The 56,406-nt window shown below is 61.1% G+C and carries 50 protein-coding genes, 2 tRNA genes and 1 pseudogene (1 of these 53 only partly in view); 20 read left to right on the forward strand and 33 right to left on the reverse strand.

Annotated elements, in window-relative coordinates; genetic code table 11:
- Positions 1–82: 82 nt before the first annotated feature.
- The 19 genes from ACW9I6_RS03155 to ACW9I6_RS03245 form a co-directional block, all read right to left on the reverse strand.
- The gene (locus tag ACW9I6_RS03155; RefSeq protein ID WP_134326427.1) at positions 83–2,668 is read right to left on the reverse strand and encodes an autotransporter family protein; all 2,586 of its coding nucleotides are present in this window, start codon (positions 2,666–2,668) and stop codon (positions 83–85) included.
- Positions 2,669–2,763: 95 nt separating this feature from the next.
- Positions 2,764–3,525, reverse strand: a complete 762-nt coding sequence (locus ACW9I6_RS03160) for a PIG-L deacetylase family protein (RefSeq protein WP_457338881.1) — start codon at positions 3,523–3,525, stop codon at positions 2,764–2,766.
- A 187-nt stretch (positions 3,526–3,712) separates the two neighbouring features.
- Complete coding sequence (locus ACW9I6_RS03165) at positions 3,713–4,372, reverse strand: glycosyltransferase (RefSeq protein ID WP_003207526.1); 660 nt, start codon at positions 4,370–4,372, stop codon at positions 3,713–3,715.
- Positions 4,369–4,968 carry an SAM-dependent methyltransferase gene (locus ACW9I6_RS03170; protein WP_457338882.1) on the reverse strand — a complete coding sequence of 200 codons (600 nt, stop codon included), beginning with the start codon at positions 4,966–4,968 and terminating at the stop codon, positions 4,369–4,371. The genes ACW9I6_RS03165 and ACW9I6_RS03170 overlap by 4 nt, the downstream gene beginning before the upstream one ends.
- On the reverse strand, positions 4,965–5,723 hold the full coding sequence (locus tag ACW9I6_RS03175) for a PIG-L deacetylase family protein (protein ID WP_177028191.1): 759 nt from the start codon (positions 5,721–5,723) through the stop codon (positions 4,965–4,967). Before ACW9I6_RS03175 ends, ACW9I6_RS03170 begins: the two co-directional genes overlap by 4 nt.
- Complete coding sequence (locus tag ACW9I6_RS03180) at positions 5,720–6,718, reverse strand: acyl-CoA dehydrogenase family protein (RefSeq protein WP_134326429.1); 999 nt, start codon at positions 6,716–6,718, stop codon at positions 5,720–5,722. Before ACW9I6_RS03180 ends, ACW9I6_RS03175 begins: the two co-directional genes overlap by 4 nt.
- 1 nt (position 6,719) lies before the next feature.
- Entirely contained in the window at positions 6,720–8,879 is a 2,160-nt protein-coding gene (gene glgX, locus ACW9I6_RS03185; protein WP_003207536.1) for a glycogen debranching protein GlgX, read from the reverse strand.
- A 123-nt stretch (positions 8,880–9,002) separates the two neighbouring features.
- The gene (locus ACW9I6_RS03190; RefSeq protein ID WP_003207537.1) at positions 9,003–9,269 is read right to left on the reverse strand and encodes a DUF2934 domain-containing protein; all 267 of its coding nucleotides are present in this window, start codon (positions 9,267–9,269) and stop codon (positions 9,003–9,005) included.
- A 23-nt stretch (positions 9,270–9,292) separates the two neighbouring features.
- Positions 9,293–12,049 (reverse strand): malto-oligosyltrehalose synthase, encoded by a 2,757-nt coding sequence (locus ACW9I6_RS03195; RefSeq protein ID WP_457338883.1) that lies wholly within the window; start codon positions 12,047–12,049, stop codon positions 9,293–9,295.
- The gene (gene malQ / locus ACW9I6_RS03200) at positions 12,046–14,130 is read right to left on the reverse strand and encodes a 4-alpha-glucanotransferase (RefSeq protein ID WP_457338884.1); all 2,085 of its coding nucleotides are present in this window, start codon (positions 14,128–14,130) and stop codon (positions 12,046–12,048) included. Before malQ ends, ACW9I6_RS03195 begins: the two co-directional genes overlap by 4 nt.
- Positions 14,127–15,878, reverse strand: a complete 1,752-nt coding sequence (gene treZ, locus ACW9I6_RS03205; protein WP_457338885.1) for a malto-oligosyltrehalose trehalohydrolase — start codon at positions 15,876–15,878, stop codon at positions 14,127–14,129. Before treZ ends, malQ begins: the two co-directional genes overlap by 4 nt.
- Before the next feature lie 16 nt (positions 15,879–15,894).
- Positions 15,895–17,454, reverse strand: coding sequence for a glycogen synthase GlgA (gene glgA / locus ACW9I6_RS03210; RefSeq protein ID WP_457338886.1), 1,560 nt, complete (start codon positions 17,452–17,454; stop codon positions 15,895–15,897).
- A gap of 438 nt (positions 17,455–17,892) precedes the next feature.
- On the reverse strand, positions 17,893–18,846 hold the full coding sequence (locus tag ACW9I6_RS03215) for a D-2-hydroxyacid dehydrogenase family protein (protein ID WP_177044740.1): 954 nt from the start codon (positions 18,844–18,846) through the stop codon (positions 17,893–17,895).
- Between the two features lie 26 nt (positions 18,847–18,872).
- Positions 18,873–19,886 carry an alpha/beta fold hydrolase gene (locus ACW9I6_RS03220; RefSeq protein ID WP_457338887.1) on the reverse strand — a complete coding sequence of 338 codons (1,014 nt, stop codon included), beginning with the start codon at positions 19,884–19,886 and terminating at the stop codon, positions 18,873–18,875.
- A gap of 55 nt (positions 19,887–19,941) precedes the next feature.
- Positions 19,942–20,373 carry a YqaA family protein gene (locus tag ACW9I6_RS03225; protein WP_003207548.1) on the reverse strand — a complete coding sequence of 144 codons (432 nt, stop codon included), beginning with the start codon at positions 20,371–20,373 and terminating at the stop codon, positions 19,942–19,944.
- 3 nt (positions 20,374–20,376) lie between these two features.
- Positions 20,377–20,823: a DUF411 domain-containing protein gene (locus ACW9I6_RS03230; RefSeq protein ID WP_003207550.1), complete on the reverse strand. Its 447-nt coding sequence runs from the start codon at positions 20,821–20,823 to the stop codon at positions 20,377–20,379.
- Positions 20,824–20,977: 154 nt separating this feature from the next.
- On the reverse strand, positions 20,978–21,433 hold the full coding sequence (locus tag ACW9I6_RS03235) for an SRPBCC family protein (protein WP_003207553.1): 456 nt from the start codon (positions 21,431–21,433) through the stop codon (positions 20,978–20,980).
- Between the two features lie 81 nt (positions 21,434–21,514).
- On the reverse strand, positions 21,515–23,509 hold the full coding sequence (locus ACW9I6_RS03240) for a methyl-accepting chemotaxis protein (protein ID WP_087692367.1): 1,995 nt from the start codon (positions 23,507–23,509) through the stop codon (positions 21,515–21,517).
- 165 nt (positions 23,510–23,674) lie between these two features.
- Positions 23,675–24,670 (reverse strand): aldo/keto reductase, encoded by a 996-nt coding sequence (locus tag ACW9I6_RS03245; protein WP_457338888.1) that lies wholly within the window; start codon positions 24,668–24,670, stop codon positions 23,675–23,677.
- Between the two features lie 118 nt (positions 24,671–24,788).
- Here ACW9I6_RS03245 and ACW9I6_RS03250 point away from each other — a divergent pair, with 118 nt between their 5' ends.
- Positions 24,789–25,706: a LysR family transcriptional regulator gene (locus ACW9I6_RS03250; protein WP_102368898.1), complete on the forward strand. Its 918-nt coding sequence runs from the start codon at positions 24,789–24,791 to the stop codon at positions 25,704–25,706.
- Here the strand turns inward: ACW9I6_RS03250 and ACW9I6_RS03255 are convergent.
- Positions 25,697–26,602 carry an AraC family transcriptional regulator gene (locus ACW9I6_RS03255; RefSeq protein WP_457338889.1) on the reverse strand — a complete coding sequence of 302 codons (906 nt, stop codon included), beginning with the start codon at positions 26,600–26,602 and terminating at the stop codon, positions 25,697–25,699. The two genes, ACW9I6_RS03250 and ACW9I6_RS03255, sit on opposite strands and share 10 nt — an antisense overlap.
- A 102-nt stretch (positions 26,603–26,704) precedes the next feature.
- On the opposite strand from ACW9I6_RS03255, the gene ACW9I6_RS03260 reads away from it, so the two are divergent.
- Genes ACW9I6_RS03260 through ACW9I6_RS03280 form a run of 5 tightly spaced genes read left to right on the forward strand, consistent with a single transcriptional unit; the run spans position 26,705 to position 31,132 of the window.
- Positions 26,705–27,265 carry a carboxymuconolactone decarboxylase family protein gene (locus ACW9I6_RS03260; protein WP_003207562.1) on the forward strand — a complete coding sequence of 187 codons (561 nt, stop codon included), beginning with the start codon at positions 26,705–26,707 and terminating at the stop codon, positions 27,263–27,265.
- Positions 27,266–27,317: 52 nt separating this feature from the next.
- Positions 27,318–28,379: an acyl-CoA dehydrogenase family protein gene (locus ACW9I6_RS03265; protein WP_003207563.1), complete on the forward strand. Its 1,062-nt coding sequence runs from the start codon at positions 27,318–27,320 to the stop codon at positions 28,377–28,379.
- Positions 28,376–29,179, forward strand: a complete 804-nt coding sequence (locus ACW9I6_RS03270; RefSeq protein WP_457338890.1) for an ABC transporter ATP-binding protein — start codon at positions 28,376–28,378, stop codon at positions 29,177–29,179. Before ACW9I6_RS03265 ends, ACW9I6_RS03270 begins: the two co-directional genes overlap by 4 nt.
- A complete protein-coding gene (locus ACW9I6_RS03275) occupies positions 29,166–30,365 on the forward strand; it encodes an ABC transporter substrate-binding protein (RefSeq protein ID WP_010171568.1) in 1,200 nt (399 codons plus the stop codon). Before ACW9I6_RS03270 ends, ACW9I6_RS03275 begins: the two co-directional genes overlap by 14 nt.
- Before the next feature lie 14 nt (positions 30,366–30,379).
- Positions 30,380–31,132 (forward strand): ABC transporter permease, encoded by a 753-nt coding sequence (locus ACW9I6_RS03280; RefSeq protein ID WP_172834573.1) that lies wholly within the window; start codon positions 30,380–30,382, stop codon positions 31,130–31,132.
- Between the two features lie 47 nt (positions 31,133–31,179).
- Here ACW9I6_RS03280 and ACW9I6_RS03285 read toward each other — a convergent pair whose 3' ends face one another.
- Together ACW9I6_RS03285 and ACW9I6_RS03290 are read right to left on the reverse strand one after the other, a co-directional pair.
- The gene (locus tag ACW9I6_RS03285) at positions 31,180–34,542 is read right to left on the reverse strand and encodes a membrane-targeted effector domain-containing toxin (RefSeq protein WP_457338891.1); all 3,363 of its coding nucleotides are present in this window, start codon (positions 34,540–34,542) and stop codon (positions 31,180–31,182) included.
- 313 nt (positions 34,543–34,855) lie between these two features.
- Entirely contained in the window at positions 34,856–34,993 is a 138-nt protein-coding gene (locus tag ACW9I6_RS03290; protein WP_003207572.1) for a hypothetical protein, read from the reverse strand.
- A 173-nt stretch (positions 34,994–35,166) separates the two neighbouring features.
- Between ACW9I6_RS03290 and ACW9I6_RS03295 the strand changes: the two genes are divergently transcribed.
- Positions 35,167–35,361, forward strand: a complete 195-nt coding sequence (locus ACW9I6_RS03295; protein ID WP_003207574.1) for a hypothetical protein — start codon at positions 35,167–35,169, stop codon at positions 35,359–35,361.
- Between the two features lies 1 nt (position 35,362).
- On the opposite strand, the gene ACW9I6_RS03300 is transcribed toward ACW9I6_RS03295, so the two are convergent.
- Positions 35,363–35,740 (reverse strand): hypothetical protein, encoded by a 378-nt coding sequence (locus tag ACW9I6_RS03300; RefSeq protein ID WP_032899365.1) that lies wholly within the window; start codon positions 35,738–35,740, stop codon positions 35,363–35,365.
- Between the two features lie 243 nt (positions 35,741–35,983).
- Between ACW9I6_RS03300 and pvdQ the strand changes: the two genes are divergently transcribed.
- The 5 genes from pvdQ (at position 35,984) to ACW9I6_RS03325 (ending at position 42,713) form a co-directional block, all read left to right on the forward strand.
- Positions 35,984–38,281: a bifunctional acylase PvdQ gene (pvdQ, locus tag ACW9I6_RS03305; RefSeq protein WP_003207577.1), complete on the forward strand. Its 2,298-nt coding sequence runs from the start codon at positions 35,984–35,986 to the stop codon at positions 38,279–38,281.
- 214 nt (positions 38,282–38,495) lie between these two features.
- Positions 38,496–38,569: transfer RNA gene (locus tag ACW9I6_RS03310), tRNA-Cys, on the forward strand.
- Positions 38,570–39,210: 641 nt separating this feature from the next.
- Positions 39,211–41,313: a TonB-dependent siderophore receptor gene (locus tag ACW9I6_RS03315; RefSeq protein ID WP_003207678.1), complete on the forward strand. Its 2,103-nt coding sequence runs from the start codon at positions 39,211–39,213 to the stop codon at positions 41,311–41,313.
- Positions 41,314–41,382: 69 nt separating this feature from the next.
- A complete protein-coding gene (locus ACW9I6_RS03320) occupies positions 41,383–42,534 on the forward strand; it encodes a PepSY-associated TM helix domain-containing protein (RefSeq protein WP_177008549.1) in 1,152 nt (383 codons plus the stop codon).
- On the forward strand, positions 42,531–42,713 hold the full coding sequence (locus tag ACW9I6_RS03325) for a hypothetical protein (RefSeq protein ID WP_457338892.1): 183 nt from the start codon (positions 42,531–42,533) through the stop codon (positions 42,711–42,713). The genes ACW9I6_RS03320 and ACW9I6_RS03325 overlap by 4 nt, the downstream gene beginning before the upstream one ends.
- Positions 42,714–42,738: 25 nt before the next feature.
- Here ACW9I6_RS03325 and ACW9I6_RS03330 read toward each other — a convergent pair.
- From ACW9I6_RS03330 to ACW9I6_RS03340, 3 genes and pseudogenes are all read right to left on the reverse strand, one after another.
- Positions 42,739–42,879: pseudogene (locus ACW9I6_RS03330) on the reverse strand (DUF159 family protein); the annotation flags it as partial.
- Positions 42,880–42,907: 28 nt separating this feature from the next.
- Positions 42,908–43,246 (reverse strand): hypothetical protein, encoded by a 339-nt coding sequence (locus ACW9I6_RS03335; RefSeq protein WP_008435088.1) that lies wholly within the window; start codon positions 43,244–43,246, stop codon positions 42,908–42,910.
- A 121-nt stretch (positions 43,247–43,367) separates the two neighbouring features.
- Entirely contained in the window at positions 43,368–44,336 is a 969-nt protein-coding gene (locus tag ACW9I6_RS03340; RefSeq protein WP_457338893.1) for an alpha/beta fold hydrolase, read from the reverse strand.
- A 137-nt stretch (positions 44,337–44,473) separates the two neighbouring features.
- Here ACW9I6_RS03340 and ACW9I6_RS03345 point away from each other — a divergent pair, with 137 nt between their 5' ends.
- Positions 44,474–45,430: a GlxA family transcriptional regulator gene (locus ACW9I6_RS03345; RefSeq protein ID WP_457338894.1), complete on the forward strand. Its 957-nt coding sequence runs from the start codon at positions 44,474–44,476 to the stop codon at positions 45,428–45,430.
- A gap of 262 nt (positions 45,431–45,692) precedes the next feature.
- Positions 45,693–46,229, forward strand: coding sequence for a Csu type fimbrial protein (locus ACW9I6_RS03350; RefSeq protein WP_457338895.1), 537 nt, complete (start codon positions 45,693–45,695; stop codon positions 46,227–46,229).
- Positions 46,230–46,328: 99 nt separating this feature from the next.
- Here the strand turns inward: ACW9I6_RS03350 and ACW9I6_RS03355 are convergent, their stop codons facing one another.
- The 3 genes from ACW9I6_RS03355 to ACW9I6_RS03365 all read right to left on the reverse strand — a co-directional run bounded on the left by ACW9I6_RS03355 (position 46,329) and on the right by ACW9I6_RS03365 (position 48,231).
- Entirely contained in the window at positions 46,329–46,709 is a 381-nt protein-coding gene (locus ACW9I6_RS03355) for a DUF1090 family protein (protein WP_003207691.1), read from the reverse strand.
- A gap of 238 nt (positions 46,710–46,947) precedes the next feature.
- Entirely contained in the window at positions 46,948–47,268 is a 321-nt protein-coding gene (locus tag ACW9I6_RS03360; protein ID WP_087693939.1) for a hypothetical protein, read from the reverse strand.
- Between the two features lie 6 nt (positions 47,269–47,274).
- Positions 47,275–48,231 carry a glycoside hydrolase family 6 protein gene (locus ACW9I6_RS03365; protein WP_087693938.1) on the reverse strand — a complete coding sequence of 319 codons (957 nt, stop codon included), beginning with the start codon at positions 48,229–48,231 and terminating at the stop codon, positions 47,275–47,277.
- 145 nt (positions 48,232–48,376) lie between these two features.
- Between ACW9I6_RS03365 and ACW9I6_RS03370 the strand changes: the two genes are divergently transcribed.
- Both ACW9I6_RS03370 and ACW9I6_RS03375 read left to right on the forward strand, forming a co-directional pair.
- On the forward strand, positions 48,377–48,895 hold the full coding sequence (locus ACW9I6_RS03370) for a DUF1993 domain-containing protein (RefSeq protein ID WP_214498851.1): 519 nt from the start codon (positions 48,377–48,379) through the stop codon (positions 48,893–48,895).
- Positions 48,896–48,975: 80 nt separating this feature from the next.
- Positions 48,976–49,299, forward strand: a complete 324-nt coding sequence (locus ACW9I6_RS03375) for a helix-turn-helix domain-containing protein (protein WP_087693937.1) — start codon at positions 48,976–48,978, stop codon at positions 49,297–49,299.
- A gap of 34 nt (positions 49,300–49,333) precedes the next feature.
- On the opposite strand, the gene ACW9I6_RS03380 is transcribed toward ACW9I6_RS03375, so the two are convergent.
- From ACW9I6_RS03380 to ACW9I6_RS03390, 3 genes are read right to left on the reverse strand one after another with little or no spacing between them, the layout of a single operon-like run.
- Positions 49,334–50,707 (reverse strand): coiled-coil domain-containing protein, encoded by a 1,374-nt coding sequence (locus ACW9I6_RS03380; protein ID WP_177008545.1) that lies wholly within the window; start codon positions 50,705–50,707, stop codon positions 49,334–49,336.
- 4 nt (positions 50,708–50,711) lie between these two features.
- Entirely contained in the window at positions 50,712–51,899 is a 1,188-nt protein-coding gene (locus ACW9I6_RS03385) for a DUF6384 family protein (RefSeq protein ID WP_457338896.1), read from the reverse strand.
- Positions 51,899–53,038: a merozoite surface protein 3b gene (locus tag ACW9I6_RS03390; RefSeq protein WP_102368910.1), complete on the reverse strand. Its 1,140-nt coding sequence runs from the start codon at positions 53,036–53,038 to the stop codon at positions 51,899–51,901. Before ACW9I6_RS03390 ends, ACW9I6_RS03385 begins: the two co-directional genes overlap by 1 nt.
- 211 nt (positions 53,039–53,249) lie before the next feature.
- Here ACW9I6_RS03390 and ACW9I6_RS03395 point away from each other — a divergent pair, with 211 nt between their 5' ends.
- Together ACW9I6_RS03395 and ACW9I6_RS03400 are read left to right on the forward strand one after the other, a co-directional pair.
- Positions 53,250–53,858, forward strand: a complete 609-nt coding sequence (locus tag ACW9I6_RS03395) for a LysE family translocator (protein WP_177054302.1) — start codon at positions 53,250–53,252, stop codon at positions 53,856–53,858.
- An 822-nt stretch (positions 53,859–54,680) separates the two neighbouring features.
- Positions 54,681–54,767: transfer RNA gene (locus ACW9I6_RS03400), tRNA-Leu, on the forward strand.
- A 265-nt stretch (positions 54,768–55,032) separates the two neighbouring features.
- Here the strand turns inward: ACW9I6_RS03400 and ACW9I6_RS03405 are convergent.
- Positions 55,033–55,239, reverse strand: coding sequence for a hypothetical protein (locus ACW9I6_RS03405; protein ID WP_457338903.1), 207 nt, complete (start codon positions 55,237–55,239; stop codon positions 55,033–55,035).
- Between the two features lie 77 nt (positions 55,240–55,316).
- Between ACW9I6_RS03405 and ACW9I6_RS03410 the strand changes: the two genes are divergently transcribed.
- Positions 55,317–55,772, forward strand: coding sequence for a hypothetical protein (locus ACW9I6_RS03410; RefSeq protein WP_003207714.1), 456 nt, complete (start codon positions 55,317–55,319; stop codon positions 55,770–55,772).
- 443 nt (positions 55,773–56,215) lie between these two features.
- Positions 56,216–56,406: the 5' portion of a DUF2846 domain-containing protein gene (locus ACW9I6_RS03415; protein ID WP_102606495.1), read on the forward strand. Its footprint extends 298 nt past the window's final position; only the first 191 of its 489 coding nucleotides appear in the window; it begins with the start codon at positions 56,216–56,218; its stop codon lies off the right edge, out of view.

The following is a 56,406-nucleotide window of genomic DNA, read 5'->3' on the forward strand; positions in this document are numbered from 1 at the left end:
GCGCAGTACCAGTGCCAGATTTTTTGGCTGACACACTGCATTCGCGAGCAAGCCCGCTCCCACAGTGGGGATGTGTTGTGGCTTAGAAGTCGACCCTTATGCCAATCGTGCCTTTTCGCCCATTCAGCTGATTACTGTCCAGATTGCTGTTGTACCCCACCTCGCCATACACACTGACCGTACTCGATACCTGCAGCGTTGCCCCGGTGCTGACGTCCAGCGTGGTGGATTTCTGTTCGGTGTTGATGTCCGTGCTGTCATTGAACGTGACGGTGTTATTCCCGGCGCTGGCGTGCCACACGTTGGTACGCACATAAGGCAGCAGGGGCATGCCGCTCACGCTGTAGCTGCCCTTGAGGCGGACACCGAGACGGGTGACGACGTTAGTGTCGGCGCGGAATGAGACATCCGAGATTCCGTCATTCTGGCTGTCCACATAGCTTCGATCGACAATCACCTGGGCCTGCGGCTCGACCTCCCACTGTTCAGACACCGCAAACGGCATTCCCACCTCCACAGACCCCAGCACGTTGTGGCCCTTGGTTGGGAGTTTGACGCCCCGGTCGGATTCACTGTGGCCATCGAACCGCGTGCCCATCAGCACGACATCGATATAGGCGCGGTTGGCGCCGATTAGCGTCCAATACGCGCCCAGGCTGTCACCGCGCAGGGTGGTGTTGCCGGCGTCCTTGCCCTGAAAACCGCCATTGAAACCCGCCACATTGCCGGTCAGGCGGCTGTGGCCGACAAAGAAGCCGAAGCGTTGGGTCAGGCCAGCGTCGTTGGTCCAGGCATACAGGTCAGTGCCAACCTGGAAACCGGACAGGGAGCTGTCCAGCGACGGGCTGACGGTGCCGGCGAATGATTGCCGCGTGCTGCTGCCATACACCCGGCCCCAACCGGCCGCTAGTGCACCAGGTTGGCGTTGCAGGCTTTGGTCGCCCATGCGTTCGTGGTAGGTGCCCAGCATGCCCTGGACCATCTGCTGCACGGCGGGAAACAACACGGCATACACCGGGACTTCCGGGCGATAGATGGGTATGGGTTCTTCTCCCGGGAAAATCCCCGGGAGGTCCGGCGTGCCATCGGCGGGGACGGGGGGGAGAATGCCCACTGGGTCGTCAGGATCCTCAGGGTTGGGCAGCGGCGGCGCCACCACCGAGGACCGCAGGAACCAGTTTTGCCCGGTGCCCGGCGTTACGCCTCCTTTGAACAGGTAGTACTCATAGGCGCCTGCGGAAACGGATCCACCGCGCAGGGTAAACGCCAGGTCGCTGCTCGTGGCACCGTTAAGCGCTTCAACCACCTGGATGCCGTTCTGCAGCGTCATGGCGCCGGGGCCGGCAAGGTTGGTGACGGTGATCGTAGTGCCGCCTTGCAGCGTGCCCTGGCTGACTACCAGCTTGTCACTGGCCGAGCCGTCGGCGCCGAGTACCGATTGCAGCGCGAGTTCGCCACCATTGCCGGTGTAGTTGCCGTTGACGGTCAGGCTGTCGGTGGCGCTGGAACTGCCGGTGGTCATGTCGATCAGGCCGCCGTTGTTCAGGTTGGCTGGTTGCCCGGCCGTGAAGGGGCTGATGCTGCCCTGTGTTACCTGCAGGGCGGCACTGCCAAAAATATTCAGGGTACCGGTGGCTGTAGCGCTGTCACCGAGCTTGAAGTCGCCGCCCAGGGTCAGGCGCGAATTGTTGTCCAGGTTGACGGTTTCCCAGTTGACATAGCGGGTTGGCGTGGCGGATCGGGTGTTGTCGAAGGTCAGGGTGTCGTTACCCAAACCACCGTCCAGAAGTGGTGTGGAGGCCAGGGTGGTTTCGGTCAGGTTGAGCAGGAAACCCCTGTCAGCGCCATCACCCATGAGGATTTCCTTATGGATCAGACCGCCGCCTTCCCAAGTGAACTCATCGTTGCCAAAGCTGGCGAGGATCTGCCCACTTATTTCCCCTCCGCTGACGTTGATGATGTCGTCGCCGCCGCTGACGCTGATGTTGCCACCAACCGTTCCTCCGGAAACCAGGATGGTGTCGTTTCCGAAGCCAGTAACGAGGTTGCCGATGATCGCTCCACCCCGCAGGTCAAACAGGTTGTTGTCGAGCTTCATGTCGACCCGCCCGATGCTGCCACCGGTCATCAGCGCTACATCTCCATCTTCAAAAGCACCGACAATCCTGCCACTGCTCATGGTGAACTCGTCACGGCCGTCGCCCTGAGCCAGTGAGGCGACGGTGCCACCGCTCTGGAAGTACTGGTCTACCCCGTCACCCTGGGAGATTGCACCGGAGCTGCCGCCGCTGATTTGCGCAATATCACCGCCCGCGCCTTGCGTCACCGTGCCGGAGATATTGCCATTGAACAGCTGGAAAATATTTCTTCCGTCACCTTGATTGATCGCACCGTTGATCGCGCCGGAATCCATCGTGACCCGATCATCTCCCGCTCCATAAGTCACGTTGCCGACGATGATGCCGGTGCCGCCGACGGGGAACTCAAGGATGTTGCTTCCTTGTAAATCCGTCAGCGCGCCAGCACTGCCATCGCTGCACAGGGTGGTGTCGTTGCCTGCGGTTATGACCAGCGTACAGGCGGCGTGCGCGGGGAGGGGCCAATTGAGCAACAGCGTCGTCACGCTGCAGACGCTCAGATACGTCACTGATGAAAACCGCGTGCTCATGATTCGCCCTCCCTGCAAGCCGGTGTTCCAAGCTAGCCACACAGAAAGAGCGTTCGCTACTGTCAGAAGTTACAGGTATAGACGAGTGGGTGCGCCTACAAAAATACAATCTCATAGGGCTCGCGCATGCGCTCCAGCAGCACCTGCGCCAGGATCGGCGCCAGGCCGATTTCCGGGTCGCCTGCCAGTTGGCTGGCATAGGCGTGGGCGGCGTGCAGCTTGCGGGCGACGCTCCAGGTGTCGAGCCGCACCTTGCGCGCGCGCTGCCAGGGGATGGCGGCGGTTTCCCGAAGCGGCCAGTGCCACGCCCAGATCGGCAGTTCGTACAAGCGCACGCCCTTGACTGCGCAGGCTTTGGCAGCGGCACGGCCGACGGCGTCGTGGTCGTCATTGCCGTCGTTGCGCCAGGTGGTGAACACCACGTCGCCGGGTTGCAGGTAGCGCGCAATGAACTGGCTCATTTGCTGTTCCCGCGCGGCCAGGGCGTTGTCGGCGAAACCGCCGCGGATCCATTTCAGGCTGTGCAGGGGCACGCCCAGGCGGCGCAGGGCTTCGACACTTTCCTGGGGCCGCACCACGCTCAAGCGTTTGGCCGGCCACACGGCAGACCCCGGATGGCTGGCGCTGCCGTCGGTGATGGAGATCAGTTGCAGGGAGTATTCAAGGGTGCTGAGCAATTGCAGCAGACCGCCGCAGGCGATCACTTCATCGCCGGGATGCGGGGCGATGATCACCACGCGGGCGCCCTTGGGCACCAGGGTTGCGGGGTTGATGGCAGGGATTTGCGCGAGTTGCGGGGCGCTGTTCCAGATTTGCGCGGGGCCCCGGCGGTTGTCACTTAACAGTGCAGGCTTCATGGGTGTCACGTCCTTGTTTATCGGTGGTGCAGGCCGTACCCCGTTGACGGGACGGCTCTTGTGGTACGCGAGCGTCAGGTACTGCACGCTCGCGGCGCGACGGCGTTCCAACCCTGGATTGCCGTGCAAGGAATAGTGATGATAGTTATGAATCGCCGCTTTAACACCGCCGGGTGTCGCAATTTTTTCAGGAGGCCTGCATCAGGCTCTTCAGGTAATCACCGAAGCCGCCCTGGGCGCGACAATCCAGGCGGGCACTGGTAATCACCTGGGGCGAGTGGCTCCAGGCAATGGAAGCCCCGCAGCGCTCCAGTTGGCGCACCAGCTCCACGTCTTCATGGCAGGGCAGGGGCTCGAAACCGCCGGCCCGCACGTAGGCGCCGGCACTGACGCCCAGGTTGGCGCCGTGGATATGCCGATGCCCGTCCCGGGCGGTGTAGGCCTGGTGATAACGGATCTGCGCCGCCGGGTCGAAGCCCTCGCTCCAGGCGTCCACCGTCACCGTGCCGCACACCGCATCCACGCCCAGGGCCAGTTGCGCCACCAGCCAATCGGGAGCGACGCGGCTGTCGGCGTCGGTGCAGGAAATCCAGCGCGCGCCGTTATTAAGCAGGTGCCGCGCACCCACGCCGCGCACGTGGCCCACGTTTCGCGCCTGCACTTCCAGGCTGTGCACCTGGTATTCGCGGGCGATCATGGCGCTGCGGTCGCTGCAGCTGTCGAGCACTGTCAGAATCTGCACCTCTTCACCCAGCAGGCCCGGATGACTGGCGGCGACCATCGCAGCTTTCAGGCATTCGGGCAGCAGTTTTTCTTCGTTATGCACGGGTATCAGGATGCCGATCATCGCAGTCCCTCCAGGGTCGCAACCGTGGTGCCGTCGCGGCTCCACAAATCCAGTAGAAAATCGCTTTCGTGATGCTGCGCCAGATGTGGCATGCCCAGGCGCTGGCCGAGGCGCGCATGCACCTGTTCGGCGGTCTGCGGGCAGCCTTCGATGATCGGGCGCCAGTGGCAGGCGAGGATTTGTCCATCAGGCGTCAGGGAGGCGAGCGCGCGATCGATCAGCCCATCGAAATCCTTCGGGTCCAGGTAGTAGCAAAGCTCGCTGAGCACGATCAGCTCGAAGGTTTCGCTGGGCCATTGCTGCGGCAGGCGGCTCTGCTGCACGGTGGCGTGGGTGAAGCCGCGCAGCCGCGCCCGTGCCAGGCTGACCGCCGCTTGCGCCGTGTCACAGCAGAGCAGGCGGTCACAGCGCGGGGCCAGCTCGAAGCTCAGTTCGCCATTGGCGCAGCCGGGTTCAAAGATCGAGGCATAGCGCGGCCGGGTCAGCAGCGCCAGGGTCAGGGCCCGCTTGCGCTGTTCATACCAGCGTTGCCGAAAGGCCCAAGGGTCGTCGTTGCCGGCAAATAGCTCGTCGAAATAGGGCGTGGCGACACTCATACGAACACCACTTCAAAAGGTTGCAGCAGGCGCTCCAGCACATAGGGCGCGAGCACCGGTGGCAGGCCGATCTGCGGGTCGCCTTCCAACTGGCTGGCGAAGGCATGGATGGCGTGCCGTTTACGGGCCACGGCTTCAGGTGTCAGGAGAATTTTACGAGCGCGATCCCAGGGCACCTGGCTGTCTTCCGGGGTTGCCCAATGCCAAGTCCACACGGGCAGCTCGAGCAAGGTGGCGCCCACCGCCCGGGTCGCCTTGGCACTGGCACGGCCCACGGCCTCGTGGTCGCAATGGCCGTCTTCGCGCCAGGTGGTGAAGACCACGTCGCCGGGCTTGAGGTAACGCTCGATGAAGCGGCTCAGGTCTTCTTCACCTGCGGCGACCTGGCTGTCGCTGAACCCGGCCCGCAACCATTTCAGGCTGTGCAACGGCAATCCCAGCCGGTGCAGGGCCTGCGCCGACTCTTGCGGCCGCACCACGCTCAGGCGTTCCACCGGCCAGCGGCGCGAGCCGGGATGACTGGCGCTGCCGTCGGTGACGGAGATCAGCAGGATAGGGCGATCCAGCGCGGCAAGGCCTTGCAACAGGCCGCCGCAGCCCAGGACTTCGTCATCCGGATGTGGCGCGATGATCACGGCGCGGCTGCCTTCAGGCACCAGTTCGGCAATGTCTACGCAAGGCAGCTCGGCCAGTCGCGACGAGCTTTGCCACACATGCAAGGGCGTGCCCTGGCCGACGATTGGATTGATCTTCATAGTTCCCATCTCCCTGGGCGCTCATCGGCGACTTGTTGACCAAGGGCGGCCAGGTCGCGCTCGGCGTGACTTTGCCGCAGGTACACCGGCAAGTCGGCCATCAACTGGGCAAAATGCGGGTCCTTGCAATACGGCCCGGCGCCCAGTGCTCGGCCGACATGGTGAATCACCTGGTCGACGGTTTCTTCGATACAGGCCCGTGCCTGTTGTGCCAACAGCCGGGCATCTGCCTTGGGCTGCCGGTCGATATGGGTGGCGCTGTCGCGCAGCACACAGGCCGCGCTGTGCAAGGCACTGTCGACGCTGCCAAGGTGCGCCAGGGCGTGGGGCTCCGGGCGTTTTGCGCACTGCTCGCGCAAGGCCTCCGCCAGGCGTTGTGCCGCGCCGTACCAGCAGGCGGCGATGCCGATGCCGCCTTGCCAGAAGCCCGGGCGCGCCAAATAGTCCCCAGGCTTGCCGATGGCCAGGCCAACGGCGTCCTGGAAAAGCACTTCAACACTGCCCGTAGCGGCCATGCCCACGGCGGCCCAGCCCTCATCGGTGACGGTTACGCCGGGCTGGTGCATTTGCACTGCAACCAGTTGCTGGCGATCCTCTTCATCCCACGCCGTGAGCAACCCGTGGCTGACCACCGCCGCGCCCGAGCACCAGGCCTTGCGGCCCTCCAGCCGCACACGTTGGCCGTCACGCCGGATCCGCACCTTGGCGGTGGGCGGCTCGGCCGCCCACATGCCCCACGTGCTGCCAACCGGCGGCAAGGGGCTGTCGAGTTCAGCGATGATCGCCAGGGCGTCAGTGTGGCCCTCGAACAACTTGCACAACCGCAGGTCATGGCCGGCGACTTGCGCCAGCCGGCTGAAGCGTTCCAACGTTTGCCCGCTGCCCGGCAAGGGCAACTGATCCAGGCCTTCCTCCACCAAAGCCCTCAGCGCAGCGCCGAGGGCCTGGGTGTCCGGGTAATCCCGGTAGCCGCGAAGAAACTCATGCAAGGCCATGTCACACCTCGTCCTCATGCTGCAATTCAAACAGCAGCAGCGAACGCCCGGTGACCGCGTATTCGTGATCGAAATCGAAGCGTTCCTGGCCACGCACTGCCGGCTGGTTGGTGTCGAGCATGCAGGTCCAGAAGCCGCCATCCGGCACCGGTGGCAGGCGGAAATTGACCATGTCGTGGTGGGCATTGACCACCAGCAACAACGTGGCATCGGCCCCCGGGCGGCGAATCCCGGTTTCCTGGGCGCGGCCATCCATCAGCATGCCCAGGCAACGGCCATGGCTGTCCTGCCATTGCTCGATGGTCATTTCATCGCCGCTCGGCGCGAGCCAGGTGACGTCCTTGACCCCGATATCTTCGTTGTAGTCGCCCACCAGGAAGCGCCCGCGACGCAGGATCGGGTACGCCAGGCGCAACTTGATCAGGCGCTTGACGAACTTGAGCAGGGCCTTGCCGTCTTCATCCAGTTCCCAATTGATCCAGCCGATCTCGCTGTCCTGGCAGTAGGCGTTGTTGTTGCCGTGCTGGGTCCGGGCGAACTCGTCACCGGCTACCAGCATTGGCGTGCCCTGGGCCAGCAGCAGGGTGGCGAAGAAATTGCGCATCTGGCGCAGGCGCAGCGCGTTGATTTCCGGGTCGTCGGTAGGGCCTTCGACACCGTGGTTCCACGACAGGTTGTTGTTGCTGCCGTCCTGGTTGTTCTCGTCGTTGGCTTCGTTGTGTTTGTCGTTGTAGGACACCAGGTCGTGCAGGGTGAAACCGTCGTGGGCGGTGATGAAGTTCACCGAGCTGTACGGCCGGCGGCCGCGCTGGTTGAACATCTCGCCCGAGGCGGTCATGCGTCCGGCGAAGTCGGCCAGTTGGCCGTCGTCACCTTTCCAGAACGAGCGCACGGTGTCGCGGAAACGGTCGTTCCATTCCACCCAGCCCGGCGGGAAACCGCCGACCTGATAGCCGCCGGGTCCACAGTCCCAGGGCTCGGCAATCATTTTCACCTGGCGCAGCACCGGGTCCTGGCGGCAGGCCACGAGGAAGCTGTGGCGCTCGTCGAAACCGTCGCGGTAGCGGCCAAGGATGGTCGCCAGGTCGAAGCGGAAACCGTCGACATGCATCTCGGTCGCCCAGTAGCGCAACGAGTCGGTGACCATTTGCAGCACGCACGGGTGGCTCAGGTCGAGGGTGTTGCCGGTGCCGGAATCGTTGATGTAGAAGCGCTTGTCATCGGGCATCAGGCGGTAGTACGAGGCGTTGTCGATGCCGCGCATGGACAGCGTCGGGCCTTGCTCGTTGCCTTCGGCGGTGTGGTTGTAGACCACGTCCAGGATCACTTCCAGCTTGGCTTCGTGCAGGTGCGCGACCATTTCCTTGAACTCGGCGATCTTGCCGCTGGCCAGGTAGCGCGGGTCCGGGGCGAAGAAGGCGATGCTGTTGTAGCCCCAGTAGTTGGTCATGCCTTTTTGCAGCAGGTGCTGGTCGTTGACGAAGGCGTGCACCGGCAGCAACTCGACCGATGACACACCCAACTGGCGAATGTGCTTGAGCACATCGTCGACCATCAGCCCGGCGCAGGTGCCGCGTACTTCCTCAGGCACCGAAGGATGGCGCATGGTGATGCCGCGCAGGTGGGTTTCATAAATGATCGTGCGATCCCACGGCGTGCGCACTGGCTGGTCGTTGCCCCAGGTGTGGGCCGGGTCGATGACTTTGCACTTGGGCACGAAGGGCGCGCTGTCGCGTTCGTCGAAACTGAGGTCGGCGTCCGGATGGCCGATGGTGTAGCCAAACAGGGCCTCGGACCATTTGAGCTCGCCCACCAGCTGTTTGGCGTAGGGGTCGATCAGCAATTTGTTGTGGTTGAAGCGATGACCATTGGCCGGGTCATAGGGACCGTACACGCGGTAGCCGTAGATCAGCCCGGGGTGGGCGTCGGGCAGGTAGCCGTGGAAGGTCTCGTCGGTGTATTCCGGCAGTTCGATGCGCTCCAGCTCGACTTCGCCGCTGTCGTCGAAGATGCACAGTTCGACTTTGGTGGCGTTGGCCGAGAACAGCGCAAAGTTGACCCCCAGACCGTCCCAGGTCGCGCCGAGAGGGAAGGGCAAACCTTCACGAATCCGCGACGGCTCGTTTTCCGGCGTCGAGTTGGGCTTGTTGGGTTTGCTCATTGAGATGCTCCTGCAAAAGGGTTTTTCCGGGCCGAACGGGGCCATTCCGGCATGATGCCGGGTAGATATCGGTAGTTGGATAGCCTCCTGCGGTGCGGGCGCACCTGCAGGAGGATCTTTGGGTCAGGGTGCCTTGGGCTTCTTCGCAGCAGGCTTCTTCGCCGCCGGCACTGCGCTTGGCTTGGCTGCCGGTTTGGGCGCTGCCGCTGCGGGCTTGGCTTTAGGCTTGGCCTTGGCGGCGGCCTTCGGTGCCTTGGATGGCGTCAGCGCTTCGGCTTCCGCCAGTTTGCGCGCCATTTCCCAGTGTCGTGCGTCCTCGCCATGGGGTTTACCTTCAGATTCCCAGATCTGATGCGCCAGTTCGCGGATACGTTTGTCTTCAGTACTCATCGCAATGCTCCTCACAGAAAATTTCAGCTTTCTTGATCATCAGGATTGATAAAGACATTGACCGGGAAATCCCCCAGGGCAGCGCTGATCATGAGCTCCTTGTTTGGTGTGACTGCGCCTGTTCGGAAAAGTCCCTTCCAATTTTGGGTTGGAGCGGCGAACGGTAATCGGACCCGGGTATCGCCCCAAATCTGCGCGTTGATCAGGGGATACACACCGTTTTCAAGCAGCCGGTGAGGCCAGCGTGGCACCACCACCAGCAGCTGTTTGCCCTGGTATTCGCGGTAGAAAGCGACCACCCGCTCGGCGTGTTCGCCCACCACTTCCAGAGGCTCGTACGTGCCCTGGCGAAACAGTTGCGGATGCGCCTTGCGCAACCCCAGGACCTGGCTGATCAACGCCTGTTTTATACGCCCGTCATGCCAGTTGAACATCAGCTCGCCGATGTCCGGCGGCGTGTGCAGCCCCTGTTGCCGTGCGGGGTAGTCCACCGGGCGGCGGTTGTCAGGGTCTACCAATGTGAAGTCCCAGAACTCATCGCCCTGGTACAGGTCCGGCACGCCCGGCACGGTGAGGCGAAGCAAGGATTGCGCCAGCCCGTTGAGCGCGCCGGCCGGGGCGATGGCCTGGGCGGCCTCGCCGATGGCATCGCGCAGGGTCTTGCCGGCGTCCTCCAGCAGCAGCCGTGACAGGAACGCTTCGACACCTTGCTCGTACAACTCGTTGGGTGCGCTCCAGCTGCTGTTGAGCTTGGCTTCACGCAGGGCTTTTTGCTGCCACTGCCACAGGCGCTGGTGATAGTCCGCCAGGCCCTCGGTATCGTCGCGGTGCAGGTCCAGCGGCCAACTGCCCAGCAGCACCTGATAGAGGATCAGTTCGTCACCCGCGGACGGCGTGTTGGCATCGCTGCGCAGGCGGGCGGCGAGGGGGCGCCATTGCTCCACCTGCTCGGCATACCAGTCGGCGGCCTCGCTGAGCACTGCCAGGCGCGCACGGGTATCTTCGCCGCGCTTGTGGTCGTGGGTGGCGGTGGCCAGCAGGTTGTCGGGGAAGGTGCGCAGTCGTTGCTGGTTGACCGCGTGGAAGTCTTCCAGCGGGGCGCTGAATTGTTCGGTGCTGAAACCCACGTCATTGCGCGACAACAACACACCCGAGCGGTAGAACGCAGTGTCTTCCACGGCCTTGGCCGCCGCCGGCGAGGTCAGTTGCTGGAAGCGTACGCAGGCGTGCTTGAGCATCTTGCGTTTGCGGCCCAGGGGGCGGTCGCGCCAGGGTTGGCCGCCGAGCCATTTTTCCAGGTAGTCGAGCACCGGCCAGTCGCCTTCGCTCAAGGTGCTGCGGGCACCGGCCAGGGCTTGCAGGAAAAACACGTCATCCAGTTCGCTGCGGCCCCGGGCGCTGATGTAGGTGCGGTACACCGGGAAATGCACGATCAGTTCCTGCAACGCGCGGCGAATTGCACCCAGGGTCAGGTCGCGGCTCATCACATCGTCCCGGGCCACTTGCAGCAGGGCCTGGGCCACACTTTCAAAATCCCCGGCCAGGGAACCGTTGAGGATCTGCTGCCGGGCCAGCCAGGCTTCTTCGATAAATGAAGACGGGCGTTCGGTGTGGCGGGTCCATAACTCGGCCAGGGGTTCGAAGCCCTTCGGGTCATGTTGCAGCAATGACAGCTGGTTCATGAATTCGTAGCCGGTGGTGCCGTCCACGCGCCAGTCTTCACGCAAGGTTTCGCCTTCGCCGAGGATCTTCTCGACGAAGATCGGCAAGTGCCGCCCACTCGCCAGCGAGTCCACCCGGCGGCGCAGCTTGCGGCAGTAACCGCGCGGGTCGGCGAGGCCGTCGATGTGGTCGATGCGCAGGCCGTCGATCAGGCCTTCGCTGATCAGCTGGAAGATCTTGCCGTGGGTCGCTTCGAACACCGCGCTGCGTTCAACCCGCAGGCCGCCCAGCTCGTTGACGTCGAAGAACCGCCGCCAGTTGATATCGTCCGCTGCCGTACGCCAGCTGGCCAGGCGATAGCTTTGTTGTTCCAGCAGGTGGTGCAGGCGGGCGAAACCTTCGGGCTGGCGGGCGTCGTAGAGGTCGAGGTTCGCTTCGATGGCCTTCAGGGTTTCGGGGGCGCGGGCGGCCTCGATCAGTTCCTGTTTCAGCGCGGCGGCCTGGGGATAGGCGTCCGGCTGGTAGGCCAGGCTGCTGAAGCGATCGGCCAGTGACTTGACGGGCACCAGCTCGCCGTATTCCCGCGGGCAGATCGGGAAGCGATGTTCGTAATGCTCGACGTAGAAGCTGCCGTGCTGCGGGTCGAAGCGCAGCGGCAGGGCACCCGACTGCAGGGCTTCGCCGTAGTCGCTGCCAAGGAACGGCATCAGCAGTTGGCCCTTGAGCAGCGGGTCTGGCGAGTGCCATTGAATGTCGAAGAATTCGCTGTAGGGGCTCAGTCGACCCCATTCCAGCAAGTCCAGCCACCACAGATTATCGGCACCGCCGACGGCCATGTGGTTGGACACGATATCGAGGATCAGCCCCATGTCATGTTCGCGCAACGCCGCAACCAATCGCCGCAGCGCCGGTTCGCCGCCCAGCTCGGGATTGACGGAGGTGGGATCGACCACGTCATAGCCGTGCATCGAACCGGCGCGGGCGCTCAGCAATGGCGAGGCGTAGAGGTGGCTGATGCCCAGTTCGGCGAAGTACGGCACCAGCGGCACGGCGTCGTCGAGGGTGAAGCCCTTATGAAATTGCAGGCGCTGGGTAGCCCGAAGCGTCAATGCTTTCATCGGTCACGCTCTTGGGCCTGGATGCGCGCCACGGCCAGCAGCTCAAGGCGGCGGGCGGCATTGTCGTCATCGAGCAGGGTGGCGGCATCGCCCGGCAGGCGGCGGCGCCAGTTCGGGTGGGTGTCGGTGGTGCCGGGCAGGTTGGATTGTTCCTCGACCCCCAGGGCGTCCTCCAGCGGCAGCAATACCAAGGGTGCACGGGTGTGGCCCAGGTAGCGCACGCTGGCGTCGATGACGTGGTCGGTTTCGTTGCGCACTTCGTCGATGAAGTTCTGCGGGTCCTGGCTCAAGGCCTGGCGCAGTGCCTGGCGTTCCCGCAGGCGGTGTTCGCTCCATTGCTCGACGGTGGGTGCATCGATCAGGCCCAGCTGGATATTCCAGTCGATATCGCGGCTGTGCCACCAACCGTTGAGGGTCGGCAGGTCGTGGGTGCTGGTGGTGGCCAGCGCGTTGTCCGGCCAATCGAGGATCGGCTTGAACTGGCCGCCGTGGTCTTGTTCGAACAGCAGCACGCGCATGCCGAGGATCGAGCGCGCGATGAGTTTTTCCTGCAGGCCGTCGGGTACGGTGCCGAGGTCTTCACCGAGGACGATCGCCTGGTGACGGCTCGACTCCAGGGCCAACAGCCGCAGCAGGTCATCCACCGGGTAATACAGGTAGGCGCCGTCTCGTGGCGAGGCGTCCATCGGGATCACCCACAGGCGTTGCAGGCCCATCACATGGTCGATGCGCAAGCCGCCGGCGTGGGCGAAGTTGGCCCGCAGCATTTCGATAAACGCGCGAAAGCCGTTGCGCTTGAGGCCTTCAGGGGAAAACGCGGAGATACCCCAGCCCTGGCCGGCACGGTTGAGGATGTCAGGTGGCGCACCCACGGTCAGTTCCGCCAACAGTTCATCCTGGCGGCTCCAGGCCTGGCTGCCGCCGCCGTCGGCGCCCACTGCGAGGTCGGCGATCAGGCCGACACCCATGCCGCTGCCGCGCGCCGCTTGTTGCGCGCGTTCCAGGCACCGGGCAATCAGCCATTGGCTGAAGGCGTAGAAGCCGATTTCGTCCCGATTGGCTTCGGCAAATTGCACCAGGGCCGGGCTTTGCGGGCTGTGCCAGTCCTCTGGCCAGTGGCGCCAGTCGAGGCTCTCGCCGTTGGCCGCGCGTTCGGCTTGTACGGCTTCGAAGCGGCAGTGGTTTTCCAGGGCTTCACCGCCAGCCTGGCGGAAGCTCAGGAAGTCGGCATGTTGCGGGTGGTCGCCCTGGCGGAAGTCGTCATACAGGGTGCGCAACAGGCGCTGCTTGGCTTTGGCCGCGGCCGGCCAGTCGATCAGGCTTTGTTGCTCAAGGTCATTCAATTCGTCGGCCAGCCCGCTGGCTTCGATGGCAGTTTGCACCGCACGTTCGCCGAGGATGCAGCCGGGGGACGCGTACAAACTGTTGAGGAACAGGCGGCTGGACGGGGAATAGGGGCTGAAGCGCTCGGTGTCGGCGCTGAACATCGCGTGCATCGGGCTGATGGCCAGGGCGTCGGCGCCGCGTTCGGCGGCGGCGCGGGCCAGTTGTTCCAGGGCCTGGGTATCGCCAAAGCCGCCGTCGCCGCTGCGGCGCAGGGAATACAGCTGGGCGCTCAGGCCCCAGGCGCGGGCGGTCTGGGTGTCGACCGCTTCTGCAACGGTGTAGCAATGCGTCGGTGCCACGGCCAGGGTGAAATGCTGGTCGGCAATATGCACTTGTTGGTAGCCGACCGGAATCGAGCCGGGCAACACCGCGTTCTCGTCCAGGCTCAGGTCCAGCACACTGGAATCCTCGAGGTGAACCTGGCACGGCGTACCGGGGGCGAAGTAGCGCGCCAGGTCCAGGCCGGCGCCGCTGTCGACGGTCATCAGGGGCGGCAGGTGCTTGTCTTGTTGCACGCGTTCGAGTTCCAGCAGGCTGGCTTCGATCTCGGCGTCGCTGTCGGCCGGGTGGCCCAGGCCTTTGAGCACGGCGCGCAGGGCGTCGGGCTTTACATGTTGCGGGCGGCCATTCGCGTCGATCCAATCGACGGCCAGGCCCGCTCGGCTGGCGAGTATTTCCAATTGCGCGTCGCTCAAGGGTGCTCTCCAACAGGGGAATGGGTGAGGCTGACGCGGGCGCTGAGGGGAGCCAATTGTTCGGCCCCGCTGGCCTGCGTCACAAATAGGAGGTGCTCGGCAGCCGGGTAGTTCAGAGAATCGGCGCTCAGGTTGAGGTCGATCTGCAACAGGCTGCCATTGCCCAGGCGCCAGCGCGCCGTGACCGCGCCCTCCGCCAGCTCGTGCGCACCCAGGGCCATGCTGCCGGGCAGGTGCGGCACGATATGTTGGTGGCGCAGGCTCAACAGGTGCCGGTAGAGCTGCGAGTCGCCGCAGTCGGCGAGGGCGGGTGCCGAGCGGCGGAAGGTCTGCAGGGAGTTGGGGTCGGGAATGCGTTCGCGGCGTTCGGGGTCGCTGAACGCGGCGAAGTCGGCAAACTCATTGCGCCGGCCTTCACGTACCGCCTCGGCCAGTTCGCCGTGATGGTCGGTGAAGAACAGGAACGGCTCCTCGGCGTTGACTTCATCGCCCATGAACATCAGCGGGATCATCGGCGACATCAGCAGCAAGGTCGTCGCGGCGCTCAGGGCCTGGGGCGAACACAGTTGATGCAGGCGTTCGCCCAGGGCGCGGTTGCCGATCTGGTCGTGGTTCTGCAGGAACAGCACAAAGGCGCTGGGCGGCAGGTGTCCGCTGGGCTCGCCGCGCGTGTGGCCGTGGCGCGTGGTGTGGCCCTGGTAGATAAATCCTTCGCTCAGGCAGCGCGCCAGTTTTCCCGTGGGGTCCTGGGCGAAATCGCTGTAGTAGGCGTCGGTTTCGCCGGTGAGCAGCACGTGCAGGGCGTTGTGGCCGTCATCGTTCCACTGGGCGTCGAAACCGCTTTCCAGCAGGCTGGCCTGGTTGAATTCGTTTTCCAGCACCAGCCACACATGCCGCCCCGTGTCGACTTGCTGGCGTACTTTTTGCGCCAGCTCCTGCAGAAATTCGGGATCGTTGATGGCGTGCACGGCGTCCAGGCGCAGGCCGTCGAAGCGGTATTCCAGCAGCCACATCAGGGCGTTGTCGATGAAGAAATCCCGGACCTCCCGGCGATCAAAGTCGATGCCCGCGCCCCAGGGCGTGTGCACGTCTTCGCGAAAGAAACCCTTGGCGTAGGTGCCGAGGTAGTTGCCGTCGGGGCCGAAGTGGTTGTAGACCACATCGAGGATTACCGCGAGGCCATAGTGGTGCGCACTGTCGATCAGCTGTTTGAGCTGCTCGGGCGAACCGTAGGAGGATTGGGGAGCGTAGGGCAGGACACCGTCGTAACCCCAGTTGCGTTCGCCGGGGAATTGCGCGATGGGCATCAGCTCAATGGCGGTGACCCCCAGTTCGGCGAGGCGCGGCAGTTGTTTCTCGACCTCGGCGTAGCCCCCCAGTACGCCCACGTGTATCTCGTAGATCACCGCTTCGTGCCACGGCCGGCCTTGCCAGTGGCTTTGGCGCCACTGATAGGCCAGGGGGTCGACCACCACGCTGAAGCCGTGAACGTCCGTGGCCTGTGCCCGGGAAGCCGGGTCGGGAACGTCCTGTTCGCCGTCGATGTTGTAGCGGTAGCGGGTGCCCGGCGGGCATTGCAGCTGCACCACAAACCAGCCATCGGCCTGGGGCAGCATCGCTACCGATTTTCCTTCCTCAAATTCAACGCTGACATAAAACGCGTCTGGCGCCCATAACGCGAAGCGGGTGTGTTCCGCATCCAGCATGATCGCGCCGTGGGGCCAGGTTTCCAGAGTCCGTGACGGCATCTATGAAGACCTCTTTTTACTGTTTCCCCGATCTTCCCAGCGCTTTCGCTACCAGTTGCTCATAAAGTTCGGCATAGGGTTCCACTGCCTGGCACCAGTTGAACGGTGCGGCCATAGCCCGGCAACGCATGGCGTTGAGCAAGCCTGGGAAGGCGAAGACCTTGAATGCGCGGCTCAGGGCCGCTTCGTAGCTTTCGACAGTGGATTCGTTGAACAGGAAACCGGTGACGCCATCCTCGATGGTGTCGGCCAGGCCGCCGGTGTTACGTGCAACCGGCAACGAGCCGAAGCGCTGGGCATACATCTGGCTCAGGCCGCACGGTTCATAACGGGACGGCATCAGCAGGAAGTCGCTGCCGGCGAACATGCGGCGCGCGTCGGTCTCGTTGAAGCCGATGCGCACGCCGATCTGGCCGGGAAAGCGCAGGGCCAGGGCACGCATGGCTTGTTCTTCTTCCGGCTCACCACGGCCGATGATCGCGATCTGGCCGCCATTTTCGACGATGAAACTGGCGACCGCCTCGGTCAGGTCCAGGCCTTTCTGGTAGACCAGGCGCGATACCACGGCGAACAGCGGGCCGGTGGAGTCGTGCAAGCCAAACAGGTTGCGCACATGGGCGGCGTTCTGTGCCTTGCCTTCCCAGTCACCAATGTTGAAAGGGTGGGTCAGGTGCGGGTCGGTGGACGACTCCCAGCTTTCATCAATGCCGTTGGGAATGCCGCTGAGCAAGCCTTGCTGGGTCTTGCTGGCGAGAAAGCCATCCAGACCGCAGCCAAATTCGGGGGTGGTGATTTCCTGGGCGTAGGTGGCGCTGACCGTGGTGATATGGCTGGAATACGCCATGCCGGCCTTGAGGAATGACAGCTTGCCGTAAAACTCCATGCCTTCTTGCTGCAAGGCGTGTTCGGGAATCCCCAGTTCCGGGCACGAGGCCAGGCTGACCACGCCCTGGTAGGCGAGGTTATGAATGGTGAACAGCGTTGGAGTGCGTGACCCACGCCAGTGCATATAGGCTGGCGCCAGGCCTGCTGGCCAGTCATGGGCGTGCACCAGGTCCGGGCACCAGTGGATCTGCGCCAGGTTGGCGGCAATATCGGCGGCGGCCAGGCCCAGGCGGGCGAAGCGGATATGGTTGTCGGGCCAGTCACGGCCGTTGTTGGCGCCGTAGGGCGTGCCTTCGCGCTCATAGAGCTCGGGGCAGATCAGCACGTAGATGACCAGGCCGTCCTTGAGGTCCATGCGTCCGATCTTGCACGGCGGCAGCGCAGCGTGGCCGCCCAGCTCGCCGATGATATGGATGGGGTTGTCGCTTTCCAGCACCTGCGGGTAGCCGGGGATCAGCACGCGCACATCGTGCAGGTGCGCCATGGCGCGGGGCAGGGCGGCGGATACGTCGCCCAGGCCGCCGGTTTTCACCAGGTCGGCCAGTTCGGAAGTGACAAACAGCACTTTTTTGCGATTGGGATTCACACGTGGGACCGGCCGCACCGTGTTGGGAAGGTCGGCCAATGAGGTCGGCCCGCCAACCGGCTGACTAAAACGCTCTCCCTGAGTATCTACAGCGGCACTGATCATAGTTCTCTCCCGAGTTCTGGTCGGCTGATGGCATATGGCAATCAGCGAAGGTTGACCGCGTCCTGCGGCCAGGCGCACAAGCGCTACACAGACTGGCAAGCCTTATGCCAGTTGTGCTGGAGTCTTAAATAGAGTGGATGGACGGGCGTTCGGTGGGAACCGTCAGCACTCGCCTTACCTTAAACCTGACCTGTGGCAGAGTTGGAAAGTTTCGATTTTTTGCGGGGTTTTTGTTTTGGATCGGACCCATCGGTCATGAGTCTAGGACAGATCCCAGAGCCTGTGGGGTCTGTGGGGTATTTTTGTAGGACAAATTTTTTTCATGAGCCCCGTAGCAGCTGTCGAGCGCGCTCCGGTTCAGGATCGGCAGTGCGCCCGACGCAGCCTCGCTGGGGCTCGACAGCTGCTACGGGGGGAGTGGGAGGTGAAATGTGTGCACTAGCTTAGTGCGCGAAGGGGCACTCCTTTGGCCCAGGCCTGGATGTCTTCGATCATCTGCTGGTAGAACTGGCGGTAGTTCTGCTCGCTGACGTACCCCACATGAGGGGTGGCCAATACGTTGGGCAACTGGCGGAATGGATGCCCGGCTGGCAGCGGCTCCTGGGCGTACACGTCCAGTGCCGCGCCCGCCAGCCGGCCATTGGCCAGGGCGTCAATCAAGGCGGCCTCATCGACAATCGGCCCGCGTGCCGTGTTCACCAGATGCGCCGAAGGTTTCATCCAGCCCAACGCTTCGGCGTCCACCAGCCCGCGGCTGCGGTCGCTGAGCACCAGGTGAATCGACAACACGTCCGCCTGTTCAAACAACTCGCGCTTGCTGACCCAGGTCACGCCGCTTTCGGCAGCGCGCTCTGGAGTAAGGTTTTCGCTCCAGGCAATCACGCGCATGCCGAAGGCCTGGCCAAATTTGGCGACCTTCTGGCCAATGCTGCCCAGCCCGAGAATCCCCAGGGTCTTGCCGTACAAATCGCCGCCCAGGCCCACTTGCCAACCCCCGGCGCGCAGGGAATTGGCTTCGGCCAGCAGGTTGCGGGTGGACGCCATGATCAGTGCCCAGGTCAGTTCCGGGGCCGCGTGCTTGTAACTGTCAGTGCCGCCTACCTGGATACCCAGGGCCTTGGCCGCAGGAATGTCGATGGCGGCGTTGCGCATGCCGCCGGTCACCAGCAACTTGAGCCTGGGCAAACCTTGCAACAGAGCCTGGTCGAAGGTGGTGCGTTCGCGCATCACGCAGATCACCTCGAAGCCCTGCAAGCGTTCGATCAGCGTGGCGGTGTCCGCCGGGTAATCGTGGAGGAAGTGCACCTGGCCGACCGACGCCAGGACTGACCAGTCCACCACGCCACTGGCCACATTCTGCCAATCATCAATCACTGCGATCTGTACCGACATTCACGCATGCCTCGAAAAAGGTTGGATTAAAGGGCGTTCAGCCCTTGCAACAGTGCCTTGTGAAACTGTGCCGGCTCTTCCATTTGCGGTGCATGGCCCAGGCCCGGGAATTCCACCAGGGTGGCGTGGGGAATCAGCTTGGCCACTTGCTTGCCCAGCACCGCGTAGTTGCCGACCTTCGCCTTGACCGCCGGTGGCGCCAGGTCTTTGCCAATGGCGGTGTTGTCGGAGGTGCCGATCAGCAGCAGGGTGGGCATCTGCAGGTCCTTGAACTCGTAGTACACCGGCTGGGTGAAGATCATGTCGTAAATCAGCGCCGAGTTCCACGCCACCTGGGTGTGGCCGGGGCCTTTGTTCATGCCGGCGAGCATATCGACCCAGCGGTCGTATTCAGGCTTCCAGCGGCCGACGTAGTAGGTGTCGAGCTCGTATTTGCGGATGCCTTCGGCGGTCAGTTTCAACTCGCGCTCGTACCATTGGTCAACGCTGCGGTAGGGCACGCCGATGGCCTTCCAGTCCTCCAGGCCAATCGGGTTTACCAGTGCAAGTTGTTCGGTTTGCTGCGGATAGAGCAGGGCGTAGCGTGTGGCAAGCATGCCGCCGGTGGAATGGCCGAGCAGGGTAGCCTTCTGAATACCAAGTTTTTCCAGGAGTTGATGGGTGTTGATCGCCAGTTGCTGGAAGCTGTACTGGTAATTGTCCGGCTTGCTGGAGGTGCAGAAACCGATCTGGTCGGGAGCGATCACCCGGTAGCCGGCGTCGCTCAGGGCCTTGATCGATTCATCCCAGGTGGCGCCGCAGAAGTTCTTGCCGTGCATCAGCACGATGCTGCGCCCGTTGGCCTTGCCTTTGGCCGGCACGTCCATGTAGCCCATCTGCAGGGATTTGCCCTGGGACTGGAAGGTGAAGTGCTCTACCGGGTACGGGTATTGGAAGCCTTGCAGCTCGGGGCCGTAGGTCGGACCTTCTTCGGCGGCGAAGGCGGGCAGGGCGCTGCCGAGCAACAGGCTGGCGACGCACAGAGAGCGGATCTTGGACATGGTTAGAGCTCCGGGAACAGTGCCCGGATGCTGTGGCGAGGGGATTAACGGGAGATTAAATCCAGTGCAGGGTGAGCATGGCCAGTACCCCGTAGCGCGCCCCTTTGGCCAGGGTCACCAGCACCAGGAACCGCCAGAACGGTTCGCGCATGACCCCGGCCACCAGGGTCAGCGGGTCACCAATGATCGGCACCCAACTGAGCAGCAACGACCAATGGCCCCAGCGCTGGTAGTGGGTACGGGCGTTTTCCAGGTGCCTGGGGCTGACCGGAAACCAGCGTCGATCCTTGAAGCGCTCGACCGAGCGGCCCAGCAGCCAGTTGACCACCGAGCCCAATACGTTGCCGGCCGTTGCAACCCCGAGCAGCAGCCACACGCTGTAATGCCCGCTGATCATCAGCCCCACCAGCACCGCCTCCGATTGCATCGGCAACAGCGTGGCGGCGCCGAAGGCGGCGAAAAACAGTCCCAGGTAACCGGCAAGCATCAATCAGCGTGCCGGATAGTCAGCCACTACCACGTCTTTGCCATCGCGGGTCAGGCCGATGACCTGATAGGCATCGCTGCTGCCGTCCATCTCCATGCCAGGCGAGCCCATGGGCATGCCCGGTGCCGCAATGCCCAGCAAGTCGTCGCGCTTGCGCAGGGCCAAGACCTGGTCGGCTGGCACATGGCCTTCGACGAACTTGCCGTCGATCACGCCGGTATGGCAAGACGCCAGGCGTGGCGCCACGCCCAGGCGCTGCTTGACCTCGCTCATGTTGCTTTCCACATGGTCGTTGACCTTGAACCCGTTGCTTTCCAGGTGGGCAATCCACTTTTTGCAGCAACCGCAGTTGGCATCACGGTGCACGTCAATCGGGATCAGCTCGGCAGCCTGGGCCAGGGTGCTCATGAGCAGGGCCGACAGTGCGGCCAGTCGCAGGGTGGTTTTCATCGTCATCTCATCGGATAAAGGGCAACAGCGGGGCATTCTCCCTGCTTTTTGGAAAAGGGTTTCCCGGGTGTGTTACGAAGTTTTACGAAAAACCGACAGCACCAGAATAACCGCCTGGTGCTGTCGGAAAACTGAGAGGGATATGACGGTTTTGTCAGGCTGGCGGGGATTCCAGGCGCTGCTTGAGCTGATCAAGGGCCTGGTTGGACAGTGCGATCATGCGCTCATGCAGGGTGGTCAGTTGCAGTTCGGTTTCATAGGTGAGGATGCGCTTGAACAGCGTGCCGTTGCCCTGTACTTGCAGCAGATAATGAATACAGCCATCGACCGCCAATGAGGTGAACGCGGTCTTGAACTCCCGCGGTCGCTGCGCAATCTGCACGCGATAGCTCATGGGAACCCGCACACCCAGCAGGTCGATGGTTTCAGTGAAACGATGACCGGCAGGCAATGAGCCGGCGATACCGGTGTCGGCGCCCAGGGATGTCGGATGCCATTCATGCCAGCGATCCGGTTGGGTAACGTAGTCGTAAACATCGTCGATAGAGGCTTGTATATAGCGTTCCTGACTGATCCGCTCCAGACGGATCGGGTGCTCAACTGCGTGCATGACACACCTCCTGTGTGGCGGAGCGAACTGTCAGAATAGTCCGGCTCCCGCGCATTGCACGGGAGCTTTCAGGCTATTTTTTCAACGCACCTTGAAGCGACCCATCAATGCAATAACCCGGCCATTGGCATCCAGCAGGCTCTGGGTGTTGTGCTCCGTGGCGTGGCCGCTTTGCACCAGCTCTTCGACCATGTGGCGGATGTGCACCATGCTGCGGTTGATTTCCTCGGTCACTGCGCTTTGCTGTTCGGCGGCGGTGGCGATCTGGGTGCTGAGGTTGTTGATATGGCTGACGGAGCCGGCCATCTCGTCCAATCCCGTGTTCACCCGGGCCGTGGCGTCAGCCGCAGACTGGCAGCTGGCCTGGGTGGCTTCCATGGCCGTCACCGAGGAACTCACGCCCGTGGTCAGGCGCGCCAGCATCTCATTGATCTGCGAGGTGCTGGCCTGGGTGCGGGCGGCGAGGGCGCGGACTTCGTCGGCCACCACCGCAAAACCCCGGCCTTGTTCGCCGGCCCGGGCGGCTTCGATGGCCGCGTTGAGTGCCAGCAGGTTGGTCTGGCCGGCGATGGCGCCGATCACGCCGAGGGTTTCGGTGATGCGGGCGGCATCCTGGCGCATGTTTTCCACGGTGTGGGTGGCGCTGGAGACCTCGCCGATCAACGCGCTGACGCTGCGGGAAGCTTCGCCGACCACCACCCGCGAACGGTCGGCGTGCTCGTTGGCGCGCTGGGTGAACGCAGCCGTTTCGGCGGCGTTCTCGGCCACGGTGTCGGCGGTGGAACTCATCTCGGTGATGGCCGTGACGGTCTGGTCGGTTTCCGAGGCATGGCGGACCAGGATCTGGTTGGTCTGGGCCGACGTCTGCTGCAATTGCGCCAGGCTCGACGACATGGCGCCGGTGGCGAGGGTCACTTCTCCAATCATGTTTTGCAGGTAGACGATAAAGCGGTTCACCGAATGGCCAATCGCCCCCAGTTCATCCTCGGCGCGGATGGTGATGCGCCGGGTCAGGTCGGCATCGCCGTTGGACAGTGCGTCGATATTGGTCTTCAGCGCGGTCATCCGGTGCACCAGCTGGCGGATGGCGTACACCGCCAACAGCACCAACAGCAGGATCATCGGGATTTGCAGCATCGCCAACGTGCCCAGTACGTCATCACGTTGGGCGGTGATCAGCGAGGTCGGCAGCGCAGTGGCGAGGAACCACGGGGTGCCTTCGATCGGGCGCATGAAGAACGTGCTGGCCACGCCCTGGTTGTCGAACTCGCTGCGTTGCAGGGTTTGATCACGATGGGCCAGGCCGGCGCTGACCTGGGCGGCAAAGGCCGAGGTGCCGGCCAATTCGCTGATGTTCTTCAACACCACGGGGCCGCTGATGCGCGTGCTGTTGCTGATGATCTTGCCGTCGCCTTCGACGATCAGCATTTGCCCGCCGAGGTCTTTTTCCTTGCTGGCCACCAGGTCATTGAAGAAACCCAGGGTCACGTCGATGGTGGCGACGCCATAGGCTGCGCCGTCACGCTGGATCGCCATCGCGCAGTTGGTGCGTGGCTCCTGGCTGGCGTCATCCTTGTAGGCCGCCGCCCAGGCGCACTGGCCGCGGGGCGAAGCGAGGCCGCCCTTGTACCAGCTCTGGTCGTAGTAGTTGGGGGCCGCGTCGCTGTTCCAGAAGGTGTTCACCGCCAGCTTGCCCGAGGCATCGCGGTGCCAGAAGGTGCTGTGCTTGTTGCGCCCCGGCGTGCGCTGGTTGGGCAGGGGCCAGATGCCGCCGCCGAACACTTTCAATTCGCCGTACTGGTCCACCAGGCCTGGCAGCACCTTGTCGATGGCGTCGCTGTCCAGCAGCGGGATGGTTTGGGTGATGCTGCGTTGCTGGGCCTGAACCTTGTTCAGCTCGCCCTGGATCTGCTCGGCCACTTCGGCAATACGATTGAGGGCCACCTGTTCTTCGGTGTGGCGCAGCTTGGGGGCCACCAACTGTCCGATGCCCACCACCGTCAAGACGAATAACAACAGGACGAACAGCACCAGGAACAGGGTGTAGCGGGCTTGGATAGAGCGCAATGAGGGCATGGGGTCGTCCTTACGAAGCGTTTATTGTGCGACGCGGCTTTGTTAGAGCTTCGAAGGGCTATCGGCTTGGGACGGGCGAGCTTGAGGCACTATCGTGCAAGAAAACCCAGGGCAGGGATTTAAGGCGCGGAGCTGGCGAGCCAGCCCCGATCCGGCGTGGCAGGATTATTTGTCCAGCATCTGCATGACCGCTTCCGGGTAGCGCAGCCCGGCTGTGGCGTTGGCCGGGAAGATCGCCTCCAGCGCCGCCAACTCGGTCGGGCTGAGCTTGACCTCCAGTGCCGCGACGTTCTCTTCCAGGTATTTGCGTTGCTTGGTCCCCGGGATCGGGATCAGGTAATCCCCTTGCGCCAGCACCCAGGCCAACGCCAGTTGCCCGGCGGTCACGCCCTTGTCGGCAGCCAGGGCTTGTACCTGTTTCACCAGCAGCAGGTTCTTCGCAAAGTTTTCACCCTGGAAACGCGGGCTGAACCGGCGATAGTCATCCGCCGCAAAGTCATCCGGGCTTTTCAGCGCGCCGGTCAGGAAGCCGCGGCCCAGTGGGCTGTAGGGCACAAACGCGATTCCCAGGCGTTGGCAGGCCGCGAGGCAACCGTTGTCTTCCTGATCACGGCTCCATAACGAATATTCGCTTTGCAGGGCGCTGATGGGATGCACCCTGTGAGCGCGCTCCAGGGTAGCCGCCGACGCTTCACTCAAGCCCAGGTAACGCACCTTGCCTTGCTTGACCAGTTCGGCCATGGCGCCAACGGTTTCTTCAATCGCCACTTCGGGGTCGATGCGGTGCTGGTAATACAGGTCCAGGGTTTCCACGCCCAGGCGCTTCAAGGTGCCGTCGATGGCCTCGCGAATGTATTCCGGGCGGCCGTTGACGCCACGCAGTGCCGGGTTCGCCGGGTCGCGCACGATGCCGAACTTGCTGGCGAGGAACACCTGGTCGCGCTTGCCGGCGATGGCTTTGCCAATCAGTTTTTCGTTGGTATGGGGGCCGTATATGTCGGCGGTGTCCAGCAGGTTGATCCCCAGTTCCAGGGCGCGGTGCAGAGTGGCGATGGCTTCGGTGGTGTCGGTGCCGGTGGTGTAGAAATCGGTCATGCCCATGCAGCCGAGGCCGATGGCGGACACCTGGGGACCGTTTTTACCGAGTTGACGTGTGTGCATGGGTCCAGCTCCTGTGTGGGAAGGCCTCCATTGTTGCCCTCGACAAAAGCGGGATAAACCGGCTAAAACCGCTATCACTATTATGAAATTCTAAATAATCCCTGAAGGAAACCGGCCCGTGGACCGTTTTAATGCGATGCGAGTGTTCGTGCGGATTGTCGAACTGGGCGGGTTTGCCAAGGCGGCTGACAGCCTGCAACTGCCGCGTGCCTCGGTGACCATCCTGATCAAGCAACTGGAGGCGCACCTGGGGGTGCAACTGTTGCAGCGCACCACACGCCAGGTCAGCCCGACCCTGGACGGTGCCGCCTACTACCAGCGTTGCGTGAGCCTGCTGGCGGACCTTGAGGAAACCGAGGCGGTATTCTCCACCAGCCGACGAAACCCGCGCGGCACGTTGCGTATCGATATGCCGTCCGGGATCGGGCGTTTCCTTGTGATTCCGGCAATGCCCGAGTTCACCACACGTTACCCGCAGATTGATCTGGAAATCGGCCTCAACGACCGCCCGGTGGACCTGATCCGCGAAGGCGTTGACTGCGTGTTGCGCGGCGGGCTGGCGCTGGACGAGTCGCTGGTGGCCCGGCCGCTGGCGATGATGGATCAGGTGACCTGCGCCAGTCCCGGCTACTTGCAGCAGTTCGGCGTGCCATCGACGCTGGATGAGTTGGCCGGCCATCAAGTGGTGGAGTATTTCTCCAGCACCAGCGGCAAACGCTATGGCCTGGAGTTTCAGATCGGCAGCGACATCCGCTTGGTCGACCTGCCCAAGCAAGTGGCGGTCAACAGTGCCGATGGTTACCTGGCGGCCTGTGAGGCGGGTTACGGCCTGGTACAGACGCCGTACTACCACGCCGTTCGCCAGTTGGAAGCGGGCACGCTGGTGGAGGTGCTGGCGCATCAGCCGCCGCCCAGGTTACCGCTGACGGCGCTGTACCCGCCGCATCGCCAGCTGTCGCAACGGGTGCGGGTGTTTGTCGATTGGCTGGTGGAGTTGTGTGCCCGGCCGGGCAATGGGTTGCAGCGTCAACCTTGAGCCTTGCGGTAGGCGCCGGGCTGGAAGCCGGTGACCTTATGGAAGGCCCGGGTAAACGCCGCCACCGATTGATAACCCACGGCGAGGGACACGTCCGCTACGGTCTGGTCCTGCTTGAACAGTTGGCAGGCGTGGCGCACACGCATCATCAGCAGCACTTGCCCCGGCGACTGCCCGCACAGTTCATTGAAGCGCTTGAAGAACGCCGAGCGCGACAGGCCGGTGCAGGCCGCCATGCTTTCCAGGGTCCAGGGCTCGGCCGGGCGTGCGATCAACTGCTCCAGCAGGTTGGCAAATGCCGGTTGCCGAGCCAGCGCCGCCAGGCCGCCGAGGTCGGTGTTGTCCAGCACCTGTTGGCGCAGCACATACAGGAACAGCAGGTGGCACAGGCGCTCCAGCAGGGCGGGCGAGGGCGCCGGCGTGCGCTCGCATTCGTGCAGGATCAGTTCGAACAGGTTGCGCGCGGCGGTCAGCGATGGATCACCGGCCCGCAGGATGATCCAGGCGGGCAGGGTGTCGACAATCATCGCCGACAGCCCGGACTGGAAGTGAAAGAACCCGCACACCAGGCCCACGCCGTCACTGGCTTGGCTGTCCAGTGGCAGCATCGGTTTGCGCGGGCATTCCTGGGCGCCGGTGGCGGTGCCATCGCTGGACAAGCGGTACGCCAGGTCCCGCAGCAGGAAGACTGCATCGCCGTTGTTCAATGGGTAAGGGGTCGGGTCGCCATCGATGTGCATCCAGCACTGCCCTTGCACCACCAGATGAAAACTCGCGCTTGCCAGGCCGTGGGTGCTGGCGTGCCAGTCGCCGCAGTAACGCCCGACGTGAAACAGGCTGGTGTTGAGTTCAAGGCTATCTAATAACCAATCGACGAGTGAACTGGACGAATTCATCTAACGGAAAGACTCTAGAGCAAGTAATCGCTACTTTAGACTATTGAGCGGATTTTTTATAACCAACAGACTTGGTACACGAATCCATGAGGAGACCACTCCATGTCCCGCGTACCGATGCTAACCCTGGAAACCGCTCCTGAGGCGGCCAAGCCCTTTCTGGAAAATGCCCTGAAGGGTTCCGGGTTCATCCCCAATCTGTTGGCGGTGCTGGCCAACGCCCCGGCAGCCCTGGAAACCTACATCACCGTGTCGGGCCTGAACGCCAAGTCTGACCTGAGCCTGGCCGACCGCGAAGTGGTGCAACTGATTGCCGCCACCAACCACGGTTGCGATTTCTGCGTCGCCGGGCACACTGCCGTAGCGCGCAACAAGGCCAAGCTGCCGGAAGACGTGATCGACGCCCTGCGCCAGCGCGGTGAACTGCCCAACGAGCGTTATGAGACACTGGCAGCGTTCACCCGTGAAGTGATCGCCACCCGCGGTGATGTCAGCGACGCCGGCTACACCGCGTTCCGTGAGGCAGGCTACACCGACGGTCATGCCCTTGAGGTTATTCTGGGTGTGAGCCTGGCCACCCTGTGCAACTTCGCCAACGTGTTTGCCCGTACCCCGTTGAATCCGGAACTGGCGCAATACCGTTGGGAAAAACCGGCTAGCTGAAGGCGCGCAAGCGTTCGCGATGGTAAACATGCTGCAACAAGGAGAAACATGAATGCTTGACCCAATCTTGAGCCGCTGGCTCGATGTTCAAGCGCAGGCCCTGGATGTGGGCAGTTGCGATCCGCAGGAAGTGCTGCCACGGCTGGCAGAGGCCAATGTATTACGTATCGGTGTGCCCAAGGACCTCGGTGGCCTGGGCGGCGATGTCACCGGCGCGGTGGAAGCTATCGCCGATGTGGCGAGCCATTCCCTGGCGTCGGCATTTGTATGCTGGGGCCAACGCTCGTTTATCGAATACCTGCTGCAAAGCCCGAACCAGCGCCTGCGCGAGCAACTGCTGCCGGACCTGCTGAGCGGCAAGCTGGCCGGGGCGACCGGGCTGTCCAACGCGATGAAGTTTTTGTCTGGCATCGAGTCGCTGCAAATCAGCGCCGAGCCGACCGACGACGGCTGGAACCTCAATGGCCGCCTGCACTGGGTGACCAACCTGCGCAAGAATGGGTTTGTGGTGGCTGCCGCCATCGAGCATGCCCAGGGCGGCGCGCCGTTTATCCTGGCGATCCCGGACTCGGTGTCCGGGCTGCAACGTTCCCGTGACCTGGAACTGTTGGGTCTGCAATCGAGCAATACCGCAGCCCTCGGCTTTGAAGCCGTGGAACTGAGCCGCGACTGGTTGTTGCATGAGGATGCACGCAAGTTCCTGCCGGCCGTGCGCCCGGCGTTTCTGGGCTTGCAATGCGGCATGTCCATCGGCCTGGCGCGGCGCTCGCTGGCGGAGGTGGCCAATCACCTGGGCTCCAGCCGCACCGTATTGCGTGAAGAGCTGGAAGTGTTGCGTACCTCCTTGGAACAGGCGGTCAACGACCTGAAGAAAGGCCTGCTGGCCGGCCGCTTCGGCACTGAGCCGGTACCGTTGTTCCGCCTGCGCATCGCCCTTGCGGAAATCGCTGCCAGCGCTGTGCAACTGGAGCTGCAAGCCAGCGGCGGCAAGGCCTACCTGACGGCCCACGGCAGCGGTTTTGCCCGGCGCTGGCGCGAGTCGGCGTTTGTGCCGATCGTGACCCCGAGCCTGGTGCAGTTGCGCACCGAGTTGAACCGTCAGGCCAATCTATGAACCAGGCGGTATTGCACGCCCAGGGAATTTGCCTGGGCTATGGGGGCAATTCGGTGCTGGAAGGTTTCGACCTGCAATTGCAGCCCGGCGAAGTGGTGTCGATCCTTGGCCCCAGCGGCGTTGGCAAGTCCAGCCTGCTACGGGTGCTCGCCGGTTTGCAAGCGCCCCAGGGCGGCAGCATCCGCCTGTTGGGCGAGCCGTTGAATGGCCCGCACCCGCGCGTGGCGGTGGCGTTCCAGGACCCCAGCCTGCTGCCGTGGCTGAGCCTGGAAAAGAACGTCGCCTTCGGCCTGGACTTTGCCCGCCAGCCGCACCTCAGCCCTGAAGAACGTCGCAGCCGCGTCGACCATGCGATCCACGCCGTAGGCCTGGAACACGCCCGCCAGCAATTCCCGGCGGCGCTGTCCGGCGGCATGGCCCAGCGCACGGCGCTGGCCCGTTGCCTGGCCCGCCAGCCGCAGGTATTGCTGCTGGACGAGCCCTTCGGTGCCCTGGATGAAGTGACCCGCGCCGACATGCAGCACCTGCTGCTCAAGGTCAATCGCGAGCAAGGTTCGGCGGCGGTGCTGATCACCCACGATATCGACGAAGCGCTGCTGTTGTCCGACCGGATTCTGCTACTGGGTAACCGCCCGGCGCAGACCCTCGGCGAATGGCGCATCGACTTGCCGCAACCGCGGGAAGAACAGGTGGAAGCCATTGGCACCCTGCGCATCGAAATTCTCAAAACCCTACGGCGGGCGAGCCGCACTGACCCCCAACCCCCTGAACTGCTGGAGCCTTGCCATGTGTCTGGATGACCTCACTCACTCGCGCCGTGACTTTCTCAAACTCTCGGCCGTGCTCAGTGCCGCCGGAGCCTTGCCATTGCTGAGCAGCTTGCAGGCCCGGGCGGCCAGTGAGCCGGACGCACCGGTACGCATCGGCTATTTGCCGATCACCGACGCCACGCCGTTGCTGGTGGCCCACAACAATGGCCTGTTCGAGGCCGAAGGCATCAAGGCCGAGCGCCCGGTGCTGCTGCGCAGTTGGGCCCAGGTGATCGAGGCGTTCATTTCCGGGCAGGTCAACGTGATTCACCTGCTGTCGCCGATGACCGTATGGGCGCGGTATGGCAGCAAGGTCCCGGCCAAGGTCGTGGCCTGGAACCATGTGGGTGGCTCGGGCTTGACCGTGTCGCCGGGCATTACCGACGTGAAGCAACTGGGCGGCAAGTCGGTGGCGATTCCGTTCTGGTACTCGATTCACAACGTGGTGGTGCAGCAGTTGTTCCGCGACAACGGCCTGACCCCGGTGGCCCGTGCCGCCGGCAGTGCGATTGCCGCCAACGAGGTCAACCTGATCGTGTTGCCGCCCTCGGACATGCCGCCGGCCCTGGCCAGCAAGCGCATCGACGGCTACATCGTCGCCGAGCCATTCAACGCCCTGGCGGAAAACCTCAACGTGGGCCGTGTACAGCGCTTTACCGGCGATGTGTGGCGCAACCATGCGTGCTGCGTGGTGTTCATGCACGAGCACGACCTGACCAACCGCCCGGAATGGTCGCAGAAGGTGGTGAATGCGATCGTCAAGGCCCAGGTCTGGACCCGTGACAACCGTGAAGAGGCGGTGAAGCTGCTGTCCAAGGACGGCGAGAACCGCTACACCCCGCATGCCGAACCGGTGCTGCGCAAAGTCCTGGCGCCGGCTGCCAGCGACCGTGCGGCTTACCTGGCTGACGGCGCGATCCAGCACGCCAACTGGGACGAGCACCGCATCGACTTCCAGCCGTATCCATTCCCCAGCTACACCGAGGAACTGGTACGCCGCCTGAAAGACACGCTGATCGAGGGCGACAAGAAATTCCTCGCCGACCTGGACCCCGCGTTTGTCGCCAAGGACCTGGTGGACGACCGCTTCGTGCGCAATGCGATCGCGGCGGTGGGCGGCATGAAGACCTTCGGCTTGCCTGAGGGCTTTGAGCGAAACGAGGAGATTGGCGTTTGAACAACGGCAAAACCTTGGGGTTGCCGGGCTGGTTGCTTGGCTTGAGCGGGTTGGCGGGGTTGTTGTTGCTCTGGTGGCTGGGGGTGAAGGTCTTTGGCAGCGCGGACGGTTTGTCTGCGCGGTTTTCGCTGTCGGCGACCCTCGCCAGCCTGTGGGAGTTGCTGGGCCGCAGCGAGCTGTACCTGAACATAGCCGTGAGCCTCAAGCGGATCTTCGTCGGGCTGTTCCTGGCATTGCTGATTGGTGTACCGCTGGGCTTGCTGGTGGGTAGTTCGCGCAAGCTGGAGGCGGCGACCACGCCGGCGTTCCAGTTTCTGCGGATGATCTCGCCGCTGTCGTGGATGCCCATCGTGGTGATGTTGATGGGCGTGGGCGACCAGCCGATCTACTTCCTGCTGGCGTTCGCAGCGGTGTGGCCGATTCTGCTGAATACGGCGGCGGGTGTGCGTCAGCTCGATCCGCGCTGGTTGCAACTGAGCAAGAGCCTGAGCGCCACGCGCTGGGAAACCTTGCGCCGGGTGATTATTCCCGGGGTGATGGGGCACGTGCTGACCGGCGTGCGCCTGGCCATCGGGATCCTGTGGATCGTGCTGGTGCCGTGCGAGATGCTCGGGGTCAGTGCCGGGCTGGGTTATTACATCCTCGACACTCGCGACCGGCTGGCCTACTCGGAGCTGATGGCGATGGTGCTGCTGATCGGCTTGTTGGGGTTTGCCCTGGATGCGTTTGCGCGCTGGTTGCATCAGCGCTGGGTGCATGGAGGGTGAACACCTCATGCAAAGGCTCGGAGGCTTTCCGGGCCTTTGCGATGTGCTCAGGGTTTCACGTAGATGCGCAGGTCGCCTGGAATATCGTTGGGCTGTAATGGCCGGTTCGGGTCTGGCGCAGGGTTTTTTGCTTTAAGCCCGATGCTGCTGTGGGTCATGTTCCTGTTGTCAAAAACCCCGATGCCGATGCTTTCCGTCAGTTCCGCCAGGCCCGGAACACCTTCGGAGGTGTTCATGTGCGCGCTCCCCACTAACGCGACCCACTTTTCGGTGCCCGAGTTTGCCTGGATGGTTTCCGCAGCGTAGTAGTTGAACTCCTTGAGCCGCTTTTCAGAGTTGACGCCAGTGCGGGTGCGATCACGGGATTTGTCGTGTCTATGTCGCGTCAGATAATAGTGATCGAGGGGTAAAAGCTCTATTCCATTGTCTTCAAATTTTTTCTTGAGTTGCTCCAGTGTTGGATTCGTGCGGCGAGTGTTGCTGTTTCCGAGCATTCCGATTCCATCATCAACGGGGCCACCGATGTAGTCGATATACCCTTCGAAGTAGACTTTTTTTACACCCTGGTTTTTTAGCGTATCGACGTTGTCGAACAGCATTTTAAAGCTGGCCATCTGCGAGTGAGACTCTCCAAACACCACGCCGTTTGATGCTTTCAATGCCTTTGTGATCAGATCGGCTGCGGGGATCGGTACGGGAACATCGGGGATTGTAGGGCGCGGCGGAAGGCCTCCGTCTTTTATCGCATCGTAATAATCCTCCATTTCCACCCGAAACTTATCCAGCGTTGCCTGGCGTGTGTCGGATTTGAAATGGGATGATTCGAGCTTGCCTTTCAAACTTTCCACGTATTGGCCCTCGGGTAACGGCTTCCTGATTGGAGGTGGGCGGTTGACGGTGTTTATCGGGTTAAACCGGTGAGTGCTCTTGCTCGAAGAGGCATAGGCGTTGGGGGAGGGCTCCAGCGTATCAGCGCTACTGAGCGCTTGCAGGGGGCTGCCGTATGGCTGGTGCTTTTGTGCGTCGAAAGCGTACCACTTGCCCTTGATCTGCACCGCGCTGCCCTCGACCGTCTGCTCGCCCATCTGGAATGAGCCGGTAGCGGCTGCGTCATATCGATTACCGGCGGCGGCGAGCTCCCGACTGTTTGCAGTGCCCTTGAGTGTTTTTAAACCCTGGGTGGCTGCGCTTGCGCCGTCGATGGCGAGTTTTCCCGCGCCGACTACCAGGTCGCCAAGTCCGCTCAGCGGATTGAGTTCCGAGAGTGCGGTAACCCCGAAAATCTTGCTCAGCTTGAGGGCTTTGCTGGCCGCGCTGCTGGCAGTGCTCAGGGTTTTTCCGACCTTCGCGGCGACGCCTGCACCTGCCGTGAGAAAGCCGAACGCATCAAATGCCAGGTCAGAGAACCCATCTTTATAGTTGCCATTACTGAAGTTGACGATGGCCGACCTGAGCGGAACAAGGTCGAGAAAAAAGTTGCCGATGGTGCTGGCGACCGTCCTTCTATGCTCATCCGGCGTACTTCCGGCCGCTTGTTGCCTGAAGGTTTCCAGATCGAGCCCCTCGACGATTGAATCCGCAAGGTACTCCGCCCGGAAATTCCTGAACAGGTTGGGATTGGATCCCTCGAGCGGGTTCTCTTGCTTTATATAGTCGCGCTTGGCATCGAAGGTGGAGAACTCTTCTATTCGGGTTACTTCGTTGGCGATCTTCTGGTCCTGGCGCGTGATAACTGCGTTGCTGACTTTCCTGATGCTGCCTTTTTCGGTATCGAACTCATAGGTGGACGGCTTGTTCTGGTGTTTTGTGGTGACCAGTATTTTTTTGCTTGTATGGAAGAGGGTTTCTCCCGCGAATGGTGTCCAGCTGACTCTGTAGGATTTTTCTTTGTAGAAGTTCAGCTTTCCTAACCGCAAGTTTTCTTTGTCCTCCGGTGGAAGGTTGGCGAGGGCGTTCAAGATGGAATATTTCTTGACGGTTTTATAGTCGCTTATGGTCTGGCTGATGGCTTTGTCAAAGGTGTCGGGGACTTTAAAGCCGGGGCCATGGGTAAAGGTGGCGAAGGCATCAAGGTCGACGCCATGCGTTCCAGGTTTGAGCTCCCAGTCTGATGCCGTTATTTTCTCGCCTTGCATGGTCAGGTCCAGCATGGAATAAGGGCCGCGAGTGGGGATCGTCTTGTTGGCGGTTTTGTTGGGCTTGAGCAACACCTTCTCTTCAAAGGGGACGCCTTCGCCAAATTTTTCCTTGAGCAGGTCCAGCGCCATCTGCTTGCGGCTGGGCATCGGGGTGTCAAGCAAGCCGGAGGCGTGTTTCAGCTTGCCCGATTGATAGTTGAACGCGTCCATGGCGGTATCAATGTCTGGTTTTTCGTAAAGCGTGTCGTCTTTCGCCTCAAGCACCCCATTGACCACGGCCCAGTCCAACAATGCCGCAGTTTGGGCAGCTTCGGGCGCGGGCCCACTTGAGTCGGCGGCGATCATCACTTCGGCAAAACTCATGTTCGCTACGCTGCCAGGGGACCTGGCTTCGATGGCGGCCGCCGCGATGCACAGGTTGGCCCAGGCCAGGCTGCCGTAGACCACGCTGTCGGGAATATCCTTGATCAGCAACTGCGGCGCCGCCCGCATCAACAGCAGATGCGTACCCAGCGAGGCGTTGGCAGGTGAGGTTTTGCCGGTATCACTCAAGTGCTCGCGCAGGCTGGCGACGATCGCCGAGGTGGGTTTGCCCCAATATTGTTTATGTGACAGGTCGAATCCGGCCACTTTGTTGCGATGCGGTTGGGTGATGGATTCCTGATCCAGATCGAGGTTGATGGCTGCCAGTACGTGATCATTCACACTGCTATCAGTCGGAATGCTCTCCAGTTTGGTCTGCAAGGCCTCTCCCAGCGCCTGGCCTCGGGGGGAACGGATGAGGGCTTCCAGCGTTTTGGCCGGATCGCTCGAGGCGTCGCTGGAGAGCGGCAGGTTACCGTTCAGAAACTCCAGGAGCCCCCGCTGCTGGCTTGCTTGCTGAACATCCGGAGGGCCAGCGGCATGTTCTCTGGCGGCGGTGAGCAGTTCGTTCTGCTGAGGTGTGCTCAAGGGCAGGGGCCAGGACAAGGCGCCGCCCAGATTTCCCCATGGATGGGGGTGGGAACGTGTCAGCGATGTGCGCGCCAGGGTCAGCAGCTCATCATGGGTGGTTGGCTCGGGCAGGCCCATAGCCTTGAGAAAGTTTGCAAGACTCACGGCGTTAGCACTATTTGGGGGGTAAGAAGAGTTGGGCGCGAGGTCCATCAGCGTGCTTCCCAGCGCAGATCGCACCACCAGAAACGGCGCGTTCGGTCCTGCCAACGTGGCGACATGAGTGAGCTGCTGCGCCAGTGCCTGCCAGTTTTTTCGGTCAGCCAGCGCGGTCTCCAAGGCTTTCGGGCCATTGGGGGGCGGTGTGTCAGCCGCGGGGTCCGGAATGTCCGTTGCGCTTTGCAATATTTCATCGGGGTATGACGGTATATCGGGGAGTGGTATCGGAGGAGGGGGCGGTGGTGGGTATGCAGTGGAGGAAGGAACCGAGTTGCTGACTATCATCGTGAACACCTTTAGGCACGCTCATTCAGGAATGCGCCTTTCAGGAAAACCTCCCTGCTTCCTGGACGCTCTTGCTGAGTGTCGGAAGCAGGGGGAATGGCTCCGCCTGTAAAGTGTTCAAGATGTCAGAAAATGTACGGATGACCGATCAGCGATGGTAATACCCCGGTCCGCCTTCGCTGTAGCGATGGTCATGCCAACCGCCGCCGCCGTGGGGGAAAATAATGCAGCCGCTCATGCTCAACATGATTAGCAAGGGAATCAGCAGTGTGATTCGACGAAGCATTTCAAAATCCTCTAGGGTGCTCTCAGGTTCAATCAGGCGTTGGGCAAGCCAAAGTTTTTCATCGCCTGTAACATGAGACCCCGCCGACCCCAATCCATCCCCGCTAACAGGTATGTGCTTGGTGTGGTAGTCGATACAAAGTGGACACAATTTTTTAGCTTCAGGAACCCGTCATGACCCAAAAGCAACGTTTGAAATACTCGATTCTGATCTCCCTGCTGGTGCTGGGGACGATGTTTGGCCTGTCCTACTTGCAGAACAACGGGGTCATCAGCGAAAAGACGTTCCAGTACATCGCGATTGCGGTAGCGGTAACCGTGGTGGTGATCAACGGTGTGATGCGTCGCAAGGTCAAGCCCAACCTTTGAGTCAGGCCCGGCCTTCCAGGACTTTGGCAGCCTGCTCGTGCAGGCTGTAGCTCTTGTCGGCGTTCAGGGTGATCACGCCTTCGGTGCACAGGCGCTTGAGCACCTCGCGCACACTGAGAAACGACAACGGGATGCCCAGCTCCAGCAAATGGCTGTGCACGCCCCGCACGCCGAGGGTGCGCTGGTTGTCGGCGGCGGTCAGCAGGGCGTCGATGACCTTCAGCCGGATCAGGCTGGTGCGCAGGCCAAAGCATTTGAGCAAATGACGAATACGCTGGTTGCCATGTTCCGGCGCCTTGCCGAACGCCTGGTTGCCGGTGGCAAAACCTCCGTCATGCATGGGTGAGTGTCCTTCCGTGGGCAGTTGCGAGTTGTACATGCAGAAACTCCTTATCAGAGCCTGATCAGGAAAATGATGGCGCTCTTAGTTAATAAGACGTACGAGCTGCACAAATCATGAAGCGGGGGATGTAGAAATTTTGTCGGTAACATCCTGGAGACATACCGACCTGTCCGAATAAACGCCTGCGGCTGCTAAAATTATTCCCGGTATTTACGTCTTAACTGAGGTGTTGGCGAAGCTGTCCCTCGTCGCGGTGTTTAATTTGGCTGTGGAGTCTGCGTGATTATTTCCAACGGGTTGTTCAGGATGTGTGTGGCAGGGGCGTTGCTGGGGCTGAGTCTTTCGGCCACGGCGCGGGTGCAGGAGCAACAGGCCACCGCCGAGATCCGTCGCACCAGCTTTGGTGTCCCGCATATCCGGGCCAACGATGAGCGTGGGCTGGGTTTCGGCATCGGTTATGCCTATGCCCAGGACAACCTGTGCCTGCTGGCCAATGAAGTGGTGACGGTCAATGGCGAGCGTGCCAGGTACTTTGGTCCCGAACAGGCGACCCTGGAAGGGCGTAACAACCTTGCCAACGACGTGTTCTTCACCTGGCTGAACACCCCCCAGGCCGTTGCGGCATTCTGGAAAGCCCAGCCCCCGGCGATGCAGCAGCGCATTGAAGGGTATGTTGCCGGTTACAACCACTACCTCAAGGAGCGCACTGCCCAGGGTTTGCCGGCGCAGTGCCAGGCGGCCTGGGTACGGCCGATCACGGCCGAAGACCTGGTCAAGCTGACCCGCCGGCTGCTGGTGGAAGGTGGCGTCGGGCAATTTGCCGAGGCCCTGGTGGGGGCCACGCCGCCCAACACCGTCGCCCAGGTGGACAGCAAGGCGTTTGAGGTCGCGGCGGCCAACCAGCAACGTTTCGCCCTGGACCGTGGCAGCAACGCGGTGGCGGTGGGGCGTGACCGTTCGTTCAACGGCCGCGGCATGCTGCTGGCCAACCCGCATTTTCCGTGGGTGGGCGGCATGCGTTTCTACGAGATGCACCTGACCATCCCCGGCCAGCTGGATGTGATGGGCGCTGCGTTGCCGGGCCTGCCGGTGATCAATATCGGCTTCAACCAGCACGTTGCGTGGACGCACACCGTTGATACGTCCAAGCACTTCACCCTGTATCGCCTGACTCTGGACCCCAAGGACCCGACTCGCTATTTGCTGGACGGCAAGTCCGTGCCCATGGATAAAACCACGATCAAGGTAGCGGTAAAAACTGCCGACGGCGGTACCCGGGAACAGTCCCGCACGGTCTACAGCTCGCAGTTCGGCCCCATCGTGCAATGGCCGGGCAAACTCGACTGGGACGCCAAATATGCCTTCAGCCTGCGGGATGCCAACCTGGGCAACGACCGTGTGCTGCAACAGTGGTACGCGATGAACCGCGCAGCGAACCTCAAGGAACTGCAAACCTCGGTACACACCCTGCAAGGTATCCCGTGGGTCAACACGGTGGCAGCGGATGACCAGGGTCAAAGCCTGTACATGAACCTGTCGGTGGTGCCGAACGTCAGCGCGAAAAAGCTCGCACAGTGCAGTGACCCACGGGTCGGGCTGCAATTCATCATGCTCGACGGCTCTCGCAGCGCCTGCGCCTGGGACGTGGACCCGCGTGCCGCCCAGGCCGGGATCTTCCCCGCCGAGCAACTGCCGCAACTGGAGCGCACCGACTACGTGCAGCACTCCAATGACTCGGCCTGGCTGGTCAACCCCAAGGCACCCTTGACCGGGTTCTCGCCCGTTATCAGCCAGGACAAGATCGGCTTGGGCCCGCGTGCGCGCTTTGCCTTGCAACGCTTGCAGGAGCTCGACAAGCAACCGATCAAGGTCGCCGACCTGCAGAATATGGTCATGGACAACCAGGTGTATCTTGCCAGCCAGGTGATGCCGGACTTGCTGAAGTTCTGCGCGGGTGCCGATGCCAGCGTGAAATCGGTGTGCGACAGCCTGAAAAACTGGGACCAGCGCGCCAACCTCGACAGCGGCCTGGGCCTGGTGCACTTCATCAACCTGGCGGAGCAACTGGCGCAAGCGCCGGACGCGTGGAAGGTGGGTTTCGATCCGGCACAACCCCTGACCACACCACGTGGGCTGGCGGTCGATCGGGCAAACGTGGCCAAGGCGCTGCATGAAGCGATGCTTGCATCAGCTGCTGACGTGGCCAAGCGCGGGCTGACGGCGGACAGCCGCTGGGGTGATATTCAGGTCTCGGGCCAGACACCGATCCACGGCGGCCCGCAAGAGCTGGGCGTTTATAACGCCATGCAAAGCGTGCCTCGGGCCGATGGCAAGCGCGAGGTAGTCAGCGGCAGCAGTTACCTGCAGATCGTGACGTTCGACGAGAAGGGGCCCAATGCCGAAGGTGTGCTGGCATTCTCCTTGTCCAGCGACCCCGCGTCGAAATACTTCAAGGACCAGACCCAGGCGTTTTCCGAGAAAAAACTCAGCCCGCTGCCGTTTACCGAACAGCAGATCAAGGCGGACCCGCAGTACCAATTGCAGGTTATCCGTGACAAGGAAGAAGCCGGGAGGTAGGGTAGCCCACCAGGAATACCTGCCCCTTGAGAGAATATTTTTTGAAATCAAGGGGTTGCAAGCCCTGGCAAATGAGTACATAATTGCGCCCATCGAACGCACTGAAGCATTAAAAACTTCAATGTTTTCAATGAGATAGAGTAGAGGCAGGCTTCACATAGCCCACTCAAGTTTGTATGCGGTGAATGTCGGTTGTAAGGCATTGATCGTTTGAGGCCGAGTAGCAAAATGGTTATGCAGCGGATTGCAAATCCGCCTACGCCGGTTCGATTCCGACCTCGGCCTCCACTCTTAGAAACCCCGTAGATTAACGTCTACGGGGTTTTTTATTGAGCTCGAAAAAAGAGCCGCCCCCCGGATCTTTTCCATTTTGTCGTTTAGCGATAGCTCCAACGCAGACATCAATCTTCTTTGCGGTCTTCGGTCGGCGTCCATGAATTGACCCCGGCAATTCCTTCCACGACTAGGGTACCAGCGCCCTGGCTCCCCAGCCAATCTCGGTCAGACGCTGTTCTTGAATCTCCTTTCTGAGGCATGTCAATATCCTTGTGTCCAAAAAAAGGAGTGTGCGGATGAGTGCTTACTGGAGTGAGGTTGCTGACAGACCTTCGCGCTTCATCAGCTTCAGCTCCCGACGAATCTACTGGGTAGTACATGGCTCGATGTGGAGTCGGAGCCACTCGGTGCAGAATCAGTCGCCCTCATTCAATCTCGCGGCCTGAGCCGCGGCCGAAACCTCCTCAACGGCGAATCTTCAGTGTTCCGCACCTCCTCATTTTGAAACGCCAAAATGTAGCCAAATGTACCCGACGGTAAATGTTTCGAAATGTGAAAAAAATGTCCGACATAACTTGGTAATTGAGTTAGATTCCTATTAGCATTCTCGAAATGTTAACGCGCTTGACCCACTCGTCGTAGGAATCCTCGTTTTGAAACATCACTTTTCTGCCAGTCTGTTGCTTGCTGGCGCTTGCAGCGCTGCGTCCCTCGTTCACGCCACCGAAGACTTGACGTTGCCGACTACCCAGATCGAAGCGAGTAGTGAACCTATTGACGGTCCAACCGTGGGCTACAAAAGCAATCCGTCGTCCAGCACTACCCGTCTGGGCTTGACGGACAAGGAAACCCCGCAGGCCGTGACCACCATCACTCGGCAAGCCCTGGATGACTTCAAGATCACGGGCATCAAGGATGCGCTGCGTGCTGCGCCCTCGGTGACCGTGGAGCAAACCGAAACCGATCGTACGGAATTCACCTCGCGCGGCTTCGATATCAACAACTTTGAATACGATGGCGTGGGCATGCCCTTCGTGGGAACCGTATTGGTCGGTGATCAGGACTTGGCCGAGTTCGAGCAGATCGACATCCTGCATGGCGCCAATGGTTTGATGAGCGGGGCTGGCAACCCGTCGGCCACGGTCAATTTCGTACGCAAACGTCCGACCGAGACCTTCCAGGCGCAAATCGATACCAGCGTCAGCTCATGGGATGGCCGTCGTGTGGACGTGGACGTTTCCGGCCCGTTGACGGATACCGGCAACGTACGCGGCCGCTTCATTTACTCCCACGACAAGGGCAACTCGTGGATGGATCGATACAGCCATGAGCGCAACGTCGCTGCCGGGCTGTTGGCGTTCGATGTGTCCGATGCCGACACCGTGACCGTGGGTTTCTCCCAGCACGACAGCAATTCAAACGGCAGCACCTGGGGTAACTTGCCGTTGGTGGATAACGATGGCAACGCCATTCACTATGGCAGCCGCAGCTCCAGCATCGGCCAGCCGTGGACCTATTGGAACCTGCGTACCCAGCGCACATTCGCTGAGCTCAAGCATGATTTTGGCAACGGCTGGAACGCTACGGTCACCGCCACGGGCATCACCGAAAAGCAAGACACCAACATGATGTATGTCGCCGGGGTCAGCGGTGATGACGCCTCAGTGTTTGCCGCCAATACCACCAGCGAGGCTCATCAGTTGCTGGGCGAGGCCAAGGTCTCCGGCCCGTTCAGCCTGTTTGGCCGAGAGCATGAGTTGACCCTCGGTGCCGCCTATGGCCGCACCCATCAGAAGGCCCGGGAATACGATGCGGCTGCAGATGGCTACTACGACGTTTCATTCTCGGATGTGCTGGCGGGCAATCTGGCGCATCCGTCGTTCCTGTTTACCAGCGACGCCAATACGCAGAATTTCACGGACACTCAGAAAAGCGTGTACGCCGGTGCCCGATTCAGTCTGGCCGATGATCTTCACTGGATCGCCGGCGCGCGGATGATCAGCCTGGACGCTTCCGGCGACAGCTATGGTTCCGACTACTACACCCGCGCACATGGCAAGGTGACGCCTTACACCGGCCTGGTCTACGACTTGGACAAGCAGTGGAGCGTGTATGGCAGCTGGACGAAAATCTACAGCGCTCAGTACAACCTGGGCAGGGACGGCAAACTGCTTGCTCCGCTTGAAGGCAAAAGCATGGAAGCCGGTGTGAAGGGCAGCTTGCTGGATGACCGCCTCAACGTCACCGCCGCGGCGTTCAAGACCGAACAGCAGAATGTCGCGGAGTATGTCGGCCTGGTGGGTGGCCGGTCCGTTTACGACCCCATGGATTACAAGAGTCACGGAGTAGAGCTGCAAGCCTCTGGCGAAGCGCTACCCGGCCTGGACGTGCTCGCCGGGTATACCTACGTGCGCATCGACAACGACGATGGCGACAAGGCCCGTAAGTATGTGCCAACTCATAGCGTGCGCGGCATGCTCACCTATCGCTTGCCAAGTTTGCCCCAAGCCAAGATCGGTACACGGGTAAGCTGGCAGAGTGCAGTGGAAAACGACACGAACAGTGCCATCCACCAGAACGCCTACGCGTTGCTCGATTTCATGGCCAGCTATGACATCGACAGCAACTGGAGCACGTCGCTGAACCTGAACAACGTCACCGATCGCAAATACCTGCTATCGCTGTACAACAGTGCCACGACCGCCAGCTACGGCGCCCCGCGTAACCTGGTAGCGTCTGTTACCTGGAAATACTGATACCGCCTGGGGGCTCGCTGTGCCCCGTGACGCGCGGCGAGCCTGGCGCTTTAAGGAAAACCACCGAGCATGACTGCACGCACCTTGCGTATCTGGTTTCTGGTCCACAAATGGACCAGCCTGATCGCTACCGTTTTCCTGTTGTTGCTGTGCCTGACGGGGCTGCCACTGATCTTTCATGAAGAGATTGAGCACTACTTCGAGCCGCCGCCGCCCCTGCGCCCGCTGACCGCCGATACACCACGAATCGACTACGACACCGTCATTGCCAGTGCATTGGTGGCGCAGCCGGGGGAGGTCGTGCGTTTTGTCGGTTTCGATCCGGAAAGTCCGCTCGGTACGGTGTACACGGCAACGAGCATTATGCCGCCACCGATCGAGGGGCATTCGCAGTCGTTCGATACACGCACTGGCGAGTTATTTCCTGCGGTGCCGCCAGACGAAGGGTTCATGAACCTGATGTTGCGCCTGCATACCGATTTATTCATGGGGTTGCCCGGTTATCTGTTCCTCGGTTTCATGGGGCTGCTGTTGGTCGCGGCGCTGGTGTCCGGCGTGGTGGTGTACACACCGTTCATGCGCAAGCTGGACTTCGCCACCGTGCGCAACGGGCGCAGTTCACGCTTGAAGTGGCTGGACCTGCATAACGTGCTCGGCATCGTCACCCTCGCCTGGGTGTTGGTGGTGGGGCTGACGGGCGTGATCAATACGCTGGCATTGCCCATTTTCGACTTTTGGCAGAGTGACCAGTTGGCGCAGATGACCGCGCCCTACAAGGATGCGCCGCCGCTGGAGCGCCTCGGGTCGTTGCAAAAAGCGCTGGATACCGCGCGTAAGGCGGCGCCAGGCATGGAGCCCAGCTTCATCGCCTTTCCCGGTACTCAGTTCAGCAGCCAGCACCATTACGCAGTGTTCATGCGCGGCACCACGCCGCTCACTGCGCGATTGCTCAAGCCGGCCCTGGTGGATGCGAGTACCGGCGAGCTGACCGACATGCGTGAGATGCCGTTGTACGTGAAAACCTTGCTGGTTTCGCAGCCGCTGCATTTTGGTGATTACGGTGGTGTGCCGCTGAAGATCATCTGGACGCTGCTCGATCTCATCAGCATCGTCATCCTCGGCAGTGGGCTCTACCTGTGGCTGAGCCGTCGCAAGGTACCGTTGCAAAAACGCTTGGATGAATTGCATGCCAGCGGGCCGGAAATGGGGGGCCGATCATGAGGCGCGGACTGTGGATGATCTTTCGCTGGCCGCTGTTGCTCTTTGTTCTAAGCCTGTTCGGATTGCTCTCGGCGCTGATTGGTGACGGCGTCTATGACCTGCTTTCATGGCTCAGCCTGGGGGTGCCGTTGGGGCTGGTCGGGATGGTTTGGCTGCGTTTGCGTTCAGCCAAACGATGATTGGCGCGATCCTCCGCGCCGTCATCAACAGCGTCAGCTTCCACTCGGTTGCAGGTCGATTTTCTCCCAGCGGCAACTCACCCACGGAGTTCGCCAGGGCATTGGGCATGCTCAGCGCCGCGACGAAGTCGTGAATGCCGCTGTACTGGGAAAGTCTTCCGCACATGGCCAAGCCCTCAACCTGAAACCTGAGCTTAGACAATGGTTTTCGGGTGAGACATCAGTTCGTTCAGCACACTGCGCAGCCTCTCGGCCTCGCGCGTGCTGAGTCGATCTGAAGTGGTGAGGTTGGCGATCTGCTTCCTCATCGCTGCAGCTTCGGCACCGCGCAGCCTGAGGTATCCGGCAAACTCTTCGTTCTTTGCCTGTGCTTCTGTCAGCATCGCGACTAGGCCGAAGATATCCGCCCGGGCCTTGCGCAGTTGCAGGTTCAGTTCCTGGATCTCGTTCTCGAGCAGCCGGGCATGTTGTTTGTGCATTTCGAGAGGCGTGGGGATGCCAAGCCACCCGCAGGTGTCTTCGTCGATATTCATAGGAGGTATTTCGAGTGCTGTATGTGTATACAATATTCGAGATTGGGTGAAGTGGAATGCTTGAGGCGACGAACTGCAGGGTTACCCGACGATCAGTCGGGCGCGGGCCTCCCACTCTTTACTATTTACCGGCGGTGATACGCGCCATGAACTGACGCGTCAGGCTGGCGATCTGCTCGGTTTTTTCATCGAGCGCGAAATGCCCCGCGTCCAGAATATGAACCTCGGCCCCCGGCACATCATCCTTGTAGCGCATGGCTCCCGGCACAATGAACGACGGGTCGTATTTTCCCCACATGACCAACATGGGCGGTTGATTGTCTTTCAACCATTGCTGCCATTTAGGGTAAGAGGCGACGTTGTTTCGGTAGTCCAGCAACAACGCCGACTGTATCGCCCGCTGGCCCGGACGGGATAAGGCGGCAAACTCGTCTTCCCAGGCATCAGGGTTGTAACGCTCGGGATGAGGGCTGGTGCCCAGGTGGCGCTGCTTCGTGCCTTCGTACCCCGTGAACCCATCGACTTGTTCGGGATGTTCGGCGGGAGCCTTCCAGTACTTGGCGATGTTCGCCCACTTGGCACCCAGGCCTTCGTCATAGGCATTGGCGTTCTGGATGATGATGCCGTGCAGTTTTTGCGGCGCGTTGAGGATCATCCGAAAGCCTACCGGGCCGCCGTAGTCCTGCATAAACAGGGTGTATTCATGGATTTGCAATTGCGTGAGCAGCTTGCTCATGGTGTCGGCCAGATGGTCAAACGTGTAGGTGTAGGTCGCGGCCGAGGGCGCGTCGCTTCTGCCGAACCCGGGGTAGTCGGGTGCGATCACGTGATACCGGTCAGCAAGCAGCGGGATCAGCGAATCCCACATGCGCGAGGACGAAGGGTAGCCATGGAGCAGCACCAGGGTCGGCGCGTCCCTGGGGCCGGCCTCGCGATAGAAAACCCTCACGCCGTCCACGCTGGACCAATGATAGCCAGTGGACTCGGTGGTATAGGGGACGGACGGCACCGGTTCGCTGGCGTGTCCCGGTGCGGTCATCGAAAGAGTGGTCATAAGTGCTCCCAGCGTGCAAAAGGTGGCGATGTTCATTGAGGCCCTGAGCTCTGATTTGCGCATTTCCCGGTGAAATGCAGCTGCGATCAGAGTGAACGCATCCGGGAACTCACACCATTGGCCCAATGACCATTTTTCATTAGAATCGGGCCAATCTCGATCAGGCCCGCCCTATGAAAAAAAGTGTGAAAGTTGCAGTCATCGCCTTTAACGGCATCAGCCCCTTTCACCTTTCTGTGCCGTGCCTCGTATTTGGTAAAGATCGCCGAGTGGGGGATTCGCCCTGGTTTGAATTGGTGGTCTGCGCGGGCGAAGAGGGGGCGCTGGTTACCAACGCCGGTTTCGCGATCCACTGTGACCATGGTTTGGACCAGGTTGCAGGAGCTGACATCGTCATCATTCCCAGCTGGCGGGACGTCACCGAAAGGCCGGCGAGCGCACTCCTCGAAACGCTTCAGGCAGCCCATGAACGAGGCGCGCTGGTGGTCGGCCTGTGCCTGGGGGCGTTCGTGCTTGCCCATGCGGGCCTGCTGTGCGACAAGCGGGCTACCACGCACTGGGCGTGGGCGGCGCATCTGGCGCGAGATTTCCCACGCATTGAAGTGGACCCCAAAGTGCTCTATGTCGAGGCGCAGCAAATCCTGACCTCTGCAGGCGTGGCCGCAGGGCTCGATTGCTGTATTCATATCGTCAGGCGGATCTATGGGCGGGGGGTTGCCAACGCGTTGGCGCGTCAACTGCTGGTTTCCCCCCATCGCGACGGAGGCCAGGCCCAGTTCATCAGCCAGCCTGTTCCTCAAGGCGCAAGCGACCAGCGTCTCGGCCAGTTGCTGGACTGGCTTCGGGCAAACCTGGAACAACCGTTGTCAATCGATCAAGTGGCGACGAGGCTGGCGATGAGTCGACGCAGTTTCACCCGGCACTTCAAGCAACTGACCGGCTCGACGTTTGGAAAGTGGCTCACGAATGAGCGAATCAAGGCCGTCCAACTGCAACTTGAAACAACCGACCACAGCGTCGAATCGATCGCTGACGCTTGCGGGTTTGGTACAAGCCTGTCGTTACGTCAGCACTTTTTCTCGATCGTGGGCGTGAGCCCCACAACCTACCGGAAGTCTTATCATCGATAGGGAGGTACCTGTAATTTCCGGTTCCGATACCCGTTCGCTGACGTGCAGCGACGGAGCGAAAACTGGCCAGTGATTCCTGCGGGTACAAGGCCGAAAAGCTCTCCAGGCAACCTCCCGCAAGTGAAAGCGATTGGCCTCGGGCTGGCAGTTTCCTTTTGACTGACTAACCTTCTAAGCAACGGCCATCCTTGTACAAGTGTCAAGGGTCTACCTCAGGGACCTGAACCGGCGCGCTGGGTTGGCAAGTCATAAGGAGAGCTTCATGAATGGACTTATCCCAAGAGTCTTACTGGCGTTGACGACACTGGCCTGGGTGTCCGGCTCGCAGGCCGCGACCACCGTCACCGGTCAAATCAGTGCGTCGCTGATATTGATCAACAGTTGCCTGGTCAACGGCGTGGGAGGCACCACAGGCTTGAATTTCGGTGCGTTGAACTTTGGTACCGCCAACACCCTGTATACAGAGGCTGATGGGCAAGTGCTGGGCGGCGGCGGGGCGCCTTTGTCTATTCAATGCTCGGCGGGTACTTCGCCGGTATTGACCATCACGTCCGGCGCCAATGATGGCAAATCCACCGGTGGAACGCGTGCCCTGGCAGACGGTGCCGGCCACTTTGCGCCCTATGACATCTACACCGACGCCGCCCACACGCAAATTCTTGCCAACAACGGCACTATCAATCTGGCGGCCAGCACCGGGGTTGCGCAAACCGTGAATATTTACGGTAAATCCCCAGGCAAGGTGGGTTTGCCGGCCGGCACTTATACCGACACGATTGCGGTCACGCTGACGTTTTGAGTATGGGGCGTGTCGCCTGGGGTAAAGGGGACTGATTTACCTGGACAGTGCGATGCAGAAAAAGCCCGCAAGCGCGGGCTTTCTGCCGGGCAGCTCGAGTTACTTGAACAGGCCACCAATTGCGTTGATTGCGTCCGCAGCCTTATTCACGTTTTGCTGGCGCTGAGGGTTAGTGTCCACTTGTGCCTGGGTGTTGTAGGTGCTGTTGCTGCAGCTCTTGTTGGTTTGTGTCAGTGCTGCCTGGAACGCGGTCGCGCGCAACGTATCGCCCTTGGCATTGGCCGCATTGATATTGGTCTGCAGGTCGCGGATCTGTTGCTGGCAGGAGGCACTGTTGGCGTTGACGGTGTTGTTGCTGTTGCCGGCACCCCCCAAGGCAGATGACAGGGCACCGGTGAGGGCAGACAGGTCGGCGGCGTGGGCGGGCAAAGTGAACAGGCTGAACAGGGCGGCGGCTGGGGCGAGTTTGGAAAGACGCATGGCAAACCTCAATGTTTTATTGCCTGCGCATCTCCGGGGGCCCGAGCAGGCGCAGAACAATATCCGTATAGAGGTGAGCGCTCGGGTGGGGCGAAATATATTTGGTCAAATTTTGACCTTCAACCGTGAAACTCCATAAATGTGAGTTGTTTCACGTTGTTTTCTGGCATTGACGACGTATCAAGGTGAGGGCACGAGCCCGAGTGATGCGCGATGCAAGCTGAAACGCCTGGGTGCTTCACTTGGCGCAACAAACACCCGATAGCTTCACCAGCAGTGTCAGCGCGACGATTGCCCAGCCAAAGTTGAGTGCGACAAACATCCATTCCGGCGGATTTGTACCCAGGAAAATCGTCGAGGTAACCGTCAAGAAAACCATCAAAAGACCAATTGGGAGCCAGAACCAGAGGTGTTTCTGGCGCTGGCACACCTCTATGTGCAGCGGGCTATCTTCATGGAGTGTCATGTGTTGTCGGCCTCGGTAACCTGCTGCTTCCCTGCCGATGTTCAGCTCAAGAGCGCTATCCTGAGCAATGAGTCCAGGTGATGCAAGGCTCATTCGCCGTTAGTGTCCATCAATCAGGCGAAGTGCCAGTTCGGCACTGAAGGTGCCTGCCGCCGGGCCTTCATGACAATCGGTTTTCGTCGAAGACGCACCGTCCGAATTGCCCGGGAGTTTGATCCATAGGGCAACCAACCGTGGCGAAAGCACTTGCGGTGGCATGCCCAGTCTGCGCCCCACCGGGTTGCACCAGTCTCCAGGATTCGCACCATTGCCGTTGCGGCTGGTATCCACCGCCACGGCTTTTGTATAGGCGTATTCGCTTAACAACCTGGCATTGATGGCATCACCATAACTGCGCACCTGGGCGAGGGTGTAGAAGTTGGCGATATTCAGGGCAAACCCCCGGATCTGTTTCACACCGGCTGCATTCAACGCATCGGCCATGGCGCCTGGGGATTTCCAGCCTGGATTGCCAGCGTCCAGATAAACATCGGCATGGCGTGCGCGCTGGTTGAACCCCGATACGGCGTAATTGATTAGCCCCAGCCGCTCGGCGCGCTTGTTCTTGTCCAGGCACTGCAGGTCTGCCAGTGCGTCCGGCTCCAAGATAACCAGCGCCGGCTGGTCTCCAATGCCTTTGATCAGTTGGTCTATCCAGCCCCGGTACTCCGCCGCTGCCGGTGCGCCACCCTTCGAGGCGCCACCGCTGCAGTCGCGGTGGGGCAGGTTATAGGCCACCAAAATCGGTGTTTTATCAGCCCTGGCGGCAGCGGTTACATAGCGATTGACGCGCTCGGCCAGCGTTCCTATGGCCTGGCTGGTGCCGGTCAGCCACAGGGCACTGGGCACCTCGGCAATGGTTGAGCGGATGCTTGCAGTGGCAGGCGTATCGGGGTGCTGCTGGACCCACTGTGCGGCGGTGGACTGCGGGTTGACGTAGAACCCATCACTCGCCTGGGCAGCAGGCAGCATCGACAAGCAGATAAAACCGGCGGCAAGGGTGGCGATCTTTAGCACGCTCTACACCAGTAAGAGGGGCGGGTGGCCAAGGTAAGTCGGCTCGCCGCTGACGTCACGTGAAGCTGCATGAAGCTTGCCGGCTAGCCGCGCAGACCGTGCCCATGGCATGCTCCCACGCTCAGCATCCAGTCAAGGAAGAACGATGTCGACCTATGTAATCACCGTCCCTTGCTTTGCGCAGATGTTGCGCTCGCTCAAGGGGCTTTTGTCCAAAGGCGAGGCGCATGCCGGCGAGTTGGGCTATGACCCGCGAAACCTGCTGAGCGCGCGGCTGGCGCCCGACATGCACACCCTCGCAACGCAAATCCGGTTTGTGTGCACCCAGGCCCAGGAATCGGTCCAGCGTCTCACCCATCAACCGCTGCCGGTTCTGAGCACACCCGCAACCCTGAGCGAGGCACGTGGGTTGGTCGAGCAAACCCTGCAAGCCCTTGCCTCGGCAGATCGCGAACTCATCGACAGCAGCGAGCGCGCTATCTCGATAGAACTTCCCGACGGTACTATTTTCGACATGACTGCCTACGAATACGCGGTCAATTGGGCCATTCCACAGTTCTATTTTCACCTGATGACCGCCTATAACATCCTTCGCCATAACGGTGTGCCGCTCGGCAAGGCCGATTACGTGCCGCATATGTTCGCCTTCGTGCGCACGCAATAGGTAGCCACCCGAATGAATAGACCCCGCTCCTGCGCATAAGCGTATGGTGGGTGTTAAACACGTTTATTGAGGTACCCGCCATGGACGATAAACTCGGCACCCGCCTGAAAGAGGAACGCAAGATCCTGGGGCTCTCCCAACAGGAGTTTGGTGCGATTGGCGGTGTGGGTGCGAATGCTCAGGTGCACTACGAAAGTGGCGCGCGGGCGCCCAAGTCCGATTACCTGATTGCCATCCGGCATAAAGGCGTGGACGTGCTTTACGTGTTGACGGGGGAAAGGGCGGTTATCAACCAGGCCACCCTGAGTGACAAGGAGACGTTGATCATCAACCACTACCGCACGCTGGACGGGCTGGATCAGGATGCGATTGCGCAGATCACTTCCTCGTTGTCTGACAGCTAGCAACGAGGAAGTCCCGGATTTGCTTCGCGCCAGGCTAGAAGCTGTCGGTCGTCCTGAAGCTGCCGCCGCCTGTACTGCCTGACGTCGAAAAGCTGGCCGTGTTGTTATTGCTGCTTTCGACGGTGGCGACGCCAAGGACGACAGGGCTGATCGATGCGCTGACATAGCCTCGCGTCGCCCCTGCCGCTACCTGACTGCGGCGCACGATTTTAAGGCCCCGGCTAAGCACATCCACAACCTGGCCAAGGGTTGCACCCTGGGTCATGTAGCTCTCTACCAGACGCTCGAAGTCAGTCGACAGGTCAAAATAAACATCGCGGCCGGTAAACGCATCGTTGCGAACTTTGCGCTCCAGGTCTTTGGCACGCTGGTAGCTGTTCTGGTGTACCACGGCCTCTTCCTGGGTATCCGCCAGTTGCTGTACCACCGCTTTCAAGCGCAGGTTCAGGGTTTGCAGTTGCTCGACGATCAGGTCGTCGGCGTCGTCCGGGGTGTGGCTGGCCAGGTCGATCAATTCGCCGATGCTGCGGGTTTTCAACTGGTCAGTGAGCAACTGGCGTGCGCGCTGGTACTGCGGGTCTTCGTTGCGTGAGTAGCTGCCGAGTTTTTCCTGGATGGCATTGGCCTGGCGCTTGGCGTTGTCGACTACGCGTTGCAGGGTGTCGAGCTCGGGTTGAATTGAGGCCTGTCCCAACTGGTCACGTGCCTGAGCCAGTTGCGCATCGACGCTGGCACTCAAGGTGCTGATCAGGGCGATGCGCTCGGCCTGCAAGGCCTCGTTTCGCTCACCAAGGGCGATCAGGCTCAGCTCGTTCTTGCGGTTGGCGAGGTAGTTCACCTTAGTCGCCAGCCAGTTGTCCATCCAGCGGTTCAGGCGGTTGCGCCGGTATTGGTCGGTGCCGAAGGCGTGTCCGCGCAGGTAGACGTAGACCAGGTTGGTATCAAAGGTCGGACGCTTCAGTGCGCACTCCTGGCGCAAGTCTTCATAACCGCTGACGTGTTCTCGGTGGGCGGCCTGGGCCAGGTCCAGTTGCTCGACCTGGCGGGCGTAGTCGGGGTTTTGTTCCAGGGATTGCCGGGCTTGCTGGTCGAGGGTGTCGGCTCGCGCTTGCAGTTTTTCCTTGCCCGCCAGCGCCTGGGCCACGGTCTGCTCAGCGTCGCGCAGTTGCTGGTGGAGCAGGTCCTGGGACTGTTGGCGCAGGTTCAGGGCGGCGGCGACTTGCTCGTTCTGCGTGTTGCCCTGGTCCAGGTGCAGGGCCGCGATTTTACCCAGGCGCTGGGTAATGTCCTGCTCCAGCGCCAGTTGCTCGCCGAGCAGTTCAGACAGGTGTTGCTCGGCCGTGCGAATCCTCAGCTCGGCGTTGCGGGAGTTACGTTCGGTGATGCCGATCAGGGTGTCAGGCGTCATGTCTTCACCACTCCAATATCGTTTCGAGCGGGTCGGTGGTCCGTTGGCTCAAGTAGGTGACTTCCATCCTGCCGGCTGGCTTGCGGCCGACTACACGGTGGGTCAGGTGGCCGTCGTCGAGTTTGTCGGCCTTGACCTTCAGGTATTCGGCCTGCGGTACCCGCACAGCGAACTGGCTGGCCCACGCGCCGGTGCCGGTCTCACTGCTGACGGTGGGCAGTGGAACCGGTCTGTCCGACAGGTCGACGGCTTCGACAACCAAATACCAGCTCTTGCCCTGGGTCGAACCAGGATTGGAATTACACAGCGCCTTGTCGTAGCAGCGCTCGACACCGGACGGCGTGCCGGGCCGGTCGACAACCCGAATGGTCACCTCCTTGGGGATCAGTTCGGTGTTGGCACGCAGGGCCCTGAGTTGGCCGCCGGCTTTTTCGATCTCGAATTTCCCGATGAGGTCTTTGATCATGACCAGTTCGGCCTGCATGCCCCGCGTCGCTTTACTGTCGGCGGCGGGCAGGTGAATGTCGGCGACTTTGCGGGTCAACTCGTTGAGCTGGTCGGTCATCGGCTGGACTGCCTTGACCTTGGCTAAAAACGCCTCCAGCACGCCGATCTGCTCACTGGCGTAATCGACCCCGGAGGTATCGACCATGGCCAGGGCATGTTCGGCCTTGGTATTCAGGCGGGGCAGGGCACTGAACAGGTCGCCGCCCTCAATATAGGCCGGGTCCTGCTGCACGGCGCTCAGCCGAGCCTTCAGGTGGGCGATGTCTGATTGTTTTTGTGCCGCGTTCGTCTCGACGGCGATGGCCGCTCTTTGAGCCTCTTGGATCTCATGTCTGGCGACCATCACCCGGCTGCATTGCACCACCAGCAAGGTGACCGCAATGAGCTGGATGACGAGTATGCCGCGATGCCGCCTGAGCAATACTTTGCTCCAGAAGCGGTCAAGCGCACTCAGTTCCGGGGCCTCGAACACCAGGCGTTTGGAAAAGAATTCGCGCACGCCCTGATCGATCTGCGCTTCGGTAAATTGAATGCCGTTGTTCTGGTAATACTCGCGGATGCGCGCCGCCACTTCTGCGCGGCGTTGGGGCAGGCTCAAGTCCTTTTCCACCGCCATCTGCTGGTGGCGCAGTTGATCCACCAGCGCCATCGCGCCGAGTTGCTCGGAGAGAAGAATGTCGCTCATCAAGCGGCCTTGGTCAGCAATGCGGCGAACTTGCGTTTGGCCTCTTCGACGGCTTCGGCGATGTCACGGGATGCGTTGCTGGATTCAGCGCGGTAGGTTTCCGTCAGGCCGTGCATGTCCGTCTGGAAACTCAGGGTGGCGTCGGCCAGGGCGCGCACCGAGTCGACCTTGATGGTGGAGCCATAGCTGGCCTTGACCGCTGCTTCCAATTGGGTGTTGCCGGTGCTGCCCAGGGCTTCAAGGCCCTTGCTGATGCCGTCGGTGGTGGCATTCAGCGTGTTGGTGGCTTCGGCCAGTCCACTGTTGCTGGTGAACGACACCGCGAGGCCGGTCAACACCACTTCGTTGGTAGAGAAGAACGAGACCATGCGCTGGTACTGGCGCTCCTTGATCACATGCACCTGGTTGATCCGGGCGAAGACCATTTCGGCCGTGTTGTAGCCGACCTTCAGGTCATCGGCGATGTCCTTGACGATCTGGTAGCGCTTGTCTTCGTCCTGCAGCGCGCGTACGGCTTCGTCACGGCGCAATTCCAAGGCCGCGCGTTCGGCCGGCGCCAGGGTTTCGGCAGCCGTGACTTGGGCGTTGGCCTCGTTCAAGGCCTGGGTACGCTGCTCCAGGACCTGGCCGGCCAGGGCGAGCACTTGTTGGGCATCGACCTCGGCCGCTTTCATGGCCATGCGAAAATCCAGGTAGGCTTCCAGAATCACCGTTTCCCGGGAGATCTGGTCATTGGCCGACTTGCACACCTGCAGGTAGTTTTCACGGATCTCGCTGAAGCGGCTGGGGATCGAGCCACGACGCAGGTTCATCCAGCTCAGCTTGAGCTTCTCCAGCGTATCCAGGCGCCCATCATCCATCCAGCCCGCCATGGCCGCAGCGTCTTCGCGAATCGAGGTGAAGCTCTGGGTGATGTCCATGAAGCGCGTGGAGATATCCATGCCGGCGATCTGCTCGCGAACCACGCTGTTAAAGGTGGTCGACTGTTGCAGCACGGCAGCGATAGCGGTGACTTTGGCGGTGTCGTACTGGGCCACGCGGTCCAGCAATACCAGTACCGGTGCATCTGGAACCGGCTGCAGAAGATTGATGCCCAGGGTCCGCAGGCCCGTCAGCGCGCGGTCGAGGTAGTTGCTCATCGAGTGTCCTTTCAGGATGTGTTCAGCACAGTGTGCAGAGAAGGGCGCAAGTATACCGATCAATGAAGGCAAACCAATGGCAGTTTGGTTGGAGGGCGCTTGTTGGCAGGCCTGGCGAAGTGTATGACCGTATCTACCCGTAGCTGTACGGGGCGCAGGCTGGCGCAACGTTCTACTGTCACGGCCACAGTACTCGTTCGGATGTCGCGCCATGCTCATGTCTTCAAGCCTGCTTTCAGCCTTCGCGCTGTTCGCCTTTGTGTCCTCAATCACCCCTGGTCCCAATAACACCATGTTGCTGGCGTCCGGGGTGAACTTCGGTTTTATTCGCTCGATCCCCCATGCACTGGGGATCAGCATTGGCTTCATGTTGTTGGTGATCGCCGTGGGCTTGGGTTTGGGCGAAGTGTTCAAGGCATTGCCGTGGGCCTACATCGTATTGCGTTATGTGGGGGCGGCGTATTTGCTGTACCTGGCGTGGAAGATTGCAACCTCCAGCGCGATGTCCGATGACGCCGATGACAAGCGCAAACCCATGACGTTTCTTGGCGCGGCGGCCTTCCAGTGGGTCAACCCCAAGGCCTGGGTCATGGCGCTGGGCGCGATCACCACCTACACGCCTGCCGAGGGTTATGTCACCAACGTGCTGTTGATTGCCGCCGTGTTTGCCCTGGTGAACTTGCCCAGTGTTTGCGTATGGGCCGGCTGTGGCAGCGGCTTGCGCAATGTACTGCGCGAGCCACGCTGGTTGCGGGTGTTCAACTGGTCGATGGCGGGGCTGTTGGTGCTGTCGTTGTATCCGATGTTTTTTGCCGGCTGACACGCCCTCTGACCTCCAGCGGCTTGCGTCAGCAGGCCATGGATCCTAGACCGGTGAGATGGTGGCCAGCAGACCAATTGCGATGGTCAGCGCAAGAAAACCGAACAGGAAAAATGCCATCTTAGCCATAAGGCCTCCGAAATGAACGGGCCGGCAGGACGGTTCCTGCCGGGCTCCACGGGCGTGTCGGGAGTGGGAGTATTGTCAGGGCAGGGCGGTTTTCGATACAGGGGCAGATGCAGAAGAAAAAAGCGTATCAGATGGGCCGGGGCGCCGCAGGAGCAGGAAAGCCGGGGATGATCATTTTGGGGTATCAGGGAATAAACCGCGGCTCAGTAACTTGTGGGCGGGACTGCTGAAGGAACTAACCTTTTGCGGGGAGTATCGTATCCACGATTTTCGTGGGAGGTTGAAGGCGAACTGCGTCGTGCGTGGCTATTCTCAAGCGGCGCTGGGAGGGTTCCTTGAAGTGATTTCATCGGGGCGAGTAGGCAAATGGGCAAGACATTGGCTGCGCTGTCGTTTTTGATGACCCTGGTTTGGGTTTCAGTGGTTATTGCGGTAATGACTTATTTTTCCTGATGCACGTGGGGCACGGGTGCGGTACCTGGTGAAGCGGTCGGTATCGCCATTGCCCACTCCCGCCTGCAAAATCTGTAGATGACTGATCTGGCGAGCTTTTTTGTTTGCCAGGGCGCCGCTTGATTGTTTGAAAAAGCCCGCACCCGACCTTGCATCGAGGGGGCTGGATCTATATATTCCCTAGCCTGCTGCAACGCTCAAGGGCTTTTAACGCTGCTTGGCCTGCTGCATAGCGCTACCGCCCGAATGGCGAAACTGGTAGACGCATGGGACTTAAAATCCCCCGCTCGTAAGGGCGTGCCGGTTCGATTCCGGCTTCGGGCACCATCTAAAATCAAGGGTTTGCGGGCGAAAGCTGATGCAAGCCCTTGTTTGTTTCCGGTCGGTAATAAAACAACTGGCCCGCAAATCACTTCGTTGGTGAGACTTTCTTGCCTTTGCGGTTGCGGATGTACTGCTCGGTCATCACGACTGTGGTATGGGGCGGAAAAAGTGCTGGTTCCTGATCCAGGCAACCAGCTCATCCTTCGTCATTTCATCGAGAACATCTTTAGCCACCGAGTTTTTCATGCGTGCATACCTCGCCCGCCGCTCACCGGTAGGCATGTAGGTGTATGGCCCGGTGTCGCCGTCGAACGGCTCGACGATGTGGATAGCGACGCCCAAGCGCTTGGTAGCTGTAGGCGATTGGCCTGGGCTTGTAACCGATCGGCGCCGCTTCTTCGATCTGGCCGCCGCTGGCCAGGAACTGGGCGACCTGGGCCGCCAGTTCAGCCGAGGCCGGGCACCGAATTGATATCTAATTGCCATCATTCCGATACAATCGCGCCCGGCTGAGCATCAGCTATGCCAATGAAGGCGCAACGGAGTGATGGTATGAAGATGGGGAAGGTGGCGGGCGCCACACTACTTGCAGCAATGACGTTCCTGGGCGGCTGCGCGAGTATCGTGAGCGATAGCAAGCCAAAGGTTGGGCTGTACAGCCTGCCTACAAATGCCAACTATGTAATCAAAGACAGCAAGGGCAGCGTGCTACTGAAGGGGGTTACGCCCGGAACGGCACTTTTGGAGACGAGCCGAGGCTACTTTCAAAGCCAAAGCTATACAGTCACCTTCCAAAAGGACGGTTACACCGAGACGACAGTTCCCCTGAAATCTACAGTGAGCGGCTGGTATTGGGGGAACCTGCTGATTGGCGGTTTGATCGGTATGCTGATCGTAGATCCGCTGACAGGCGCCATGTACACATTGCCAGAAGACGCGACAGGAAACCTTTCTGCTGTTGCATTACCTCAAGCCTCGCTGCTACCAATGCCTAGCGCTCCGCAGTAAATACGATCTCAAAAAAAGCCCGCACATAGTCGGGCTTCTTGGTCTTAGATAAGGCCTCTGAGAGGAGAGCGCTATACCCTTAGGCCCAACCTCTCACACTTCATTCTAGCCATGGTGTTGTTTCGCGCAGGATTGGTAGTTTGTCGCTAGTTTTCGCCGCGAGGCAGGAACATTCATAGCACTTGTCTGTCATAGCCCCCGTAGATACTTTCGCATTGACCACCACGCAGACGGCATACCCGAATCTGCGCCCGAGGAAGCCGTCATAGGCTTGTATCGGTTCGCTCAAGTAACGTTACTTATTTGCCTCTTAATCTGGCTGGTTCTGTGCCAGGTTTGCCTGGATCGTTTCTTTATAATCGAATGGATAAAGGCCGAATAGCATGAGTGATTGAGGGAACGGCAGTGTTGATCATCAAGGGCTTAATCAGAATGGAGCGGTTATGACACGAGCATGGAAGATTTCAGCATTTCTCTGGTTGGGGCTCCTCAGCTCCTGCACGATGACAGGGCCAAAATTCGCGCCACTTGAAAACGTGGATTCTCAATATGGTGTTCTCTATGTCTACCGGCCCAGTAATTACGATATGGGCCTAATGACCGCCTTGATTTCTTTGGACGGAAAGCAGATAGC

Source organism: Pseudomonas sp. SDO5522_S412, from assembly GCF_054071215.1.

What these genes read in the sequence shown, in the direction of transcription:
- ACW9I6_RS03335 (WP_008435088.1), bottom strand. Translation starts at nt 43,246, where the DNA reads ATGAATATCGACGAAGACACCTGCGGGTGGCTTGGCATCCCCACGCCT.
- ACW9I6_RS03235 (WP_003207553.1), bottom strand. Translation starts at nt 21,433, where the DNA reads ATGCACGCAGTTGAGCACCCGATCCGTCTGGAGCGGATCAGTCAGGAA.
- ACW9I6_RS03225 (WP_003207548.1), bottom strand. Translation starts at nt 20,373, where the DNA reads ATGCTTGCCGGTTACCTGGGACTGTTTTTCGCCGCCTTCGGCGCCGCC.
- ACW9I6_RS03160 (WP_457338881.1), bottom strand. Translation starts at nt 3,525, where the DNA reads ATGAAGCCTGCACTGTTAAGTGACAACCGCCGGGGCCCCGCGCAAATC.
- ACW9I6_RS03230 (WP_003207550.1), bottom strand. Translation starts at nt 20,823, where the DNA reads ATGAAAACCACCCTGCGACTGGCCGCACTGTCGGCCCTGCTCATGAGC.
- ACW9I6_RS03370 (WP_214498851.1), top strand. Translation starts at nt 48,377, where the DNA reads ATGTCGACCTATGTAATCACCGTCCCTTGCTTTGCGCAGATGTTGCGC.
- ACW9I6_RS03360 (WP_087693939.1), bottom strand. Translation starts at nt 47,268, where the DNA reads ATGAGCCTTGCATCACCTGGACTCATTGCTCAGGATAGCGCTCTTGAG.
- ACW9I6_RS03190 (WP_003207537.1), bottom strand. Translation starts at nt 9,269, where the DNA reads ATGAGTACTGAAGACAAACGTATCCGCGAACTGGCGCATCAGATCTGG.
- ACW9I6_RS03325 (WP_457338892.1), top strand. Translation starts at nt 42,531, where the DNA reads ATGAGGCGCGGACTGTGGATGATCTTTCGCTGGCCGCTGTTGCTCTTT.
- ACW9I6_RS03295 (WP_003207574.1), top strand. Translation starts at nt 35,167, where the DNA reads ATGACCCAAAAGCAACGTTTGAAATACTCGATTCTGATCTCCCTGCTG.
- ACW9I6_RS03345 (WP_457338894.1), top strand. Translation starts at nt 44,474, where the DNA reads ATGAAAAAAAGTGTGAAAGTTGCAGTCATCGCCTTTAACGGCATCAGC.
- treZ (WP_457338885.1), bottom strand. Translation starts at nt 15,878, where the DNA reads ATGCCGTCACGGACTCTGGAAACCTGGCCCCACGGCGCGATCATGCTG.
- ACW9I6_RS03180 (WP_134326429.1), bottom strand. Translation starts at nt 6,718, where the DNA reads ATGGCCTTGCATGAGTTTCTTCGCGGCTACCGGGATTACCCGGACACC.
- ACW9I6_RS03175 (WP_177028191.1), bottom strand. Translation starts at nt 5,723, where the DNA reads ATGAAGATCAATCCAATCGTCGGCCAGGGCACGCCCTTGCATGTGTGG.
- ACW9I6_RS03220 (WP_457338887.1), bottom strand. Translation starts at nt 19,886, where the DNA reads ATGTCCAAGATCCGCTCTCTGTGCGTCGCCAGCCTGTTGCTCGGCAGC.
- ACW9I6_RS03340 (WP_457338893.1), bottom strand. Translation starts at nt 44,336, where the DNA reads ATGAACATCGCCACCTTTTGCACGCTGGGAGCACTTATGACCACTCTT.
- glgA (WP_457338886.1), bottom strand. Translation starts at nt 17,454, where the DNA reads ATGATCAGTGCCGCTGTAGATACTCAGGGAGAGCGTTTTAGTCAGCCG.
- ACW9I6_RS03390 (WP_102368910.1), bottom strand. Translation starts at nt 53,038, where the DNA reads ATGAGCAACTACCTCGACCGCGCGCTGACGGGCCTGCGGACCCTGGGC.
- ACW9I6_RS03320 (WP_177008549.1), top strand. Translation starts at nt 41,383, where the DNA reads ATGACTGCACGCACCTTGCGTATCTGGTTTCTGGTCCACAAATGGACC.
- ACW9I6_RS03355 (WP_003207691.1), bottom strand. Translation starts at nt 46,709, where the DNA reads ATGCGTCTTTCCAAACTCGCCCCAGCCGCCGCCCTGTTCAGCCTGTTC.
- ACW9I6_RS03395 (WP_177054302.1), top strand. Translation starts at nt 53,250, where the DNA reads ATGCTCATGTCTTCAAGCCTGCTTTCAGCCTTCGCGCTGTTCGCCTTT.
- ACW9I6_RS03375 (WP_087693937.1), top strand. Translation starts at nt 48,976, where the DNA reads ATGGACGATAAACTCGGCACCCGCCTGAAAGAGGAACGCAAGATCCTG.
- glgX (WP_003207536.1), bottom strand. Translation starts at nt 8,879, where the DNA reads ATGAGCAAACCCAACAAGCCCAACTCGACGCCGGAAAACGAGCCGTCG.
- ACW9I6_RS03255 (WP_457338889.1), bottom strand. Translation starts at nt 26,602, where the DNA reads ATGAATTCGTCCAGTTCACTCGTCGATTGGTTATTAGATAGCCTTGAA.
- ACW9I6_RS03215 (WP_177044740.1), bottom strand. Translation starts at nt 18,846, where the DNA reads ATGTCGGTACAGATCGCAGTGATTGATGATTGGCAGAATGTGGCCAGT.
- ACW9I6_RS03165 (WP_003207526.1), bottom strand. Translation starts at nt 4,372, where the DNA reads ATGATCGGCATCCTGATACCCGTGCATAACGAAGAAAAACTGCTGCCC.
- ACW9I6_RS03245 (WP_457338888.1), bottom strand. Translation starts at nt 24,670, where the DNA reads ATGCACACACGTCAACTCGGTAAAAACGGTCCCCAGGTGTCCGCCATC.
- ACW9I6_RS03380 (WP_177008545.1), bottom strand. Translation starts at nt 50,707, where the DNA reads ATGACGCCTGACACCCTGATCGGCATCACCGAACGTAACTCCCGCAAC.
- ACW9I6_RS03195 (WP_457338883.1), bottom strand. Translation starts at nt 12,049, where the DNA reads ATGAAAGCATTGACGCTTCGGGCTACCCAGCGCCTGCAATTTCATAAG.
- ACW9I6_RS03260 (WP_003207562.1), top strand. Translation starts at nt 26,705, where the DNA reads ATGTCCCGCGTACCGATGCTAACCCTGGAAACCGCTCCTGAGGCGGCC.
- ACW9I6_RS03410 (WP_003207714.1), top strand. Translation starts at nt 55,317, where the DNA reads ATGAAGATGGGGAAGGTGGCGGGCGCCACACTACTTGCAGCAATGACG.
- ACW9I6_RS03270 (WP_457338890.1), top strand. Translation starts at nt 28,376, where the DNA reads ATGAACCAGGCGGTATTGCACGCCCAGGGAATTTGCCTGGGCTATGGG.
- ACW9I6_RS03350 (WP_457338895.1), top strand. Translation starts at nt 45,693, where the DNA reads ATGAATGGACTTATCCCAAGAGTCTTACTGGCGTTGACGACACTGGCC.
- ACW9I6_RS03290 (WP_003207572.1), bottom strand. Translation starts at nt 34,993, where the DNA reads ATGCTTCGTCGAATCACACTGCTGATTCCCTTGCTAATCATGTTGAGC.
- ACW9I6_RS03240 (WP_087692367.1), bottom strand. Translation starts at nt 23,509, where the DNA reads ATGCCCTCATTGCGCTCTATCCAAGCCCGCTACACCCTGTTCCTGGTG.
- ACW9I6_RS03300 (WP_032899365.1), bottom strand. Translation starts at nt 35,740, where the DNA reads ATGTACAACTCGCAACTGCCCACGGAAGGACACTCACCCATGCATGAC.
- ACW9I6_RS03275 (WP_010171568.1), top strand. Translation starts at nt 29,166, where the DNA reads ATGTGTCTGGATGACCTCACTCACTCGCGCCGTGACTTTCTCAAACTC.
- ACW9I6_RS03155 (WP_134326427.1), bottom strand. Translation starts at nt 2,668, where the DNA reads ATGAGCACGCGGTTTTCATCAGTGACGTATCTGAGCGTCTGCAGCGTG.
- ACW9I6_RS03385 (WP_457338896.1), bottom strand. Translation starts at nt 51,899, where the DNA reads ATGAGCGACATTCTTCTCTCCGAGCAACTCGGCGCGATGGCGCTGGTG.
- ACW9I6_RS03265 (WP_003207563.1), top strand. Translation starts at nt 27,318, where the DNA reads ATGCTTGACCCAATCTTGAGCCGCTGGCTCGATGTTCAAGCGCAGGCC.
- ACW9I6_RS03170 (WP_457338882.1), bottom strand. Translation starts at nt 4,968, where the DNA reads ATGAGTGTCGCCACGCCCTATTTCGACGAGCTATTTGCCGGCAACGAC.